Origin of the sequence: Pseudomonas frederiksbergensis (assembly GCF_003732705.1) — a bacterium.
Taxonomy (GTDB): domain Bacteria; phylum Pseudomonadota; class Gammaproteobacteria; order Pseudomonadales; family Pseudomonadaceae; genus Aquipseudomonas; species Aquipseudomonas frederiksbergensis_F.
Map to the genome: position 1 here is coordinate 115,344 of NZ_MOBR01000006.1, position 57,671 is coordinate 173,014.

General features: G+C 60.4%; 48 protein-coding genes (2 of these 48 cut by a window edge). 29 read left to right on the forward strand and 19 right to left on the reverse strand.

Annotation, left to right across the window (positions count from 1 at the left end):
• Positions 1-68: the final stretch of a glutathione S-transferase family protein gene (locus BK667_RS05345; protein ID WP_123597004.1), read on the forward strand. Its footprint begins 868 nt before the window's first position; 68 of the gene's 936 nt are visible here — the last part of the coding sequence; its start codon lies off the left edge, out of view; its stop codon occupies positions 66-68.
• Positions 69-177: 109 nt separating this feature from the next.
• On the opposite strand, the gene BK667_RS05350 is transcribed toward BK667_RS05345, so the two are convergent.
• The gene (locus tag BK667_RS05350) at positions 178-528 is read right to left on the reverse strand and encodes a glutaredoxin family protein (protein WP_123507851.1); all 351 of its coding nucleotides are present in this window, start codon (positions 526-528) and stop codon (positions 178-180) included.
• Positions 528-1,532 (reverse strand): nucleoid-associated protein YejK, encoded by a 1,005-nt coding sequence (gene yejK / locus BK667_RS05355; protein WP_123507853.1) that lies wholly within the window; start codon positions 1,530-1,532, stop codon positions 528-530. Before yejK ends, BK667_RS05350 begins: the two co-directional genes overlap by 1 nt.
• 395 nt (positions 1,533-1,927) lie before the next feature.
• Between yejK and BK667_RS05360 the strand changes: the two genes are divergently transcribed.
• Positions 1,928-2,209 (forward strand): HU family DNA-binding protein, encoded by a 282-nt coding sequence (locus tag BK667_RS05360; protein WP_123507855.1) that lies wholly within the window; start codon positions 1,928-1,930, stop codon positions 2,207-2,209.
• Positions 2,210-2,396: 187 nt separating this feature from the next.
• Here BK667_RS05360 and rlmF read toward each other — a convergent pair whose 3' ends face one another.
• From rlmF to BK667_RS05390, 5 genes are all read right to left on the reverse strand, one after another.
• Positions 2,397-3,419: a 23S rRNA (adenine(1618)-N(6))-methyltransferase RlmF gene (gene rlmF / locus BK667_RS05365; RefSeq protein ID WP_123507857.1), complete on the reverse strand. Its 1,023-nt coding sequence runs from the start codon at positions 3,417-3,419 to the stop codon at positions 2,397-2,399.
• A 365-nt stretch (positions 3,420-3,784) separates the two neighbouring features.
• Positions 3,785-6,631 (reverse strand): valine--tRNA ligase, encoded by a 2,847-nt coding sequence (locus tag BK667_RS05375; RefSeq protein ID WP_123597005.1) that lies wholly within the window; start codon positions 6,629-6,631, stop codon positions 3,785-3,787.
• 224 nt (positions 6,632-6,855) lie between these two features.
• On the reverse strand, positions 6,856-7,230 hold the full coding sequence (locus BK667_RS05380) for a DNA polymerase III subunit chi (protein ID WP_123507861.1): 375 nt from the start codon (positions 7,228-7,230) through the stop codon (positions 6,856-6,858).
• 8 nt (positions 7,231-7,238) lie between these two features.
• A complete protein-coding gene (locus BK667_RS05385; RefSeq protein WP_123507863.1) occupies positions 7,239-7,667 on the reverse strand; it encodes a DNA polymerase III subunit chi in 429 nt (142 codons plus the stop codon).
• A gap of 60 nt (positions 7,668-7,727) precedes the next feature.
• The gene (locus BK667_RS05390; protein ID WP_123507865.1) at positions 7,728-9,218 is read right to left on the reverse strand and encodes a leucyl aminopeptidase; all 1,491 of its coding nucleotides are present in this window, start codon (positions 9,216-9,218) and stop codon (positions 7,728-7,730) included.
• Between the two features lie 317 nt (positions 9,219-9,535).
• On the opposite strand from BK667_RS05390, the gene lptF reads away from it, so the two are divergent.
• From lptF to pdxJ, 8 genes are all read left to right on the forward strand, one after another.
• Positions 9,536-10,654 carry an LPS export ABC transporter permease LptF gene (lptF, locus tag BK667_RS05395; RefSeq protein WP_123507867.1) on the forward strand — a complete coding sequence of 373 codons (1,119 nt, stop codon included), beginning with the start codon at positions 9,536-9,538 and terminating at the stop codon, positions 10,652-10,654.
• Entirely contained in the window at positions 10,647-11,708 is a 1,062-nt protein-coding gene (gene lptG, locus BK667_RS05400; protein ID WP_123507869.1) for an LPS export ABC transporter permease LptG, read from the forward strand. Before lptF ends, lptG begins: the two co-directional genes overlap by 8 nt.
• A gap of 171 nt (positions 11,709-11,879) precedes the next feature.
• Positions 11,880-13,679, forward strand: coding sequence for a translation elongation factor 4 (gene lepA / locus BK667_RS05405; protein ID WP_123507871.1), 1,800 nt, complete (start codon positions 11,880-11,882; stop codon positions 13,677-13,679).
• Between the two features lie 5 nt (positions 13,680-13,684).
• A complete protein-coding gene (gene lepB, locus BK667_RS05410) occupies positions 13,685-14,539 on the forward strand; it encodes a signal peptidase I (protein ID WP_123597006.1) in 855 nt (284 codons plus the stop codon).
• A 184-nt stretch (positions 14,540-14,723) separates the two neighbouring features.
• Complete coding sequence (gene rnc, locus BK667_RS05415) at positions 14,724-15,413, forward strand: ribonuclease III (RefSeq protein WP_123507875.1); 690 nt, start codon at positions 14,724-14,726, stop codon at positions 15,411-15,413.
• Positions 15,406-16,308 carry a GTPase Era gene (era, locus tag BK667_RS05420; RefSeq protein WP_054054777.1) on the forward strand — a complete coding sequence of 301 codons (903 nt, stop codon included), beginning with the start codon at positions 15,406-15,408 and terminating at the stop codon, positions 16,306-16,308. The genes rnc and era overlap by 8 nt, the downstream gene beginning before the upstream one ends.
• Before the next feature lie 173 nt (positions 16,309-16,481).
• A complete protein-coding gene (recO, locus tag BK667_RS05425) occupies positions 16,482-17,171 on the forward strand; it encodes a DNA repair protein RecO (RefSeq protein ID WP_123597007.1) in 690 nt (229 codons plus the stop codon).
• Between the two features lie 48 nt (positions 17,172-17,219).
• Entirely contained in the window at positions 17,220-17,966 is a 747-nt protein-coding gene (gene pdxJ, locus BK667_RS05430; protein WP_123597008.1) for a pyridoxine 5'-phosphate synthase, read from the forward strand.
• A gap of 179 nt (positions 17,967-18,145) precedes the next feature.
• Here the strand turns inward: pdxJ and mltF are convergent, their stop codons facing one another.
• Positions 18,146-19,606, reverse strand: a complete 1,461-nt coding sequence (mltF, locus tag BK667_RS05435) for a membrane-bound lytic murein transglycosylase MltF (protein ID WP_123507879.1) — start codon at positions 19,604-19,606, stop codon at positions 18,146-18,148.
• A 274-nt stretch (positions 19,607-19,880) separates the two neighbouring features.
• On the opposite strand from mltF, the gene purL reads away from it, so the two are divergent.
• Positions 19,881-23,777 carry a phosphoribosylformylglycinamidine synthase gene (purL, locus tag BK667_RS05440; protein WP_123597009.1) on the forward strand — a complete coding sequence of 1,299 codons (3,897 nt, stop codon included), beginning with the start codon at positions 19,881-19,883 and terminating at the stop codon, positions 23,775-23,777.
• Positions 23,778-23,782: 5 nt separating this feature from the next.
• Positions 23,783-24,094 carry a YqfO family protein gene (locus BK667_RS05445; RefSeq protein WP_123597010.1) on the forward strand — a complete coding sequence of 104 codons (312 nt, stop codon included), beginning with the start codon at positions 23,783-23,785 and terminating at the stop codon, positions 24,092-24,094.
• 219 nt (positions 24,095-24,313) lie between these two features.
• On the opposite strand, the gene BK667_RS05450 is transcribed toward BK667_RS05445, so the two are convergent.
• Positions 24,314-30,055: a membrane-targeted effector domain-containing toxin gene (locus tag BK667_RS05450; RefSeq protein WP_123597011.1), complete on the reverse strand. Its 5,742-nt coding sequence runs from the start codon at positions 30,053-30,055 to the stop codon at positions 24,314-24,316.
• Positions 30,056-30,514: 459 nt separating this feature from the next.
• Between BK667_RS05450 and BK667_RS05455 the strand changes: the two genes are divergently transcribed.
• Complete coding sequence (locus tag BK667_RS05455) at positions 30,515-30,844, forward strand: DUF6124 family protein (RefSeq protein WP_123507887.1); 330 nt, start codon at positions 30,515-30,517, stop codon at positions 30,842-30,844.
• Positions 30,845-31,091: 247 nt separating this feature from the next.
• Positions 31,092-31,415, forward strand: coding sequence for a hypothetical protein (locus tag BK667_RS05460; RefSeq protein ID WP_123597012.1), 324 nt, complete (start codon positions 31,092-31,094; stop codon positions 31,413-31,415).
• 234 nt (positions 31,416-31,649) lie between these two features.
• Here the strand turns inward: BK667_RS05460 and nagE are convergent, their stop codons facing one another.
• From nagE to BK667_RS05495, 7 genes are all read right to left on the reverse strand, one after another.
• Entirely contained in the window at positions 31,650-33,359 is a 1,710-nt protein-coding gene (nagE, locus tag BK667_RS05465; protein ID WP_123597013.1) for an N-acetylglucosamine-specific PTS transporter subunit IIBC, read from the reverse strand.
• A 32-nt stretch (positions 33,360-33,391) separates the two neighbouring features.
• Complete coding sequence (ptsP, locus tag BK667_RS05470) at positions 33,392-35,908, reverse strand: phosphoenolpyruvate--protein phosphotransferase (RefSeq protein WP_123597014.1); 2,517 nt, start codon at positions 35,906-35,908, stop codon at positions 33,392-33,394.
• Positions 35,909-36,060: 152 nt separating this feature from the next.
• Positions 36,061-37,083: an SIS domain-containing protein gene (locus tag BK667_RS05475; protein WP_123507895.1), complete on the reverse strand. Its 1,023-nt coding sequence runs from the start codon at positions 37,081-37,083 to the stop codon at positions 36,061-36,063.
• Positions 37,064-38,170: an N-acetylglucosamine-6-phosphate deacetylase gene (nagA, locus tag BK667_RS05480; protein ID WP_123597015.1), complete on the reverse strand. Its 1,107-nt coding sequence runs from the start codon at positions 38,168-38,170 to the stop codon at positions 37,064-37,066. Before nagA ends, BK667_RS05475 begins: the two co-directional genes overlap by 20 nt.
• A gap of 14 nt (positions 38,171-38,184) precedes the next feature.
• A complete protein-coding gene (locus BK667_RS05485; RefSeq protein WP_123597016.1) occupies positions 38,185-38,916 on the reverse strand; it encodes a GntR family transcriptional regulator in 732 nt (243 codons plus the stop codon).
• Between the two features lie 419 nt (positions 38,917-39,335).
• The gene (locus BK667_RS05490; protein ID WP_054054751.1) at positions 39,336-39,839 is read right to left on the reverse strand and encodes a L,D-transpeptidase family protein; all 504 of its coding nucleotides are present in this window, start codon (positions 39,837-39,839) and stop codon (positions 39,336-39,338) included.
• Between the two features lie 65 nt (positions 39,840-39,904).
• Positions 39,905-40,456, reverse strand: a complete 552-nt coding sequence (locus BK667_RS05495; RefSeq protein ID WP_123507901.1) for an NUDIX hydrolase — start codon at positions 40,454-40,456, stop codon at positions 39,905-39,907.
• Positions 40,457-40,759: 303 nt separating this feature from the next.
• Here BK667_RS05495 and BK667_RS05500 point away from each other — a divergent pair, with 303 nt between their 5' ends.
• From BK667_RS05500 to purT, 5 genes are all read left to right on the forward strand, one after another.
• Positions 40,760-41,359 (forward strand): CoA pyrophosphatase, encoded by a 600-nt coding sequence (locus BK667_RS05500; RefSeq protein WP_123405582.1) that lies wholly within the window; start codon positions 40,760-40,762, stop codon positions 41,357-41,359.
• 39 nt (positions 41,360-41,398) lie between these two features.
• The gene (locus tag BK667_RS05505; RefSeq protein WP_054616048.1) at positions 41,399-41,923 is read left to right on the forward strand and encodes a gamma carbonic anhydrase family protein; all 525 of its coding nucleotides are present in this window, start codon (positions 41,399-41,401) and stop codon (positions 41,921-41,923) included.
• Positions 41,920-42,135, forward strand: coding sequence for a DUF1289 domain-containing protein (locus BK667_RS05510; RefSeq protein ID WP_123597017.1), 216 nt, complete (start codon positions 41,920-41,922; stop codon positions 42,133-42,135). Before BK667_RS05505 ends, BK667_RS05510 begins: the two co-directional genes overlap by 4 nt.
• A 185-nt stretch (positions 42,136-42,320) precedes the next feature.
• Positions 42,321-42,788: a 7-cyano-7-deazaguanine/7-aminomethyl-7-deazaguanine transporter gene (locus BK667_RS05515; protein WP_123597018.1), complete on the forward strand. Its 468-nt coding sequence runs from the start codon at positions 42,321-42,323 to the stop codon at positions 42,786-42,788.
• Positions 42,789-42,889: 101 nt separating this feature from the next.
• Positions 42,890-44,071, forward strand: coding sequence for a formate-dependent phosphoribosylglycinamide formyltransferase (gene purT, locus BK667_RS05520; protein WP_123507907.1), 1,182 nt, complete (start codon positions 42,890-42,892; stop codon positions 44,069-44,071).
• Positions 44,072-44,191: 120 nt separating this feature from the next.
• On the opposite strand, the gene BK667_RS05525 is transcribed toward purT, so the two are convergent.
• The 3 genes from BK667_RS05525 to BK667_RS05535 all read right to left on the reverse strand — a co-directional run bounded on the left by BK667_RS05525 (position 44,192) and on the right by BK667_RS05535 (position 47,912).
• The gene (locus BK667_RS05525) at positions 44,192-45,508 is read right to left on the reverse strand and encodes an MFS transporter (RefSeq protein WP_123597019.1); all 1,317 of its coding nucleotides are present in this window, start codon (positions 45,506-45,508) and stop codon (positions 44,192-44,194) included.
• Between the two features lie 337 nt (positions 45,509-45,845).
• Positions 45,846-47,087 (reverse strand): HlyC/CorC family transporter, encoded by a 1,242-nt coding sequence (locus BK667_RS05530; protein ID WP_123597020.1) that lies wholly within the window; start codon positions 47,085-47,087, stop codon positions 45,846-45,848.
• A 12-nt stretch (positions 47,088-47,099) separates the two neighbouring features.
• A complete protein-coding gene (locus BK667_RS05535; RefSeq protein ID WP_123507911.1) occupies positions 47,100-47,912 on the reverse strand; it encodes a cytochrome C assembly family protein in 813 nt (270 codons plus the stop codon).
• Between the two features lie 210 nt (positions 47,913-48,122).
• Between BK667_RS05535 and ffh the strand changes: the two genes are divergently transcribed.
• The 10 genes from ffh to BK667_RS05595 all read left to right on the forward strand — a co-directional run.
• On the forward strand, positions 48,123-49,499 hold the full coding sequence (gene ffh / locus BK667_RS05540) for a signal recognition particle protein (RefSeq protein WP_123597021.1): 1,377 nt from the start codon (positions 48,123-48,125) through the stop codon (positions 49,497-49,499).
• A 250-nt stretch (positions 49,500-49,749) separates the two neighbouring features.
• Positions 49,750-50,001: a 30S ribosomal protein S16 gene (gene rpsP, locus BK667_RS05545; RefSeq protein WP_010463010.1), complete on the forward strand. Its 252-nt coding sequence runs from the start codon at positions 49,750-49,752 to the stop codon at positions 49,999-50,001.
• A 5-nt stretch (positions 50,002-50,006) separates the two neighbouring features.
• Positions 50,007-50,543 (forward strand): ribosome maturation factor RimM, encoded by a 537-nt coding sequence (gene rimM / locus BK667_RS05550; protein WP_010463008.1) that lies wholly within the window; start codon positions 50,007-50,009, stop codon positions 50,541-50,543.
• On the forward strand, positions 50,525-51,298 hold the full coding sequence (gene trmD / locus BK667_RS05555; protein ID WP_173860472.1) for a tRNA (guanosine(37)-N1)-methyltransferase TrmD: 774 nt from the start codon (positions 50,525-50,527) through the stop codon (positions 51,296-51,298). Before rimM ends, trmD begins: the two co-directional genes overlap by 19 nt.
• Positions 51,299-51,343: 45 nt before the next feature.
• Complete coding sequence (gene rplS / locus BK667_RS05560; RefSeq protein WP_063322826.1) at positions 51,344-51,694, forward strand: 50S ribosomal protein L19; 351 nt, start codon at positions 51,344-51,346, stop codon at positions 51,692-51,694.
• A gap of 265 nt (positions 51,695-51,959) precedes the next feature.
• On the forward strand, positions 51,960-52,856 hold the full coding sequence (gene xerD / locus BK667_RS05570; RefSeq protein WP_123405600.1) for a site-specific tyrosine recombinase XerD: 897 nt from the start codon (positions 51,960-51,962) through the stop codon (positions 52,854-52,856).
• Positions 52,857-53,113: 257 nt separating this feature from the next.
• Positions 53,114-53,845 (forward strand): bifunctional protein-disulfide isomerase/oxidoreductase DsbC, encoded by a 732-nt coding sequence (gene dsbC, locus BK667_RS05580; RefSeq protein ID WP_123507915.1) that lies wholly within the window; start codon positions 53,114-53,116, stop codon positions 53,843-53,845.
• A gap of 131 nt (positions 53,846-53,976) precedes the next feature.
• A complete protein-coding gene (locus BK667_RS05585) occupies positions 53,977-55,281 on the forward strand; it encodes a homoserine dehydrogenase (protein ID WP_123406326.1) in 1,305 nt (434 codons plus the stop codon).
• 109 nt (positions 55,282-55,390) lie between these two features.
• Positions 55,391-56,800, forward strand: a complete 1,410-nt coding sequence (thrC, locus tag BK667_RS05590) for a threonine synthase (protein WP_123507917.1) — start codon at positions 55,391-55,393, stop codon at positions 56,798-56,800.
• A 120-nt stretch (positions 56,801-56,920) separates the two neighbouring features.
• On the forward strand, positions 56,921-57,671 hold the 5' portion of the coding sequence (locus tag BK667_RS05595) for a transporter substrate-binding domain-containing protein (protein WP_123597022.1). 623 nt of this gene lie beyond the right edge of the window; 751 of the gene's 1,374 nt are visible here — the first part of the coding sequence; its start codon is at positions 56,921-56,923; the stop codon falls past the right edge of the window.

Genomic DNA, 57,671 nt, shown 5'->3' on the forward strand with positions numbered 1-57,671 from the left:
AAGATGAACGGGCCGGGGTGGTGCATGTGCACTTTCCGCGGTTCGGGTTTCACATCGAAAAACACTGATCTCTGAACCCTGTAGGAGCGAGGCTTGCCCGCGAAGCTTTTTAGCGTCAGTGATGACGCCTTCGCGGGCAAGCCTCGCTCCTACACGGGTTTTGTGTGAGGCAATCGGTTATTTCAGGGCGGCAAGGATCTCATCCGGGTCATACCCGCGAATCAACGTCCCGTTCACATCAATCAACGGTATCCCGCGCCCGCCCAACGCCTCATAGGCCTTGCGCGCCTCGGCATCCTTCTCGATATCGAATTCCTTGTACGGAATGCCTTTCTGATCGAGAAAGCGCCGGGTGAGCTTGCAGTAGCCGCACCAGTCTGTGGCGTAGAGCACGACGTTGGCCTTGGCCTGAGTCTGCTCGGACACCACCTGCGAAGGGTTGAACACCCGCTCGATCTTGCCCCAGTTCTGGTAAACCACGACCACCAGCAGGATCAGCAGGAATTTCTTCAGGATGCCGTTAAGCATCAGTTGCGCCGCTTCAGCTGGTCAGTGAGCTGGGTCGGCAAGCCCTTGATGATCAGCGTGCCGGCTTCTTCGTCGTATTCGATCTTCGAGCCCAGCAGGTGTGCTTCGAAGCTGATGGACAGCCCTTCAGCGCGCCCGGTGAAGCGGCGGAACTGGTTCAGGGTGCGTTTATCCGCCGGAATCTCCGGGGACAAACCGTAATCCTTGTTGCGAATGTGATCGTAGAAAGCCTTCGGGCGTTCTTCGTCGATCAACTCCGAGAGTTCTTCCAGGCCCATCGGCTCGCCGAGTTTGGCCTGGCTGCTGGCGTAATCGACCAGGGTCTTGGTTTTCTCGCGGGCGGACTCTTCCGGCAAGTCTTCGCTTTCAACGAAATCACTGAAGGCCTTGAGCAGGGTGCGGGTTTCGCCAGGTCCGTCGACGCCTTCCTGGCAACCGATGAAGTCGCGGAAATACTCCGAAACCTTTTTCCCGTTCTTGCCTTTGATGAATGAAATGTACTGCTTGGACTGCTTGTTGTTCTGCCACTCGGAGATGTTGATCCGCGCCGCCAGGTGCAACTGGCCCAGATCCAGGTGACGGGACGCGGTCACGTCCAGCGCTTCGGTTACGGCAACGCCTTCGCTGTGGTGCAGCAGGGCGATGGCCAGGTAATCGGTCATGCCTTGCTGATAGTGCGCAAACAGCACGTGGCCGCCTACCGACAGGTTCGACTCTTCCATCAGCTTTTGCAGGTGTTCCACCGCCACGCGGCTGAACGCCGTGAAATCCTTGCCGCCCTCGAGGTATTCCTTCAGCCAGCCGCTGAACGGATGCGCCCCGGACTCGGCGTGGAAGAACCCCCAGGCCTTGCCTTGTTTGGCGTTGTAGCTCTCGTTGAGGTCGGCGAGCATGTTCTCGATGGCGGTGGACTCGGCCAGTTCAGAGTCGCGAGCGTGAAGAACTGCGGGCGTGCCGTCGGGTTTTTTGTCGATCAGGTGGACGATGCAATGACGGATCGGCATGGGCTTCTCGGCTGATTGAAGAGAGGAGGGCGTGCTCCCCCAAAAAGTGCCAAGTGTACCGCAACCACTGGTTTTGGCGCGGCTCGAAGGGTAATTCGCCGCTGCGAAACGGTCCTTATGCAGTTTTTTACCGGTTTAGAGCAATAAAGCTGACCAAATGGGTAGCAAGAGGCGGATATTTCCCCGTCTCTGTGCTAGTTTTGCCCCGTCTTACGCGAAGTCACTGCGTTAAGCGTGCATTCAGCATTTGTCAGGTCGAACCAAACCCTGATTTCGGTATCTATAACCCCGACTCGTCGCGGTTATGGCCGAGGGTGCCAGATCCAGAAGATCGGGCTCGATGGCTGACACTGCACTCTGCAATCCATATGAATTTGATAGGGAAGGAACACTACATGGCTCTTACTAAAGACCAACTGATCGCCGACATCGCTGAAGCTATCGACGCGCCAAAAACCACCGCGCGTAACGCTCTGGACCAACTGGGCCAAATCGTTGCCGATCAGCTGGAAAACGGCGGCGAAATCACTCTGCCAGGTATCGGCAAACTGAAAGTGACCGAGCGTCCTGCTCGTACTGGCCGTAACCCTTCGACTGGCGCTGCCATCGACATCGCTGCCAAGAAAGTTATCAAGCTGGTTGTGGCCAAAGGCCTGACCGACGCTGTTAACAAGTAAGACGCAGTAACAAAAAGCCGTGCTCCGGAGCGATCCGGGCACGGCTTTTTTGTGTCTGTGATTTACCGCCAGCACCGCTTTACCAATGTGGGAGCGAGCTTGCTCGCGATGAGGCCATAACATTCAGCATAAGTGTTGACTGACATGCCGCCATCGCGAGCAAGCTCGCTCCCACAGTTGAACTGCGTTAGCCCTTACGAACCCAGCGCTCACGCCACGCTTGCTGCTCGGATTTGGTCTGGAAGGTCCACGCCACGAAGCGGCTCTGCTTCTGGCCCTGGGACATCTCCACCACCTGGCTTTCCAGCACGCCAGCCTTTTTCAGCGCGGTCTGGATCGCCGGCAGGTTCGAGGCTTTCGACACCAGGGTGCTGAACCACAGCACTTTGTGCTGGAAGCTCGCACTCTCGGCGATCAGTTGCGTCACAAAACGTGCTTCGCCACCTTCACACCACAATTCCGCCGATTGACCGCCGAAGTTCAGCACCGGCAGTTTGCGTTTCGGGTCGGCACGGCCCAAGGCGCGCCATTTGCGCTCGCTTCCCTTCGTGGCTTCGTCCATCGACGCGTGGAACGGCGGGTTGCACATGGTCAGGTCAAAACGTTCACCCGGCTCCAGCAAGCCCAGCAGGATGTGCTTGGGATTGGTTTGCTGGCGCAGCTGGATAGCCTTGTTCAGCCCGTTGGACTGCACGATGGCTTTGGCGGCGGCCACGGCGGTCGGATCGATTTCCGAACCGAGGAAGTGCCAGCGGTAGTCGCTGTAACCGATCAACGGATAGACGCAGTTGGCGCCCATGCCGATATCGAGCACCTTGACCGGTGCGCCGCGCGGGATTTCGCCGTCGTTGACGCTGGCCAACAGGTCCGCCAGGAAGTGCACGTAGTCGGCACGCCCCGGAACCGGTGGGCACAGGTAATCAGCCGGGATGTCCCAGTGGGCCACGCCGTAGAACGACTTGAGCAGCGCCCGGTTGAACACCCGCACCGCGTCGGGGCTGGCGAAGTCGATGCTTTCCTTGCCGTACGGGTTGAGGATCACGAACTTCGCCAGTTCCGGCGTGCTCTTGATCAGCTCCGGGAAGTCGTAACGACCCTGGTGGCGGTTGCGCGGGTGCAGGCTGGCCTTCGGACGGGGTTCCACGGCCTTGGCCGGGGTGGCGGAGTCAGGCTTCTTGCGCGCAGGGCGGGGTGTGCGGGGGGCGTTCATGGGTGTGATCGATTCGGGTATGGCTGAAAGTGGGGGGCATTGTCCCACAGACGATGGTCGCGCGGGGATCCTGTAGGAGCGAGGCTTGCCCGCGAAGGCCGCGACACGGTTTAACAGGCACACCGCGTTACCGTTCCTGTAGGAGCGAGGCTTGCCCGCGAAGGCCGCGACACGGTTTAACAGGCACACCGCGTTACCGTTCCTGTAGGAGCGAGGCTTGCCCGCGAAGAGGCCGTCACATCCGACATCAATGGCGACAGGCAGATCGCTTTCGCGGGCAAGCCTCGCTCCTACAGATAGCAAAAAGTGGCGGGCACAAAAAAGGGAGGCCATTTCGGGCCTCCCTCTTTCATCGTGATGTGCCGTTACAGGCTGGCAATCCGCGCATGCTGCTCCGCCAGTTTGCTCAGGGCTTGTTCAGCCTCGGCCAGTTTGGCGCGTTCCTTGTCGATGACTTCGGCCGGGGCCTTGTCAACGAAACCGGCGTTGGACAGTTTGCCGCCGACGCGCTGGACTTCGCCCTGCAAACGCAGGATTTCTTTGTCCAGGCGCGCCAGTTCGGCGTCCTTGTCGATCAGGCCAGCCATCGGCACCAGCACTTCCATCTCGCCCACCAGTGCGGTAGCGGACAGCGGTGCTTCTTCGCCGGCAGCCAACACAGTGATCGATTCGAGGCGGGCCAGCTTCTTCAGCAAGGCTTCGTTCTCGGTAAGACGACGCTGGTCTTCGGCGCTGACGTTTTTCAAGAACAGGTTCAGCGGCTTGCCCGGACCGATGTTCATCTCGGCGCGAATGTTGCGCGTGCCGAGCATCAGCGTCTTCAACCACTCGATGTCATCTTCGGCGCCCTGATCGATGCGTGCGTCGTTGGCCACTGGCCAAGGTTGCAGCATGATCGTCTTGCCTTCGATACCGGCCAGCGGCGCGATGCGCTGCCAGATTTCTTCGGTGATGAACGGCATGAACGGGTGCGCCAGGCGCAACGCGACTTCCATTACCCGCACCAGCGTGCGACGGGTGCCGCGCTGGCGCTCAACCGGGGCGTTTTCGTCCCACAGCACAGGCTTGGAGAGTTCCAGGTACCAGTCGCAATACTGGTTCCAGATGAACTCGTACAAGGCTTGCGCCGCGAGGTCGAAGCGGAACTGGTCGAGTTGACGGGTCACTTCGGCTTCGGTGCGTTGCAACTGCGAGATGATCCAGCGATCCGCCAGGGACAGCTCGTAGGCTTCGCCGTTCTGGCCGCAGTCTTCACCCTTGTCCAGAACATAACGCGCGGCGTTCCAGATCTTGTTGCAGAAGTTGCGATAGCCTTCGACGCGGCCCATGTCGAACTTGATGTCGCGACCGGTGGACGCCAGCGAGCAGAAGGTGAAGCGCAGGGCGTCGGTGCCGTAGCTGGCGATGCCGTCGGCGAACTCGTCGCGGGTCTGCTTCTCGATCTTCTTCGCCAGTTTCGGCTGCATCAGGCCGTTGATGCGTTTGTGCACCAGGTCTTCCAGCTCGATACCGTCGATGATGTCCAGCGGGTCCAGGACGTTGCCCTTGGACTTGGACATCTTCTGGCCCTGGCCATCACGCACCAGGCCATGCACGTACACGGTCTTGAACGGAACCTGCGGCGTACCGTCTTCGTTTTTCACCAAGTGCATGGTCATCATGATCATCCGGGCAACCCAGAAGAAAATGATGTCGAAGCCCGTCACCAGTACGTCGGTGGAGTGGAATTTCTTCAGGAATTCGGTCTGCTCAGGCCAGCCCAGGGTGGAGAAGGTCCACAAGCCCGAACTGAACCAGGTATCCAGAACATCGTTGTCCTGTTGCAGTGCAACGTCCGGGCCGAGGTTGTGCTTGGCACGCACTTCGGCTTCGTCGCGACCGACGTAGACTTTGCCCGACTCGTCGTACCAGGCCGGAATCCGGTGGCCCCACCACAGCTGACGGCTGATGCACCAATCCTGGATGTCGCGCATCCACGAGAAGTACATGTTTTCGTACTGTTTCGGCACGAACTGGATACGGCCGTCTTCAACGGCAGCAATCGCAGGCTCGGCCAGCGGCTTGGTCGACACGTACCACTGGTCGGTCAGCCACGGCTCGATGATGGTGCCGGAGCGGTCGCCTTTCGGGACTTTCAGGCCGTGATCGTCAACGCTGACCAGCAGGCCGGCGGCGTCGAACGCAGCAACGATTTGCTTGCGCGCTTCGAAACGGTCGAGACCGGCGTATTCGGCCGGGATCTTGCCGTCGATGCTTTCGTTCAGCGTGCCGTCGAGGTTGAACACCTGGCAGGCCGGCAGGACCGCAGCGTTCTTGTCGAAGATGTTCAGCAGCGGCAGGTTGTGGCGCTTGCCGACTTCGTAGTCGTTGAAATCGTGGGCCGGGGTGATTTTCACGCAGCCGGTGCCGAATTCAGGATCGCAGTAATCGTCGGCGATGATCGGGATACGGCGGCCGACCAGCGGCAGCTCGACAAATTTGCCGATCAGGGCTTTGTAGCGTTCATCGTTCGGGTTAACCGCCACGGCGGCGTCGCCGAGCATGGTTTCCGGGCGAGTGGTCGCGACGATCAGGTAATCATTGCCTTCAGCGGTCTTGGCGCCATCGGCCAGTGGGTACTTCAGGTTCCACAGGAAACCTTTCTCGTCGTGGTTTTCCACTTCCAGGTCGGAAATCGCCGTGTGCAACTTGGTGTCCCAGTTGACGAGACGCTTGCCGCGGTAGATCAGGCCGTCTTCATGCAGGCGCACGAAGGCTTCTTTAACGGACTCCGACAGGCCGTCGTCCATGGTGAAGCGCTCGCGGCTCCAGTCTACGGACGAGCCGAGGCGGCGGATCTGACGGCTGATGTTGCCGCCGGACTGATCCTTCCATTCCCAGATTTTCTCGAGGAATTTCTCGCGACCCAGGTCGTGACGATTCTGGCCCTGGGCTTCGAGTTGGCGTTCCACCAGCATTTGCGTGGCGATACCGGCGTGGTCGGTGCCTGGCTGCCACAGGGTGTTGCGACCCTGCATGCGGCGGAAACGGATCAGGGCGTCCATGATCGCGTTGTTGAAGCCGTGACCCATGTGCAGGCTGCCGGTGACGTTCGGCGGCGGGATCATGATCGTGTAGGACTCGCCCGCGCCTTGCGGGGCGAAGTAATTCTCGGACTCCCAGGTGTTGTACCAGGAAGTTTCAATGGCGTGCGGCTGGTAGGTCTTATCCATGCGCGGCGGGACCCTATTGGCATCAATTCAGGAAAAGCCGACGAGTATAGCGGGGCATGGGGCCGAGGGCGAGCAGGGGCGGATAGCTTGCATCGGTAAATGGCGCGATCCCTGTAGGAGCGAGGCTTGCCCGCGAAGGCGTCGTGTCTGCCAGCATGGACATGCCTGACACACCGCTTTCGCGGGCAAGCCTCGCTCCTACAGGGAAGGCTGCGGCGGGCTTATTACTCGTACTGGCTCAGCAGCCGCTCCATCCGCGCATCCAGCCGACGCTTGATCTCGGTTTCGATATGCGGCGCGAAGTCGTCGATCACGTCTTGCATGATCAATTGCGCGGCGGCGCGCAGTTCGCTGTCCAGGTGCAGCAGGGCATCGGGGCCTTTGGCGGCTGCGGCCGGTTGGGCAGCGGGTGCAGGCTCGACGGCGGGCGATGTGTCGCCAGCGTTGTCGAACAACATCGGAATCTGTTCCTGTTCGTCTTCATTGACCGTGTCGGTCAACAACGGCGGTTGCAGGTTGTCATCGCCGAGCAGTTGGCGGATCGACTCGAGGTCATCCAGCAGGTGCGCGGACTTTTGTGGCGGTTTTGGAGTGTCCATCGGAATGCTCAGAGTCGCTGTAAACGGTGATCTTGCAGAGGATAGCCTTGTTCGCGGTAGAAACGGAAACTCTCCCGCGCCGCCGCACGAATCGTCGGATCTTCCACCACCACTTCCGCCACTCGGGCGAACTTGCTGGCGAAGGCCGGGACCTTCAGGTCGAGATTGACCAGCAGATCCTGATGCGCACCGCAGTCATCACCAAGGCCGAGGACAATCAAACTGTCCGGTTCGCTTTCGGCGGGCCCATGAGGCACGAAGGCTTCACCTTTGAACGCCCACAGACGCGCATCGAGGTCGTCACGCTGAGCCGCATCGCTGCAATGCAGGTAGATGCGATGGCCCATACGCCAGGCTTTTTCGGTGAGCTTGCAGGCAAAATCCAGCCGCGCCGACGGATCGGCGCTGGGCAGGATATAGAAGTCGACTTTGGTCATTGCGGTTCCTGAGCCATGAGCGGCGTTGTCCGAAAACAACGCCACTCAGGGTCATCGGTTTCAGGCTTTGGCGCGGTCCAGCAGGTATTGGGTCAGCAATGGAACCGGACGGCCAGTGGCGCCCTTGTCTTTGCCGCCGCTGGTCCATGCGGTGCCGGCGATGTCCAGGTGCGCCCAGTTCAGGTTCTTGGTGAAGCGCGACAGGAAGCAGGCAGCGGTGATGGTGCCGGCTTTCGGGCCGCCGATGTTGGCGATGTCGGCAAACGGGCTGTCCAGTTGCTCCTGGTACTCATCGAACAGCGGCAGTTGCCAGGCGCGATCGTCAGCCGAACGGCCGGCGCTCAGCAGTTGGCCGATCAGTTCGTCGTTGTTGCCCAGCAGGCCAGAGGTGTGAGCACCCAGCGCAACCACGCACGCACCGGTCAGGGTCGCGATATCGATCACGGCCTGTGGCTTGAAGCGTTCGGAGTAGGTCAGGGCGTCGCACAACACCAGACGGCCTTCGGCGTCAGTGTTGAGGATTTCTACGGTCTGGCCGCTCATGGTGGTGACGATGTCGCCAGGGCGCGAAGCATTGCCGCTCGGCATGTTCTCGGCGCAGGCCAGGATGCACACCAGGTTGATCGGCAGTTTCAGTTCGAGCACGGCACGCAGGGTGCCGAACACGCTGGCGGCGCCGCCCATGTCGTACTTCATCTCGTCCATGCCCAGGCCAGGCTTGAGGCTGATGCCGCCGGTGTCGAAGGTGATGCCTTTGCCGACCAGGGCGTACGGCTTCTCGGATTTCTTGCCGCCGTTGTATTGCATGACGATAAGGCGCGGTGGCTGGGCGCTGCCCTGGCCGACGGCGTAGAACGAGCCCATTCCGAGGTCCTTGATTTTCTTCTCATCGAGGACTTCGACTTTCAGGCTTTTGAATTCTTTACCGAGGTCTTTGGCTTGTTCGCCGAGGAACGTCGGGTGGCAGATGTTCGGCGGCAGATTGCCCAGGTTACGGGTGAAAGCCATGCCGTTGGCGATCGCGGTGGCGTGGGCCACGGCGCGCTCGACTTCTGCTTGTGCAGCCTTAATGGTCACCAGGGTGACTTTTTTCAGGGCGCGAGGCTCGGCTTTCTGGCTCTTGAACTGGTCGAAGGTGTATTCGCCGTCCACCAGAGTTTCGGCCAGCAGACGGGTCTTGCCGTAGCTGTCGCGGCCTTTGACCACGATTTCGTCCAGCGCCAGCACAGCATCGCTGCCGCCCAGGCCTTTAAGCGTATTGAGGACGCCGGCGATGATTTTACGGAAGGGGCGGTCGCCCAGCTCTTCGTCCTTGCCCACGCCCACCAGCAACACGCGGTCGGCTTTGAGGTTCGGCAGGCTGTGCAGCAACAGGCTCTGGCCGACTTTGCCGGCCAGGTCGCCGCGCTTGAGTACGGCGCTGATGGCGCCACCGCTCAGTTCGTCGAGCTGTTTGGCGACGGCGCCGAGTTTGCGGCCTTCGCCGACGGCGACTACCAGAGTGGCGGTTTTCAACGTTTCTGGGTTAACGCTTTTTACAACCAGTTCCATGTCCGGGTCCCTGAATTAGGTCAACACGCAGCGTTCCACGGTGTGCGCAAACGTCTGCTGCTATAGATGAAAAGACAGATAGAAAGACGCAGGTCACGGCCCGCGACAAAGGCCGCAGTTTGAACCTCGCTACCGGCGCCTGACAACCCTAGGTTGTACGATCTTCGGTGCTTTGGGCACGTGCTTGAGCTTGCGCAGTGACAGGCGCACCCAATCACAGGATAATGCGCCATCTTTTTCGGCGGCCCTGCCTTGCGGGCCGGTCGATACGTTTGTTTGTTTGGCCGCCTTAGCCTGACAACCCTGGAGTGTCTGGTTTGATCGTCTTCCGTTACCTATCCCGCGAAGTCCTGTTGACCTTGAGCGCCGTCAGCGCCGTGCTGCTGGTCATCATCATGAGCGGTCGCTTCATCAAATACCTCGCGCAGGCGGCTTCGGGCCAACTGGACCCGGGTTCATTGTTCCTGATCATGGGCTTTCGTTTGCCGGGCTTCCTGCAACTGATCCTGCCATTGGGGCTGTTCCTCGGGATCCTGTTGTCGTATGGCCGGTTGTACCTGGAAAGCGAAATGACCGTGCTGTCGGCCACCGGCATGAGCCAGCAGCGACTGTTTCGTATCACCCTGTTTCCGGCCACCCTGGTGGCGCTGGTCGTGGCATGGCTGAGCCTGAGCCTGGCGCCGCAAGGGGCCAATCAGTTTCAGTTGCTGCTGAACAAGCAGGACGCGCTGACCGAGTTCGATACCCTGGAGCCGGGTCGCTTCCAGGCGTTGCGTGACGGTACGCGGGTGACCTACACCGAAACCCTGACGGACGACCGCATCAACCTGGGTGGCGTGTTCATTTCGCAAAAGAATATTTCCTCCGATCAGAAGGACCGCGGGATTTCCGTGCTGGTGGCCGAAAAGGGCCGTCAGGAAATCCGCCCTGACGGCAACCGCTACCTGATCCTCGACAATGGCTACCGCTACGACGGTAATCCGGGGCAGGCCGACTATCGGAAGATCAAGTACGACGAGTACGGCGTTTTGCTGCCCAAGCCTGATGTCAGTGACGAAGTGACCGACCGTGATGCCATGCCCACCAGCACCCTGGTGGGCAGTGATGACATCCGCTCGCGCACCGAACTGCAATGGCGCCTGTCCCTGCCGTTGCTGGTCTTCATTGTGACCCTGATGGCGGTGCCGCTGTCGCGCGTCAACCCGCGCCAGGGCCGTTTCCTCAAGCTGCTGCCGGCGATTCTTCTTTATATGGCTTACCTGACCATCCTGATTGCCGCCCGCGGCGCCCTCGAAAAGGGCAAGATCCCGGCTGCGCTGGGCTTGTGGTGGGTGCACGGGCTCTTCCTGGCCATCGGCCTTGCCTTGCTCTACTGGGAGCCGATGCGCTTGAAACTGGCGAGTCGCCGCGACGCGCTGGAGGTGGCTCGTGGTTAAGCTCGATCGCTACATTGGTAGCAGTGTTTTCGTGGCGATCCTGGCGGTGCTGGGGATCATTCTCGGTCTGGCGACGCTGTTCGCCTTCATCGATGAAATGAGTGACGCCAGCGACACCTACACCTTGATGGATGTCCTGAGCTACGTGCTGCTCACCGCGCCACGGCGTCTGTACGACATGTTGCCGATGGCGGCGCTGATCGGTTGCCTGATCGGCCTCGGCAGTCTGGCCAGCAACAGCGAACTGACCATCATGCGCGCCGCTGGCGTGTCGATCGGGCGGATCGTCTGGGCGGTCATGAAGCCGATGCTGGTCCTGATGATCGTCGGGGTATTGATCGGCGAGTACGTGGCGCCCGCCACCGAAGTCACCGCCCAGGCCAACCGTTCGTTGGCCCAGGGCAGCGGCGATGCGCAAAGCGCCAAGCACGGTCTATGGCATCGCCAGGGTGACGAGTTCATCCACGTCAACTCCGTACAGCCTAATGGCCTGTTGTATGGCGTGACCCGTTATCACTTCGACAAAGAGCGCCATATGCTGTCGGCGAGCTTCGCCAAGCGTGCGGAGTTCGACAAGGATCACTGGCAGCTCACGGATGTGACGACCACGCTGTTCCATGAAAAGAATACTGAAGTGGTCAACTCACCGGTCGAGCGCTGGGAAGTTGCGTTAAGTCCGCAGTTGCTGAGCACGGTGGTAATGGCGCCCGAGTCGTTGTCGATCACCGGCCTGTGGGGCTACATCCATTACCTGGCTGATCAGGGCCTGGCCAACGGTCGCTATTGGCTGGCGTTTTGGGTCAAGGTGTTGCAGCCATTAGTGACCGCCGCGCTGGTGCTGATGGCAATTTCCTTCATCTTCGGTCCGCTGCGTTCGGTGACCCTCGGTCAGCGGGTGTTTACCGGTGTGCTGGTGGGCTTCACCTTCCGTATCGTCCAGGACCTGCTCGGGCCTTCCAGCCTGGTGTTCGGTTTCTCGCCGCTGTTTGCGGTGCTGGTACCGGCCGGAGTCTGCGCCCTGGCCGGGGTCTGGTTGTTGCGTCGGGCCGGTTGATTCCGGGTTTTTCCTGACCTTGCCGTTCGCTGAATACGCCCTTGTCGCAAGACCGGGGCGTTTTTGTATTCGCCGTCTGACCTGCGAACGTGACGCTTGCGCCGCGGATCAGGTACAATTCCCGGCTATTTTTCGGCGGGCTATGCCTGCAGCCTTTTTGAGTGTTGATCCGTGAGTGATTTGAGTCATATCCGCAATTTCTCCATCATCGCCCACATTGACCATGGCAAGTCGACGCTGGCCGATCGCTTCATCCAGATGTGCGGCGGCCTTGCCGAGCGCGAAATGGAAGCCCAGGTGCTGGACTCCATGGACCTGGAACGTGAACGCGGGATCACCATCAAGGCCCACAGCGTCACCCTTTATTACACGGCTCGCGATGGCATCAAGTACCAGCTGAACTTCATTGACACCCCCGGCCACGTTGACTTCACCTATGAAGTCAGTCGGTCGCTGGCGGCCTGTGAAGGTGCGTTGCTGGTGGTCGATGCCGGTCAGGGTGTCGAGGCGCAGTCGGTTGCCAACTGCTACACGGCGATCGAGCAAGGCCTGGAAGTGATGCCGGTGCTGAACAAGATCGACCTGCCACAGGCTGATCCGGACCGCGTCAAAGACGAAATCGAAAAAATCATCGGTATCGATGCCACCGATGCGGTCGAGTGCAGTGCCAAGACCGGCCTGGGCGTCGATGAAGTCCTCGAACGCCTGGTTCACACCATTCCTGCGCCGACCGGCAACTACGAAGATCCGCTGCAAGCGTTGATCATCGACTCCTGGTTCGACAACTACCTGGGCGTTGTTTCCCTGGTACGTGTGCGCCACGGTCGCGTGCGCAAGGGCGACAAGATTCTGGTCAAGTCCACCGGCAAGATCCATCTGGTGGACAGCGTCGGCGTCTTCAACCCGAAACACACCGCCACCGTTGACCTGAAGGCCGGCGAAGTGGGCTTCATCATCGCCGGTATCAAGGACATTCACGGTGCACCGGTCGGTGACACCCTGACCTTGAGCTCCACCCCCGACGTTGACGTGCTGCCCGGCTTCAAACGCATTCAGCCGCAGGTTTACGCCGGTCTGTTCCCGGTCAGCTCCGACGACTTCGAAGATTTCCGTGAAGCCCTGCAAAAGCTCACGCTCAACGACTCGTCCCTGCAGTACACCCCGGAAAGCTCCGACGCCCTGGGCTTCGGCTTCCGTTGCGGGTTCCTCGGCATGCTGCACATGGAAATCATCCAGGAGCGTCTCGAGCGCGAGTACGACCTGGACCTGATCACCACGGCGCCGACGGTCATTTTCGAACTGTTGCTGAAAACCGGTGAAACGATTTACGTCGATAACCCGTCGAAGCTTCCAGACCTGTCCTCGATCGAAGACATGCGTGAACCGATCGTGCGGGCCAATATTCTTGTGCCGCAAGAGCACCTGGGCAACGTCATTACCCTGTGTATCGAAAAGCGTGGCGTACAACACGACATGCTGTTCCTCGGTTCCCAGGTCCAGGTGACCTACGATTTGCCGATGAACGAAGTGGTCCTGGACTTCTTCGACCGTCTGAAATCCACCAGTCGCGGCTATGCTTCGCTGGATTACCATTTCGATCGTTATCAATCAGCTAATCTGGTGAAACTGGATGTGCTGATCAACGGTGACAAGGTCGACGCCCTGGCGCTGATCGTGCACAAAGATAACGCGCACTACAAAGGTCGCCAGTTGACCGAGAAGATGAAAGAACTGATTCCGCGCCAGATGTTCGACGTCGCGATCCAGGCCGCCATTGGCGGGCAGATCATCGCTCGAACCTCCGTCAAGGCACTCAGAAAGAACGTATTGGCCAAATGCTACGGCGGTGACGTTAGCCGTAAGAAGAAACTGCTGGAAAAGCAAAAGGCCGGTAAAAAACGCATGAAGCAAGTCGGTAACGTGGAAATTCCACAAGAAGCCTTCCTTGCAGTGCTCAGGTTGGATAGTTAGGTCCTATGTCACTAAATTTCCCGCTGTTGCTGGTCATCGCCGTGTTCGTCTGCGGCCTGTTGGCGTTGCTCGATCTGGTTTTCCTGGCGCCGCGTCGGCGTGCCGCCATTACCTCCTATCAGGGCCGCGTCAGCCAGCCTGATGGCGTGGTGGTCGAGAAACTGAACAAAGAGCCGCTGCTGGTCGAATACGGCAAGTCGTTCTTCCCGGTGTTGTTCATCGTGCTGGTGCTGCGTTCGTTCCTGGTGGAACCGTTCCAGATTCCTTCCGGCTCGATGAAACCGACCCTGGACGTTGGCGACTTCATTCTGGTGAACAAGTTTTCTTACGGGATCCGCCTGCCGGTGATCGACAAGAAAGTCATCGAAGTCGGTGATCCACAGCGTGGCGATGTGATGGTGTTCCGCTATCCGAGCGATCCGAACGTCAACTACATCAAGCGTGTAGTGGGCCTGCCGGGTGACCAGATTCGTTACACCGCCGACAAGCGCCTGTTCGTCAACGGTGAGTCGATCGCCGAGCAACTGGTCGGCTCCGAGCCGGGCACGTTGGGCAGCGCCGAACTGTACGAAGAAAAACTCGGTGCGGCGGAGCACCAGATCCGCAAGGAAATGAGCCGCTACCGCGCAACGCCGGACCATACCTGGACCGTGCCTGCCGGGCACTACTTCATGATGGGCGACAACCGCGACAACTCCAACGACAGTCGCTACTGGGATGATCCGACTATTCCCAAGGATCTGCTGGGCATGGTTCCCGACAAGAATATCGTCGGCAAGGCTTTCGCAGTCTGGATGAGCTGGCCGGAACCCAAACTCAGTCACCTGCCGAATTTCTCGCGGGTTGGCCTGATCAAGTAATCACACACGGCGCTGTTGAACACAGCGCCGAATGCATTTCTGGAGTCGACACATTCGGCGCTGGACGCATGAAAACAATGATATTCAGGACGTAATTTTTGAACACAGCGTTAATTGTCCCAAGCCTGCGCCGCATCACGGCGATGGCGGTGGAATCCAACCACGAACTCAGCGTGGGTAAACCGTGAGCGTCTCCTTAAGTCGTCTAGAGCGTCAGCTCGGCTACACCTTCAAGGACCAGGAACTGATGGTCCTGGCCCTGACTCACCGCAGTTTTGCCGGGCGTAACAACGAACGCCTGGAATTCCTCGGTGATGCCATCCTTAACTTCGTCGCTGGCGAGGCGCTGTTCGATCGCTTCCCGCTGGCCCGCGAAGGCCAGTTGTCGCGTTTGCGCGCACGTCTGGTGAAAGGTGAGACCCTGGCCGTACTGGCCCGTGGTTTCGATCTGGGCGATTACCTGCGCCTGGGGTCCGGGGAATTGAAGAGTGGCGGTTTCCGTCGCGAGTCGATTCTGGCCGATGCCTTGGAAGCGCTGATCGGTGCGATCTACCTGGACGCCGGTATGGACATGGCGCGCGAGCGCGTGTTGGCCTGGCTGGCCGGTGAGTTCGAGGGCCTGACCCTGGTCGACACCAACAAAGATCCGAAAACCCGCCTGCAGGAATTCCTGCAATCGCGGGGCTGTGAGCTGCCACGTTACGAAGTGGTGGATATCCAGGGTGAGCCGCATTGCCGAGTCTTCTTCGTCGAATGCGAAATCACCTTACTGAATGAAAAAAGCCGAGGTCAGGGTGTGAGTCGTCGTATTGCCGAACAGGTAGCGGCCGCCGCAGCACTGATTGCCCTGGGTGTGGAGAATGGCAATGACTGATACAACCGCAACACGCTGTGGCTATGTTGCCATCGTCGGCCGTCCCAACGTGGGCAAGTCCACGCTGCTGAACCACATACTGGGCCAGAAGCTGGCGATCACCTCGCGCAAGCCGCAAACCACCCGTCACAACATGCTGGGCATCAAGACCGAAGGCGCCATCCAGGCCGTTTACGTCGACACCCCGGGCATGCACAAGGGTGGCGAAAAGGCACTGAACCGCTACATGAACAAAACCGCTTCGGCGGCGTTGAAAGATGTCGACGTGGTGATCTTCGTGGTTGACCGCACCAAGTGGACCGACGAAGACCAGATGGTCCTCGAGCGCGTCCAATACGTGACCGGCCCTTTGATCGTGGCGCTGAACAAGACCGATCGCATCGAAGACAAAGCCGAGCTGATGCCACACCTGAGCTGGTTGCAGGAACAGCTGCCGAACGCGCAGATCATGCCGATCTCGGCCCAGCACGGACACAACCTCGAAGCGCTGGAGCGCGTGATCGCCGGTTACCTGCCGGAAAACGAGCACTTCTTCCCGGAAGACCAGATCACCGACCGCAGCAGCCGTTTCCTCGCCGCTGAACTGGTGCGTGAAAAAATCATGCGCCAGATGGGCGCCGAGCTGCCGTACCAGATCACCGTCGAAATCGAAGAGTTCAAGCAGCAGGGCAAAACCCTGCACATCCATGCGTTGATCCTCGTTGAACGTGACGGCCAGAAGAAGATCATCATTGGCGACAAGGGCGAGCGCATCAAACGTATCGGCACCGAGGCGCGCAAGGACATGGAGCTGCTGTTCGACTCCAAGATCATGCTCAACCTCTGGGTGAAAGTGAAAGGCGGCTGGTCCGATGACGAACGCGCGCTGCGTTCGCTGGGTTATGGCGACCTGTAACACCGGATCCAGAAACACCGAAGAACCCATGTGGGAGCGAGCTTGCTCGCGATGAGGTCCTGAAACTCAACATCAAAGTTGACTGACAGATCGCCATCGCGAGCAAGCTCGCTCCCACATTAGTTTCAGGTGGTTTATAAGATCGCGTTCCTCTCTTGAGTATCCTGACTTCCATGTCTCAAACCCAACCCATCGGCCAACTCGCCTACGTGCTCCACAGTCGCGCCTACCGCGAAACCAGTGCGTTGGTGGATTTCCTCACGCCGCAAGGTCGGCTGCGGGCGGTGTTGCGCAGTGCGCGGGGCAAGGCCGGGACACTGGCGCGGCCGTTTGTGCCGCTGGAAGTCGAGTTTCGCGGGCGAGGGGAGCTGAAGAATGTCGGGCGCATGGAAAGTGCGGGCACTTCTACCTGGCTCATCGGCGAGGCACTGTTCAGTGGCCTCTACCTCAATGAACTGCTGATTCGCCTGCTGCCGGCCGAAGATCCGCATCCCGGTGTCTTCGATCACTACGCCGCGACGCTGCTCGCCTTGGCTGAAGGCCGTCCGCTGGAGCCGTTGCTGCGCTCCTTCGAATGGCGTCTGTTGGATGATCTCGGCTATGGCTTCGCGCTGAATACCGACATCCATGGCGATCCCATCGCGCCGGACGGGCTCTATCGTCTGCAAGTGGATGCCGGGCTGGAGCGGGTTTACCTGCTGCAACCGGGCCTGTTCAACGGCACCGAACTACTGGCCATGGCCGAAGCTGACTGGTCAGCCCCCGGCGCACTATCGGCCGCCAAGCGTTTGATGCGCCAGGCGTTGGCCGTTCACTTGGGCGGTCGTCCGCTGGTCAGTCGCGAACTGTTTCGCAAGCCCTGATCACCCCGTATGCTGTGCACCGAACTTACCTCTCTCAGGAGCGCTTCCGTGACCACCAGCAATCGCATTCTTCTTGGCGTGAACATCGACCACGTTGCCACCCTGCGTCAGGCCCGGGGCACTCGTTACCCGGATCCGGTCAAGGCAGCACTGGACGCGGAAGAGGCGGGCGCTGACGGCATCACCGTGCACCTGCGCGAAGACCGTCGGCACATCCAGGAGCGCGACGTGTTGCTGCTCAAGGACGTGCTGCAAACCCGTATGAACTTCGAAATGGGCGTCACCGAAGAAATGATGGCGTTCGCCGAGCGCATCCGTCCGGCGCACATTTGTCTGGTGCCGGAAACCCGTCAGGAGCTGACCACCGAGGGCGGACTGGACGTGGCCGGGCAGGAAGCGCGGATCAAGGCAGCGGTGGATCGCCTGTCGAAAATCGGTTGTGAAGTGTCGCTGTTCATCGACGCCGATGAGCGGCAGATCGCGGCGTCCAAGCGTGTGGGCGCTCCCGCTATCGAACTGCACACCGGTCGTTACGCCGACGCCGAGACGCCAACCGACGTGGCTGAAGAGCTGAAGCGTGTGGCGGATGGCGTGGCGTTTGGTTTGACCCAGGGCTTGATCGTCAATGCCGGCCATGGCCTGCATTATCACAACGTCGAAGCCGTGGCGGCGATCAAGGGCATCAACGAACTGAACATCGGCCATGCGCTGGTGGCCCATGCGTTGTTTGTCGGCTTCAAGTCGGCGGTTTCGGAGATGAAAGCATTGATCCTGGCGGCGGCACTCAAGGGTTGAGATAGGCGGCGCTACCTTCGCAGGCAAGCCTCGCGCCTACGGGATTGTGTTGGTCCGCGATGATCGTTCCCACGCTCCGCGTGGGAATGCCGCCGGGGACGCTCCGCGTTCCGCTTCACCAACTGACGCAGAGCGTCAGGAGATGCATTCCCACGCGGAGCGTGGGAACGATCAAAGATCTAGAGCGGCGGCGTTTCCTGGCTCGGCTTGGTCTTGTCGATCCCCGGCACGTGCAGGTTGCCTTCGGCCACTTGATCGCCTTCAAGCTGCGGCTGCGTCACCCAGGTCAGGATGTCGTAGTAGCGACGGATGTTCGCCACGAAGTGCACCGGCTCGCCGCCCCGGGCGTAGCCGTAACGGGTTTTGCTGAACCACTTTTTCTCTGAAAGTCGAGGCAGGATCTTCTTCACATCCAGCCACTTGTCCGGGTTCAATCCTTCCTTGGCCGCCAGTTTGCGCGCGTCATCCAGGTGACCGCTGCCGACGTTGTAGGCCGCCAGGGCAAACCAGGTGCGATCCGGTTCCTGGATTGACTCGTCCAGTTGATCCTTCATGTAGGCCAGGTACTTGGCACCGCCCATGATGCTCTGCTTGGGGTCGAGGCGATTGGACACGCCCATGGCTTGCGCCGTGTTTTGGGTCAGCATCATCAGGCCGCGCACGCCAGTCTTGGAGGTGACCGCCGGTTGCCACAGCGATTCCTGATAGCCGATCGCGGCCAGCAGGCGCCAGTCGACTTTCTCTTTCTTGGCGTAGTTCTTGAAGTGCTGTTCGTATTTGGGCAGGCGTTGTTGCAAGTGCTGGGCGAAGGTGGTGGCGCCCATGTAGCCGAGTACGTCGACGTGGCCGTAATAACGGTCTTTCAAGCGTTGCAGGGTGCCGTTCTTTTGCACCTTGTCGAGGTAGGCGTTGATCTCGTTGAGCAGGCTGTTGTCTTCGCCGGCGGCCACCGCCCAGCTCTGGTTGCTGGCGTCGCCAAGGTCGAAAGCGACCTGGATGTTGGGGAAGTAGACCTGGTTCATCGCCACTTCATTGGAATCGACCAGGGTCAGGTCGATCTGGCCTTCATCCACCATCCGCAACAGGTCGACGACTTCAACCGCGTCGGACTCTTCGTATTCTATGCCGGGATATTTCTTTTTCAGTTCTGCCAATTGCTCGGCGTGGGTGCTGCCCTTGAGCACCATGATCTTCTTGCCGACCAGATCACCGGCATCGGTGGGCCGTGACTGGCCGTTGCGATAGATGATCTGTGGGGTGACTTCCAGATAAGAGTGGGAAAATCGCACCTGCTTTTTGCGTTGCTCGCTGCTGACCAGGCCGGCAGCAGCCAGCACCGGGCCGTTAGGCTTGCCCACCTGATTGAACAGGTCGTCGAGGTTGTCAGCCGTCTCGATTTTGAGCTTGACCCCCAGATCTTCGGCAAAGCGCTTCACCAGCTCGTATTCGAAGCCGGTTTCACCGTTACGATCCTGAAAGTAGGTGGCGGGGCTGTTCCGGGTGATCACCCGCAGCACGCCATCCTCCTTTACGCGCTCCAGCGTGTTGGGTTTATCAACACAGCCACTGAGCATCAGGAAGAGTCCGGTTGCGATCAGCCATTTGGCGTACCGCGGACGCAAAGCCGTTGGGGAAAACATCTGCGCAGTATACGCAAAGGACCGCAAGCGCCATATCTCGACAGAGAAGGGCTAGTCTGCTAGAGAATCGAAAACCTGCCCGGAGCCCGCAGGAATGGGCCCGAACAGCATTTTGTGACAGAAAAAATAACCCCCGATAAGCACCGGCTTGAGGCCCTGTTACCCGGCCCGACGCCCGGGTTATGCCGCCCGTACCGTTTCGGGTGATGTCGCGGGCGGTTTAGGCTAGAATGCACGGCCTCAAAGCACACCCCTTCCCGAGGCTGTCCCGAAGATGTTGATCCTGCGCGGCGCTCCTGCCCTTTCTGCCTTTCGCCACAGCAAACTCCTTGAGCAACTGAGCCAGAAAGTTTCGGCTGTCAGCGGCTTGTATGCTGAATTCGCTCACTTCGCCGAAGTCACCGGCGTCCTGACCGGCGACGAACAGCAGGTGCTTGCGCGCCTTCTGAAGTACGGCCCAAGTGTCCCGGTGCAAGAACCGACCGGCCGTCTGTTCCTGGTGTTGCCGCGTTTCGGCACCATCTCGCCATGGTCCAGTAAAGCCAGCGACATCGCTCGCAACTGCGGTCTGAGCAAGATCCAGCGCCTGGAGCGCGGCATTGCGTTCTATGTGGCTGGCCAGTTCAGCGACGCCGAAGCGCAATTGATTGCTGACGTGCTGCACGACCGCATGACGCAAATCGTGCTGGGCAACCTCGAACAGGCTGCCGGTCTGTTCAGCCACGCCGAACCCAAGCCCCTGACCGCGATCGATGTGTTGGGCGGCGGCCGTGCCGCGCTGGAAAAAGCCAACACCGAGCTGGGCCTGGCCCTGGCCGAAGACGAGATCGACTATCTGGTCAACGCCTTCATCGGCTTGAAGCGCAACCCCCACGACATCGAACTGATGATGTTCGCCCAGGCGAACTCCGAGCACTGCCGTCACAAGATCTTCAACGCCAGTTGGGACATCGACGGCCAGAGCCAGGAAAAAAGCCTGTTCGGCATGATCAAGAACACCTACGTGATGCACAGCGAAGGCGTTCTGTCGGCTTATAAGGACAACGCTTCGGTGATCGTCGGCAACGTCGCCGGCCGTTTCTTCCCGGACCCTGAAACCCGCCAGTACGGTGCGGTGCAGGAACCGGTGCACATCCTGATGAAAGTCGAGACGCACAACCACCCGACCGCGATTGCCCCGTTCCCGGGCGCATCCACCGGTAGCGGCGGCGAGATTCGCGACGAAGGCGCGACCGGTCGCGGCGCCAAGCCCAAGGCTGGCCTGACCGGTTTCACCGTCTCCAACCTGCAAATCCCGGGCTTCGAACAGCCGTGGGAAGTGCCGTATGGCAAGCCTGAGCGCATCGTGACCGCGCTGGACATCATGATCGAAGGCCCACTGGGTGGCGCCGCGTTCAACAACGAATTCGGCCGTCCAGCCCTGACCGGTTACTTCCGTACCTTCGAACAGTCGATCACCACCCCGCGTGGCGACGAAGTTCGCGGTTACCACAAGCCGATCATGCTGGCTGGCGGCATGGGTAACATCCGTGCCGAACACGTACAGAAAGCCGAAATCACCGTCGGCTCCAAGCTGATCGTCCTCGGGGGCCCGGCGATGTTGATCGGTCTGGGTGGCGGCGCCGCTTCCTCCATGGCCACCGGCACCAGCTCGGCGGACCTGGACTTCGCATCCGTACAGCGCGAAAACCCTGAGATGGAACGTCGCTGCCAGGAAGTCATCGATCGTTGCTGGCAGTTGGGCGACAAAAACCCGATCAGCTTCATCCACGATGTGGGTGCGGGCGGTTTGTCCAACGCCTTCCCGGAACTGGTCAACGACGGCAACCGTGGTGGCCGCTTCGAACTGCGCAACATTCCAAACGACGAGCCGGGCATGGCCCCGCACGAAATCTGGAGTAACGAATCCCAGGAACGCTACGTTCTGGCGGTCGGCCCTGCGGACTTCGAACGCTTCCAGGCGATCTGCGAACGTGAGCGTTGCCCGTTTGCCGTGGTCGGCGAAGCCACTGCCGAACCGCAACTGACGGTCACCGACAGCCACTTCGGCAACAGCCCGGTGGACATGCCACTCGAAGTGCTGCTGGGCAAAGCCCCGCGCATGCACCGTTCGGCCGTTCGTGAAAACGAACTGGGCGACGACTTCGATCCGTCGACTCTGGAGATTGCAGACTGCGTTGAACGCGTTCTGCATCACCCGGCCGTGGCGAGCAAAAGCTTCCTGATCACCATCGGCGACCGCACCATCACCGGCCTCGTGGCCCGTGACCAAATGGTCGGCCCGTGGCAGGTTCCGGTGGCTGACGTTGCCGTGACCGCCACCAGTTTCGACGTTTACACCGGTGAAGCCATGGCCATGGGCGAGCGTACTCCGCTGGCGCTGCTGGACGCTCCGGCGTCGGGCCGCATGGCCATCGGCGAAACCCTGACCAATATCGCCGCGTCGCGCATCAACAAGATCTCCGACATCAAGTTGTCGGCGAACTGGATGTCGGCGGCCGGTCACCCGGGCGAAGACGCGCGTCTGTACGACACCGTTAAAGCGGTCGGCATGGAACTGTGCCCGGACCTGGGCATTACCATTCCGGTGGGCAAGGACTCCATGTCCATGGCCACGCGCTGGAACGACGAAGGCGTCGACAAGACTGTCACCTCGCCGATGTCCCTGATCGTGACCGGTTTCGCGCCAGTGGCTGACATCCGTCAGACCCTGACCCCGGAACTGCGCATGGACAAGGGCACCACCGACCTGATCCTGATCGACCTGGGTCGTGGCCAGAACCGCATGGGCGCCTCGATCCTGGCCCAGGTGCACGGCAAGCTCGGCTCGCAAGCGCCGGACGTCGATGATGCCGAAGACCTCAAAGCCTTCTTCGCCGTGATCCAGGGCCTCAACGCCGACGGTCACCTGCTGGCGTACCACGACCGTTCCGACGGTGGTTTGCTGACCAGCGTCGTGGAAATGGCCTTCGCCGGTCACTGCGGTTTGAGCCTGAACCTCGATGGCCTGGCGGAAACCTCCGCCGACATCGCCGCGATCCTGTTCAACGAAGAACTGGGCGCCGTGATTCAGGTTCGCCAGGACGCCACCCCGGACATCCTCGCGCAGTTCAGCGCTGCTGGCCTGGGCGATTGCGTGTCGGTGATCGGTCAGCCGATGAACAACGGCCAGATCAACATCACCTTCAACGGCGAAACCGTGTTCGAAGGCCAGCGTCGTCTGCTGCAGCGCACCTGGGCGGAAACCAGCTACCAGATCCAGCGTCTGCGTGACAACGCCGACTGCGCCGAGCAAGAGTTCGACGTGTTGCTGGAAGAAGACAACCCGGGCCTGAGCGTCAAGCTGAGCTACGACGTCAACCAGGACGTCGCCGCGCCTTACATCAAGAAAAACATCCGCCCACAAGTTGCCGTACTGCGTGAGCAGGGCGTCAACGGTCAGGTGGAAATGGCCGCCGCCTTCGATCGCGCCGGTTTCAACGCGATCGACGTGCACATGAGCGACATCCTCGCCGGCCGTGTTGATCTGAACGACTTCAAGGGCATGGTCGCTTGCGGCGGTTTCTCCTACGGCGACGTATTGGGTGCCGGCGAAGGCTGGGCCAAGTCTGCGCTGTTCAACAGCCGCGCTCGCGATGCGTTCCAGGGTTTCTTCGAACGTAACGACAGCTTCACCCTCGGCGTGTGCAACGGTTGCCAGATGATGTCCAACCTGCACGAACTGATTCCGGGCAGCGAGTTCTGGCCGCACTTCGTGCGCAACCGTTCCGAGCAGTTCGAAGCCCGCGTGGCGATGGTTCAGGTCCAGGAATCGAACTCGATCTTCCTGCAAGGCATGGCCGGTTCGCGCATGCCAATCGCCATCGCACACGGTGAAGGTCATGCCGAGTTCGAAAGCGAAGAAGCCCTGCTGGAAGCCGATCTGTCCGGTTGCGTAGCAATGCGTTTCGTCGACAACCACGGCAAAGTCACCGAAAACTACCCGGCCAACCCGAACGGCTCGCCGCGCGGGATCACCGGTTTGACCAGCCGCGACGGTCGCGTAACGATCATGATGCCGCACCCGGAACGCGTATTCCGCGCCGTGCAGAACTCGTGGCGTTCGGAAGACTGGAACGAAGACGCACCTTGGATGCGTATGTTCCGTAACGCGCGCGTCTGGGTGAACTAAGGCCTGTGTACAAGCTCTGCTTTTTCGTTCCGGCCAGTCATGTGGAACAGGTCAAGAGTGCCGTATTCGCCGCCGGTGGCGGGCGGATCGGCGCTTATGATCACTGCGCATGGCAGGTGCTCGGTCTGGGCCAGTTTCGTCCACTGGATGGCAGTCAGCCGTTTATTGGCCAAGCGGGGCAGGTCGAACAGGTTGAGGAATGGAAGGTTGAGCTGGTGGTGGCGGATGAGTTGATCGTGGCCGCGGTGGCTGCGTTGAAACTCAGCCATCCGTATGAGACGCCGGCTTATGAAGTGTGGCGGTTGGAGGATTTCTGATCCTGCCGGCTCGCTGAAATGAGAAACCCGCTGATGCAGATCAGCGGGTTTTTTATTGCCCGCAGGTATGAAACTGTGCAGGTCAGCGGGCTTTTGATTTTGTAGTGTTTGTCAGGGCCTCTTCGCGAGCGAGCCCGCTCCCACACTGGTTCGGTGTACATAGCGCCGATGTGGGAGCGGGCTTGCTCGCGAAGGCGAACCATCAGGCGCCAGGGATCTTCACGGCGCGGGGACCAGGCTCACCTCCTGTTCGAGCATGTCGAGCAGGGCGAGCAGGTATTTGAACCGTCGCGCTTGCTTGACCCAGCGATTAATAAAAAACAGCCCGTTATCGTCGATCTCGATCGGGGTTGAAACGATGTCCCCGTTTTTGGATTTGTGAAGCAAATTGATCTCTGCCGTGGATGGGCGTTCGATCAGGTAGTGCCCGGCGTGGATCAATCTTGACCTGTCGACAGGGACGATGGCCGCCGGTCTTGGCATGCCGGCAATACCCACTTCCAGTGTGTAGTCGCTGCGCAAGGCCCTCGTCGTCAGTGACTTGAGGTCGGTTTCCCAGAAGCCACGGTGGATGCTCCTGGCCCGTGCCAGCGCGGTATCCCTGACATGCAGGCTGGCCGCGCCGAGCATTTCCGCCAGCCCCGGCACCCCAAGGTTATTGTTGGTGTGGGCGCTGCCGACGAAGGCGATCCATTTGTGCTGGCCCTGTGTCGCCTGATCGGCGCGGATGACCTGGGCGGCGAAGTAGCTGAACATCTGGTTGCGGGCCAAATCCCCGTTATCCATGCCTTTGATGTGATAGCTGGCGGTGCAGTCGAGGGCCCTGACGCGGATGCCGTACTTGCCGGCAGCCTGGATCACTTGCGAGTAAGTATCGGGGCCGCTGTAGAAGGGGCCCATGTGGCCCGCGTCCTGGTTTCTGAGGTAGGCCTTGAGCCGGTTGGGCATTCGTTGGGTCAGGTGGAATGCATCCAGGTGGGCCTGGTGCAGGTCAGTCAACAGGTGTTCAACGTAAAGGGTTTTGAACCCCATCTTCTTGAGGTTTTTCATCTGCTTTCTGAGCAGCGCCTTGCTCGACTCATGGGCATGGGCCTCGCCGATCACCAGCCCCGTCAGAGGGCTGTCGGCCACCTGTCTCAGAAACGATTCCGCCGTTGTACTCGCCGTGATCTCGGGCAGTGCCGGTCTGGCGGGCGGCACATAGTCAGCAAAAAAGCGCTCGGCGGTGGTGTTCAGGTTGGAGCGTCGCTCGAGAAAGGCCTCGAACGGACCTTGACCGCTCTGACTCAAAGGTGCGTAACGGCTGTCCAGGCCATGGGGCCGGCTCGACAGGCGAGCAATGTCCTCCCGCAAGGACGGGTCGATATCGAAATCGCTGAAATGCTGAACGCTTGGTTCGGGTGCGATGGCTGCTGGCGGGGTGCTTGGCTCGGGCGCCTTGTACGCAGTGGGCAGTGTCATGCGGTAGTCGCCTTTGGCCAGTGCATCCCCGGGTATCGCGCCTGGGGTGTCGACCCAGAGGCCGGCGGGTTGATCCAGCCCGACGTCTTCGACTCGCAGCGCCACGGCGTCTTGCAGGTCCGCCAGGCCAGGTGTCTGTTTGAATGTGCGCAGGCGCGACTGTTCAACCAGGGCGATCCAGCGCTCATCCGGGGCGTCGGCGGCATCGGCGGCAATGACTTTGTGGGAATAGAAATTCCTCACGCCGTTATCCTTTGGCGTGGCCGGCGAGGACTCGCCCATGAGCAGGACATCCTCCAGTTGATAACAGGTCGAGGCGTCCAGGGCGCGTATTTGCAGGCCCTTATCCCTGGCCTTGCGCACCAGGGCGAGGTAGGAATACTCCGCGTCCGGCGCGTAACCGAGGGCTTTGTCCATGGCTTTGAGGTGATTCTCGATGTGCTGCCAGGATTTGCCCGAGTTGAGTTTTTCCAGTTTTATCGGGAAGACGTCACCCGGCAGATATTCCACGTACAGACGCTTGAATCCCTTCTCGATCAGCCCATCCAAATGAGCGATCAACAGCTGTTTGCTGGCAATGGAGCCCGGTACGGCACCGATGATCAGGCTCTTGTTGCCGCTAAAGGTATCGCTGGCGAGCCACTGCGCCATGGACAGGTCGGTCGGGACAGGTGGAACCTGGGTGACGGCGGGCAGGGGGACGTAATCCCTGAAAAACGCCCGGGCGTCCGTGGTCAGGCGCTCGACCTGTTGCAGGTAGGCGATGCGCGCATTGCTCAACTGTTTGACGGCGCTGTCCAGTACCGGTTGCGCTGAGGGGAACATCGATCTGCCCATATCGACGATGCCGGTCCTGAACTGCGGGTCCATGACGCTTTCAAGCTGATCCCGGTGTTTCGCTGGTATCCCGTAGTCTTTGTGCGGCCCGGGGGTTTCCTGTACCGGTTGATATTTCGGACCACCGCCGGACACACCGCTGCGCACCAGAATACCGTCGGCATCCGGGGTGACCAGGCGTCCGGTCGAGGCCAATTGACCGTGCGGGTCCAGGCGATACAGCAAGTAGCGGCCGATGGCATCCGGGGTGTTTGTCGTCCAAAGGGCCCGCCCTTCGAACATTACCGGGCGTATCTGCGTGGGCGGCAGCGCGGCAGGTTCCAGTTGGTGGATCAGTTGCATCGCGCGGCTTTGCTCGGCACCGGCGCTACTCAAGCGCAGCGATCGACCCACGGGTTTGAGTGAGTGCAGGGCGGGACGCAAGTCGGTGAATAACGCGCCGGCACTGTTGAGCAGGTAACCGGCGAAATGATCAAGCGCCGCCGACGTATCGCCCTGGTTGTACGCATGCAACGCGAGCATGGCGTCCTTGAAGGCCAGCAGCAGGCCGGCGCTCAGGCTCAGGATCGGGAAGGGCGCGGTGGCAATCGCGGTCACCCATTCGATGCAGGTCCAGAGTATGCCGCCGATCATCTGGGCGCGGTTGACGGTGGTGGCGGCAACGTCGTCGATCTTGCGTTGCAGTTTCATGTTGTACAGCGCGTTGCGCAGGTCGGGCACCGGGGCCACCGAACGGGTCGAATCGTAGCGCGCAGGGCTGACGCTGGTGCTGTCCAGTTGTTCGGGCAGTTGTTGTTTGGCGTCCTCCAGAAATGCGCGAACCCGGGTCTGGGATTGCACGCCGACCCGTCGGGTGAGGTAGGCGAGCATGCCGGGCTGTTTTTTCAGCAGGTAGTTGAACCGCCTGGCTTGGCGGAAGCTGATGCCGTCGGGAGCCTGCGGGGTATAGAGCAGGACCGGGTTGTCGCCATGGCTGAACAGCCAGGTGTCGATGACCCATTCGCCGTCGATCATCAAACGATGGACCGCGTAGCGGTGGCGGGTTTGCGGCGAGGTCTCGCCGAGGCTGGCGATACTGCGTTCGAGCCATTGCAGGTCGGCGCTGCTGAGGTGCCCTTGTTGCTGGCACTCAAGCGCGGCACTTTGCATCTGCTGCTGGGTGATGACCAGGGTGACGTTGCGTCTCAAGTCATAGCCAGGACTTTCAGGGCTTTGCAGTTCAGCCCTGACCTTGTCGATGTAGCGCTGGCCGATCCACACGCCGGTGATCGAACGCGCGACTTTTTCGGCGGTCAGCAGACTCAGGTCGACACCCGGCGGGCCTTTGAATCGTGCCGAGCGCGAGAATTTTTCATCGAGAAAACCCACGCCGTCGGCGTAGCCATCGCGGTACAGCTGGGTATACGTCAGCGGCGCAGGTGTCCAGTTGCCGACAATCGCAGGTGGCGACAAGGCCCACACGGTATCTGGATCGACATCATTGGCGGTGCGCTGGAGCAGCGCGTTCAAGCTTTTCCTGGCCTGCTCATGCAGGTAAGCCTCGAAGCTCGGAAAGCGCTTTTGCGACAACGGATGATCGTCGAAGGTACGCAAGGCACCTTCGGCGTCCTCGGCCAGTGTCGCGAGTTTGCGCCGGGTTTCGACGCTGGCCGAGCGGTACCAGAGCGGCGTGCTGAAGTCGTAGTCGTCGACCCGCGTGGCCAACACATGGGCGGCCATCGACTTCAGGCAATCACCCTGGCTGGCGGCCACCGCGAACGTGACCTCGTTTTGCTGATGCGCGCCCGGCTTGTCGCTGAGGCCGGACAAGACCTGTTGCATGCTGTGGCGAAACCGCAGGGGGGCGCGGCTGATCAAGTAGTCGCCCATGCCGGCAACCGCGACGTCCCGGGCCCAGCCGAGCAGATGCTGCTGACAGGCGAGCTCCGTGTCGAAGGCCTGGAATTGCTGGTCCCGCGGCGCCTCCGGCGTGCACAGCAGCAGACGCTTGATCGCCCCGTCGGCGTCAACCTGACGTAGCACCCACAAGTCCTGAAGTTGCGCGCCGTGCAGTGACAGCGTGCCCGCGCCGAGGGTGGCGGCGCTCAGTTGCGGATCGCTGCCGGCGCGCAGGCGCTGGATCAGCTGGAAGTCATTCTCCTGTAAATGACCTTGCATCACGGCGGTGAAGGCCAGGGCATTGATCCGCTGATCGAGCATGTGCTCGATGGCTTGCTGCAGTTCTGGCCGGGCATGCAACTGAGTTTGCACATTGGCGAAGTCGACCCGGGGTTGCAGGGTCGTCAGTTGCTGCGCGAGCCACGCCGGGGTCAGGTCCTTGTACGACTCGGGCAAGGGCGCGTCGCGGTAGCGCAGGGTGGTTTTTCCGAGGAAGTCCGAGCCTGGGAGTTCGTCGCCGGTGTGCAGGCCACGCAGGGCCAGGTCGATCAGGTTGTGCTGATGTTCATAAACGCCGAAACCGGGGACGTGACGACGGGTGCTGACCCACAGGTGTTGCGGCTCCAGATCATGAATCTCCAGATCATCGCCGAGCCGTTCAAGCCATTGGTGACGAGCCAGGGACTGAGGATTGGTTGCCGGGCCCAGCAGATCCAATAGGCCCTGGCGCGCCTGGTTGTAGTGCCCGAGGTGAACGGCCAATTCGGCTCGCCGGGTTGCGCTGGCGCTGCGATACCAGTCGGGTGCGCTCAGTCGCAAGCTCCGTTCGAGCAGGGTTTGCGCCCGCAATTCCAGGCGCAGCGTGAGGTCCGGCAGGGCCGAACCGATGGCGCGGTCGAGGGCGCTTGTTAACCGGGCAGGGTCTTGCTCCGGGTTGTCAACGAAACTCAACGCCCGCTCGATGTCCTGAGCGCGTTTGGCAATCTTTGCGTCGTACAGGTGTTCAAACAAAGGCGCGCTGTCGATGGGTGACAGTTGCAACGGCCAGATCCCCGCCGCACTCAAGGCGTGAAAGCGTACGGGCAACATCTGCAGGAATTCGTCCCGGGCGACGGAGTGCAGCATGTGTTGCTGCAGGTGACCGTCCAGCTCGGCCAGGGAATCGAAGGACTCAATCCCTCGCGAGGGCGTGAACAGCAAGACATGGCCGACGTTCTGCGCGTCGGACAAGTCGTTCACCACGGGGCTGTTTTTTTCCGTGGCGACAAAGGCGCCGGCCAGTTCGACAGTGTGGTCCTGATAACTGAACTGCAAGGCGTACAAACCCGGACGCAGAGGCGGCGCCAGCGTCAGGCTCGCCAGCATCCTGCCGGCCTGGGGATGCAACAGGCGATCTTGCACGTTCAACCGGGCTTCGTGTTCGATGGCGGTGAACCCGGCCTCAAAGGTCATGAATGACTTGGCGGGCTTGCCATCGATCAGCTCGCGCAGGTCGATGTCAGCCAAGTGCGTGTTGAGGGAGGCCTTGACGGTGGCGAGTAGCGCTTGACCCGCCGTGCTCTGCAGATCGCTGCCTGCCAGCGCTTGATAGTGGGGGCGGCTGCGACGCATAAACTGCTCGCGGTAATTCTTCAGAAGCCCGTTCAGGCGATTCAGGTAGACCTGCTCGGCCGACGGTTTCTGGTCGGGCAGCAATGGGGTTTCGGTCTTGAGCAGATGATGACCGATCTGATTGAGATAGCCTTTGATCTCTTCAAAGGACGGTGCGGCGGTGGGGGTGCTCATCGGCACAATCTCCAGGCGGGTGGGAATTACCTTCAGCTTGGAGTGGGGGGCGTGGGCGATGGCGGTACATAGTTACCGCCATTTGCTGCTAGGGATGTGCGTGTCAGGCGGTTAAACATGGGGTGTTTAAAGCGTGTTCGAAGTTACTTCCCGAGACCTACAAATTCTTGCGCCGTTGCCTACGGCTACGCCAGAATCCGCCGGCTTGTGCGCCTTGGGGCTGGTCGGTAATTTGATTCCCGTCACTGCCTATCAGTGATCGGGTTTAGCAGCCCAGGGTCTCTAGTGAGTTGCACGAGCTCCATCAGTCAGGCAATCCCTGCATTTGATGGTGGCTGTGCGCAGGGCGCCTTCGGGCGCGCCGGCTTTGCTAGATTCCCCGGTCTGCTAACCTGCGTACAGCTGCCTCCCTCTCGTTTAGCAGCAGGAGGATTGGCACTCAATCAGAGAAAATAGCGTATGACTGAAGTGACGCCCGATCCGCCAGAAACCGATCCGACATCCCCGCAACAACCCGAATCAAAACCACGCGACATCCCCTCATTCGCCGACATCAAAGCCACACCGCGCACACCCAGTACCCTGTTTGCCGTGAACCCCGAGGCCACCCGCGAAACCCTGATGGTTTATCTGGTCCAGACATTGGCCTCGGTCGACGTGATGGTTCACAACCTGGTGGACCTGCTGGACGGCAGCTCACGCAACGCCCTGCTGGGCATCTCCAACAGCGTGATGCTGGCGGAAATCACCGCGAACCGAGTGTTGGATCAGATCGACCCGCGTGAATAGACCCGGCCTCTTCGTGAGCAGGCTCGCTCCCACATTGGAACTGCGTACACCGGACCATTGTGGGAGCGAGCCTGCTCGCGAAAAGGTGCGAATCGCGTCGGAGCAGCTCAGCGCACGCTTTTTCTAAATGATCAGGACCAGAACCGTTTATCTGATTTACAGGGCTACCTGTTATTTCTGACAGTAGCCGCTTACCCGAATTTTCGGTTTGATAAGCCTTCATCCACTGTCATTGAGAAGCGGCTTTATGTCCACCACCGAAAATGTAATCCCAGCCATCACTTCAGTAAAAGATAGCAAGGGTGTTGAAGTGCCCGACGGTGGCGTTACCTCGGATACATCAGTGAGCTTGAGTGGTACGGCATCGCACAATCAATGGCTGCAAATTTTGGATTATTCGACTTCGATTGACGATACGGTCGTCCACCCCATCGTTAATACCCACGCCGACGGCGTATGGGAATTTGGTTTGAAAGAGCTTGGCAAGTCAGAGCATAGAATTAAGGCAATCAGTGACACGGGAGTTTCTACATCCCGAGTATTTTTCGTGGTGGAACATCAAGAGAGTTGATTGTTCCCAAGTACGAGGGGCTGAGTGAGGGGCTGAAGGCTCAGACGCTGATGCCTTTTCAAACTCGGCTTTACGAAGCTGAGCAGCGTGCTTCGTCTGTTTGAGCTTATCGGCCTTGAGGTTTCGGTGTCGGTCAGGGCCTCTTCGCGAGCAAGCCTCGCTCCTACAGGGGAATGCAATCAATCTGTAGGAGCGAGGCTTGCCCGCGAAGACGGAGGGTCAGGCGCCAAAGATCTAAACCTTGGCACTCACCTCGCTGCGATTAACCAACGCCTCCAGTGCCCCACTCAAACTCGGCGCTTTGTCGCCAATCAGCAGATGCCAAACCCCACCCTCCAACTGGCTGACACCCTGACACCCCAATTCCTTCAACTGACACTCCGACAACGCCTTGCCATCCGCCAGGTGCAGGCGAATCCGGGTCATGGCGATGCAATCCATTTGCAGCACGTTGTCGCCACCGCCCAAGGCATTCAGCCATTGCTGCGCTTCCGGCACGGCGACAGGTTTTGCTTCCTCGGCAACAGCGGCAGGGGTGCTGATCACTGCGCGACCCAACGCCGGCATCGCCAGTCGAATCTCATCGGCAATGCTGTCCGCCATCGGCCCGACCACCACCTGCAAACTCCCGCCCTTGCCCGGACGCACTACGGCCATCGCCCCCAGCGCTTTCAACTCGGCATCGTTGGCCTTGTTGCGATCCACCATGTCCAGGCGCAAGCGCGTGGTGCAAGCGCCGACAGTGATCAAGTTCGCAGCACCACCCAACGCTTTGATATAGGCACCGGCGCGCTCGTTGTCCGTGAACACGACCCTCTCGGCTGAAGCCACGTCCTCACGGCCCGGCGTCTTCAGGTTGAAGCGACGAATACAGAAATCAAACACCACGTAGTAGATCACGGCATACGCCAGCCCTACCGGCACCACCAACCAACCGTTGGTGGATTTACCCCAGCCCAGCACCATGTCGATGAAGCCGCCGGAGAAAGTAAACCCGAGGTGAATGTTCAGCAAATTGGTGATGGCCATCGACAGGCCGGTCAGCACGGCGTGCACCAGATACAGCATCGGCGCGAGGAACATGAACGCAAACTCAATCGGCTCGGTCACACCGGTCAAAAACGACGTCAGCGCCATCGACAGGAAGATCCCGCCCATGACTTTGCGCCGTTCCGGCAGGGCGTTGCGGTACATCGCCAGGCACGCGGCGGGCAGGCCGAAGATCATCATCGGGAACATGCCGGTCATGAACTGGCCGCCCTTCGGATCGCCAGCGAAGTAGCGCGACAGGTCGCCGGTGACGATGGCGCCTGTGGTCGGGTCGGTGAAGTTACCGAACACGAACCACGCCATGTTGTTGAGGATGTGGTGCAGGCCGGTGACGATCAGCAAGCGGTTGAACACGCCGAAAACGAACGCGCCGAAGCTGCCGCTTTCCATCATCAATGCGCCGAAACTATTGATGCCTTGCTGGATCGGCGGCCAGATCAGGCCGAACACCAGGCCCAGGCCGACGGCGGCAAAACCGGTAACGATGGGCACGAAGCGCCGGCCACCGAAGAAGGCGAGGTACTCCGGCAGCTTGATGTCCTTGAAGCGGTTGTACAGCGCGCCGGCCATCAAGCCACTGACGATCCCGGCGAGCATGCCCATGTTGATGCTCGCATCCAGCACCTTGAGCGTGGAGATCATCACCAGATAGCCAATGACCCCGGCCAGACCCGCCGTGCCGTTATTGTCCTTGGCGAAGCCGACCGCGATGCCGATGGCGAAGATCATCGCCAGGTTGGCGAAGATCACCTGGCCGGCGTCGTGGATGATCGCGATGTTCAGCAGATCGGTGTCGCCCAGGCGCAGCAACAGGCCGGCGATGGGCAGGATCGCGATCGGCAGCATCAGCGCGCGGCCGAGGCGCTGCAGGCCTTCGATAAAGTATTGGTACATGGCGTATCTCCCTGGATTCTTGTTTTAGTTGTTCAGCTCAGAGGCCAATGTTGGTGGCAGGCGTGACGCACCGCGCTGGCGCTGCTCAACTTGAGCAGGTCCTGGCTGATGCGTCGGCATTCGCTGGCGTCCAGATGCCGGACGCGGTCCTTGATTTCACCGATCTGCACCGGGCTCACCGACAACTCGCTGACCCCCAGACCGATCAACACGGGCGTGGCCAGCGGATCGGAGGCGAGCGCGCCGCACACCCCGACCCAGCGGTTATGCACCGCCGCGCCGGCGCAGGTCTGCGCGATCAATCGCAGTAGCGCCGGGTGCAGCGCATCGACCCGGGAGGCGAGGCCGGCATGGTCGCGGTCCATGGCCAGGGTGTACTGGGACAAATCGTTGGTGCCGATAGACAGGAAGTCCGCGTGTTCGGCCAGTTGCTCGGCCAATAGCGCGGCGGCCGGGACTTCGATCATCACCCCCAGCTCCGGGCGTTGGGTCAGCTCCAGCTCAGTGCACAAGGCATCGAGGCGTTGGCGGATGTGCAGCAACTCATCGACTTCGGTGACCATCGGCAACAGGATCCGGCAGCGCGACAACGGACTGACGTGCAGCAGCGCGCGCAGTTGCTGGTCGAGCAATTCCGGCCGCACTTGGGCCAGACGAATGCCGCGTAAACCGAGCACCGGATTGGCCTCACTCGGCAGCGGCAGGTAGTCGAGTTGCTTGTCGCCGCCGACGTCGATGGTGCGGATGATCACCGACTTGTCGCCCATGGCGTCGAGTACGGATTGATAGGCGAGGCGTTGTTCCTGTTCGTCCGGCGCGGTGTTGCGATCCACGAAAAGAAACTCGGTGCGCAGCAGACCGACGCCATCGGCGCCATTGGCCAAGGCATCCGCAGCTTCAGCGCTGGACGCCACATTAGCCGCGACTTCAATGTGCAATCGATCGAGGGTCAATGCCGGGGTGTGCGCCTGCGCCTGTTGTTGGGCGCGACGTTGCTGATGATCGAGTTGCGCCTGACGCACTTCGGCCAGGCGTTCGGCGGTTGGCGTCAATTCGAGGCGACCGCCGTCGGCATCCAGCACCACCGCTTGGCCTTGCTCCTGATCCAACAGCGTCGAACCCAACGCCACCAGGCACGGCAGGCCTTTGCCGCGAGCGAGAATAGCGACGTGAGAGGTGGCGCCGCCCGCCGCCATGCACAACCCGGCGACACCGTGCTGGCTCAGTTGCAGCAAGTCGGACGGGGTCAGTTCATGGGCGGCGACGATGGCCCCGGGCGGAATGTCGTAGTGCCAGGTGTCCCCGAGCAGGGCGCGCAGCACCCGTTGCTTGAGGTCGCGCAGATCATTGGCGCGCTCGGCCAGCAATACGCTGCCAAGTTGCTGGAGGACGTCGCATTGCACGTCGATGGATTGGCTCCAGGCGTGAGTCGCGGCGCTGCCGTTGTCGATGGCGTGCGCCGCCGCGTCCAGCAGTGCCGGGTCCTCCAGCAGCGCGAGGTGCGCGGCGAAGATCGCTTCTTCGTCGGTGTTTTTGTGCTTGCGGGCTTGGGTCAGAGTGTGGTCGATTTCGCTGCGTACGACGCTCAGCGCCGTGTCGAGGGCTTGCAGTTGTTGCTCGGGATCGTGGCTGCCGGCGTCCACCGGCAGGCTGATCGCATTCAAGCGAAACAGCGGCCCGGCGACCAGACCGGGCGCCGCGCAAACACCGTGCAACACACCCGCTTCGGCAGGGCGATTGCGCTGGGCAATCGGCGCTGGCGCAGCGGTGTGACTGTCTTGCGCCAGGGCTGTGGATAACGCGCTCAACAAAGCTTGTAACGCTGCTTCGGCATCCGGCCCCTGGCTGCTGACCTGGACTTCTTGCTGCTCGCCGACGGCCAGGCTCATGATCCCGATCAAGCTGTCGCAGGACGCCGACTTACCAGCGAAATGCAGCTGCGACTTGCTCTTGAAACCTTGCGCGGTTTGCCGAATCAACGCTGCCGGCCGTGCGTGCAATCCACCGCGATGGGCGATGCGCACATGGCCGTGAACTTCGATGCCAGACACCTCGACTTCAGCCTGCGCACCATTGCTCAATCGCCGAACGATATGCAGCAACGGATCGCCGACCTTCACCGATTTCAACGTGATCGGCCTCGCCTGAAAATCCTGGCTGTTGGTCAGGATCATCAGGCTGACCAGGCTTTTGCACTGCTGCGCGACCTTGTCCAGGTCATAGCGCAACAGCGGTTGGCCATTGCTGACCCGCGCGCCTTCCTTGACCAGCATCGAAAAGCCTTCGCCCTGCAACTCGACCGTGTCCAGGCCCAAATGCAGCAGCAATTCGGCACCGTTGTCGGCGCGCAAGGTCACGGCGTGGCCGGTACGGGCAACGTGTACCACCACCCCGGCGCAAGGGGCGTGGAGGGTGTCGTTCAATGGATCGATAGCAATCCCGTCACCCATGGCGCCGCTGGCGAACACCGGGTCCGGGACTTTGGCGAGCGTGAGCACCGGGCCGCTGAGCGGGGCGCTGAGGGTCAGCTCTTTATTATTGTTGTGCATGGCTCGGTACTCATCAGTAAACAATTCGGTTCGGATCATTCCCCCTTGTAGGAGCAAAGCTTGCTCGCGATGGCGTCGTTACATCCGATGCATCAACGGCGATTGGAATGCCGTCATCGCGAGCAAGCTTTGCTCCTACAGGGTTGATCGACTCAATGGGTGCGCGTCACTTTGCTCAAATGCCTTGGTTGGTCCGGGTCCATGCCTCGGGCGACGGCCAAACCGGCGGCCATGACGTAGAAACTCTGGATCGCCAGGATCGGATCGAGGGCCGGGTGTTCGGCGCGGGTCAGGGTCAGGTCGCGTTCAGTGATGTCATCGGGCGCGGCCAGCAATACACGGGCGCCGCGTTGGCGCATGTCCGCAGCCAGACTCAGCAACCCGGCCTGCTCGGCACCGCGCGGGGCGAATACCAGCAGCGGGTATTGCTCGCCGATCAATGCCATCGGGCCGTGGCGCACTTCGGCGCTGCTGAAGGCTTCGGCCTGGATCGCCGAGGTTTCCTTGAATTTCAGTGCGGCTTCCTGGGCGATGGCAAAACCGGCGCCACGACCGATCACCATCAAGCGCTGACAATCGCGCAAGGCATCGATGGCCAGGCTCCAGTCCTGTTGTGCCGCTTCGCGCAAACCTTCCGGCAGGGCATTGCCGGCTTCGAGCAATTCCACGTCGTCTTTCCAGTGCGCGATCAACCGGGCGCTGGCGCTGAGGGTGGCGATAAAACTCTTGGTCGCGGCGACGCTGCTTTCGGTGCCGGCCAACAGCGGGAGGCTGAATTCACACGCCGCTTCCAGTGGCGAGTCCGAGGCGTTGACCATGGAAATGCTCAGGGCGCCACGCTTGCGCAACAGACGCAGGCTGTTCACCAGGTCCGGGCTCTGTCCCGATTGCGAGAAGGCGAACGCGACTTGGCCGCTGACCTTCAACGGCGCTTGCTGCATGGTCACCACCGACATCGGCAACGACGCCACCGGGATGCCCAGTTGCTGCATGGTCAGGTAGGCAAAGTAACTCGCCGCGTGATCGGAGCTGCCACGGGCCACGGTCATCGCCACTTGCGGTGGCTGACGACGCAGGCGTCCGGCGATCTCGATCATCTGCGGGTCGAGTTGCTGCAATTGGGCGGCTACGGCCTCGAACGAGGACAGCGCCTCTTCAAGCATTTTTGAAGTCAATGTCTTCTCCTTCGACCATGACGGCGGTCAGTGTGAGTGAGCGATCCAGCCGCACGCAGTCAGCCCAGGCGCCGGGGTGCAGGCGTCCGCGTTCGGTGATGCCGAGGTAGTCGGCGGGGAATTGCGACAGACGCTGCGAGGCCTCGGCGATCGGCAAACCGATCTTCACCAGGTTGCGCAACGCTTGATCCATGGTCAGGGTGCTGCCCGCCAGCGTGCCGTCGGCCAGGCGCACACCGCCCAGGCATTTGGTCACGGTGTGGCTGCCGAGCTTGTATTCACCGTCGGGCATGCCGGCGGCGGCGGTCGAATCGGTGACGCAATACAGGCACGGGATCGAGCGCAGGGCCACGCGCATGGCGCCGGGGTGTACGTGCAGCAAATCCGGAATCAATTCCGCGTATTTGGCGTGGGCCAGGGCCGCGCCGACGATGCCGGGCTCGCGGTGATGCAGCGGGCTCATGGCGTTGTAGAGGTGGGTGAAACTGCTGGCGCCGGCCTCCAGCGCGGCCACGCCTTCCTCGTAACTGCCCAGGGTGTGGCCGATTTGCATGCGCACGCCGCGAGCGCTGAGGGCGCGGATCAAGGCGTCATGGCCGGCGATTTCCGGGGCGATGGTGATCACGCGGATCGGCGCCAGGGCCAGGTACGCTTCGACTTCGGCCATCAGCGCGGTGTGGGCGAAATTCGGTTGAGCGCCGAGTTTGCCGGGGTTGATGTACGGGCCTTCAAGGTGCACGCCGAGCACCCGGGCGCTGCCTTGCGGGCGCTGCTCGCAATACTCGCCGACGGCTTTGAGCACGCTGGAAATTTCTTCGCTCGGCGCGGTCATGGTGGTGGCCAGCAGCGAGGTGGTGCCAAAACGCACGTGGGTTTTGGTGATGGTTTCGAAGGCTGTGGCGCCTTCCATGATGTCTTTGCCGCCGCCGCCGTGAACGTGCAGATCGATGAAACCCGGCAGCAGGTAGGGCAGATCGTTGTCCGCCGGATCGCAGGGCACGCCTTCGATGGACACGACTTTGCCGTGTTGGTGAATCAGCCGGCCGCGAACCCAGCCGTGGGCGGTGAGGATGTTGTCTTCGGACATGATCGGTTCTCTGATTAGCGACGAAGCTCTGCAACAAAGTCGTAGTAGTCGTTGCGGCAATAGGTGTCGGTGACTTCGATGGGCGTGTTGTCTTCCAGGTAGCCGACCCGGGTCATCAGCAGCATGGCGGTGCCGGGGGCGATGCCGACCAGCGCGGCGAATTCGTCCGAGGCGTTGATCGCCTGGATGTGTTGCAAGGCGCGGACGATCGGTTTGCCGATGCCGTCGAGGTATTCGTAGAGGGAGTCGCCCACCGCTTGCGGCTTGGGAATGATCGAGGCGGGCAGGGTGCTCATCTCGATCGCCATCACCGTGTCGTCGGCTTTGCGCAGGCGTTTGAGCCGCGCGACCTTGTCGTTGGGCGAGAGGCCGAGGCGGATCAGTTCTTCGTGGGTCGGCGGGGTGATTTCCCGCTCCAGCCATTGCGAGCCGGGGACGAAGCCTTTCAGACGAAGCATTTCGCTGAAACCGGAGAGGCGCGACAGCGGTTGTTCCAGGCGCGGTGTGATGAAGGTGCCGGAACCTTGGTTGCGACGGATCAGGCCTTGTTCGAACAGCACTTCCAGCGCCTTGCGCGCGGTCACGCGGGAGATGCCCAGCAATTCGCTGAGGCTGCGCTCCGAGGGCATGGCCTGCTCGGCTTTCCATTGGCCGGCGTGGATCGCTGCTTCCAGATTGCGCGCCAGTTGCAGGTACAGGGGCGTCGGCTGGGTGTCGTCAGGACGTAGGGCCTGGATGTCATTCATGTAGGTCTTTTCCGATGCGGATATTGGATTGTTGTCGCCCGGTGTAGGACGGAAACTAATACCACTTAAATACCATGTCAATGAGGCCACTTTCCTTCAGACGCAGGAAAACCGGGGCTTAAGGGCTTGTTTGGAGGGGGATGGTTTGAAGTGGTATTAGCGGTGGGGATTTTTAAAGCAAAGATCGCAGCCTGCGGCAGCGCCTACAGGTGGGAGTGGTATCTCCGCTGCGGGCGCTGCCGGAGGCTGCGATCTTTTTAATTTATTTTTGAAGGGCGACCGGAGGTAGCGACTGGAACACGATGATCGTTCCCACGCTCTGCGTGGGAATGCCTCAAGGGACGCTCTGCGTTCCAGCTCTCGAATGGGACGCGGAGCGTCCCGGGCTGCATTCCCACGCGGAGCGTGGGAACGATCAATTACGGCCGAATCTCGATCATCGTGCCATCCGGCACCAACCCCCAGACCTCGCGCATGTCCATGTTGCGCATGGCGATACAGCCGTCGGTCCAATCCAGGGTGTGGAACAGGTCTTCCGGGTAGTCATAGGTGTCGGGAGTGCCGTGGATCATGATCATGCCGCCAGGATCCACGCCTTCGCGCCGGGAACGGGCGGAGTCGGTAATGTTCGGATAAGAGATGTGCATCGCCAGGTTGAAGCGGTCACTGACCTTGCGCCAATCGACCCAGTAAAACCCTTCCGGGGTGCGCTTGTCGCCTTCCATCAGCTTGGTGCCCCGGGGGTTTTTGCCCAGGGAAATGCGGTAGGTGCGCAGCGGTTTGCCATCGGCGATCAATTGCAGTTGATGGGCGGATTTAAGCACCAGCACTTTTTCGATGGGTTTGCCGTCCAGAGTGACCACGGTGGAGGCCTGGGACACGACAACGAACGACAGGCAAAACAAAGCAAGCAACCAGCGCATTGAAACGATATCCCTAGAGGTGTCGCAACTATTTATAAGTTATAGATGGTTTTGTTCACTGAAGCTTAAGTGATGGCGGCTTGGGTGAGCGGCGGAATCGACTCGGATCGCACCGGGTAGACCTCCGTCTGCCGGTCAGCGAAGAAGCATTCTAAGGTACGGCCCACCGTGCGGAAAGCCAGCTCGGACCAAGGGATATCGGCTTCTTCGAAAAGCTGCACTTCCAGGCTCTCGGGGCCGGCAGAAAAGTCCAGGTCCACCAGTTCGGCGCGGAAGAATACGTGCACTTGGCTGATGTGCGGCACGTCGATCAACGTATAGATGCTCAGGTTGCGCACCCGGGCGCAGGCTTCTTCGGCGGTCTCGCGCACGGCGGCCTGTTCGATGGTCTCGCCGTTTTCCATGAACCCGGCGGGCAGGGTCCAGTAACCGAGGCGCGGCTCGATGGCGCGGCGGCACAGCAACACTTTTGAACCCCAGGTGGCCACGCAACCGGCGACGATATTGGGGTTCTGGTAGTGAATGGTCTGACAGCTGTCGCAGACAAAACGCAGGCGCGAATCGCCTTCGGGAATGCGCTGGGTGACCGGCTTACCGCACTGACTGCAAAATTTCATGCTTGGGTTCCTGGAGGCTGCGCCTATCTTGGCGTGCGGCGGTGTCAGTCGGCAAGTTGTCGTTTCGCGACATGGGTCGGATATGGGGTTGGGCGGTCGTTAGGTTTGGTGCATGATGCATAGGGTCTGTTGACGTTTGCTGGCGAACCGCGTTGCAGTGCCAACGCGTGCGAGGCAAGGCGCGGGATGCAGCTAATGTCTGTTCCCTTGGCAAATCCCGCAACGCAGCCTCGCGCGCGTTGGCGCGCAACGCGGTCGTCAGCAAACGTCAACAGACCCTACAGGCACAGATCGAGAACACTCATGCTGGACGAGCTACTGCATCGGGTAAGCAACCACACGCCACGCACCCTTGAAACCGACAAGCGTTTCCCCGAGGCTGCCGTATTGGTGCCGATCACCCGCAGTGATGAACCGGAACTGGTTCTGACCCTGCGCGCCAGCGGGCTCTCGACCCATGGCGGCGAAGTCGCTTTCCCCGGCGGTCGACGCGACCCCGAAGACCCTGACCTGATTTTCACCGCCCTGCGCGAAGCCGAAGAAGAAATCGGCCTACCGCCCGGGCTGGTGGAAGTGATCGGTCCGCTCAGCCCGTTGATCTCCCTGCACGGCATCAAGGTCACGCCTTATGTCGGCGTCATTCCCGATTACGTCGAATACCTGGCCAACGATGCCGAGATTGCCGCGGTGTTCAGTGTGCCCCTGGAGTTCTTTCGAGAAGATCCGCGGGAACATACCCACCGCATCGATTACCAGGGCCGCAGTTGGTACGTGCCGAGCTATCGTTATGGCGAGTACAAGATCTGGGGTTTGACGGCGATCATGATCGTCGAGCTGATCAATCTGCTGTATGACGCCGACATCAGCCTGCACCGTCCCCCGAAAAGCTTTATCAATACTTGAATGTGAACCCGCGGCTGCCTGAGCCTTGAGGACAATAAGATGAAATACCGTCTGGGCGACGCCCGCGTCGAAACCCATCCACAGAGCTGGGTTGCGCCCAATGCCGTGCTGGTGGGCAAGGTCAAACTGGAAGAGGGTGCCAACGTCTGGTTCAACGCCGTGCTGCGTGGCGACAATGAACTGATCCTGATCGGCAAGAACAGCAACGTCCAGGACGGCACTGTGATGCACACCGATATGGGCTACCCGCTGACCATCGGCACCGGCGTGACCATCGGCCACAACGCCATGCTCCACGGCTGCACCGTCGGCGACTACAGCCTGATCGGCATCAACGCGGTGATCCTCAATGGCGCAAAAATCGGCAAGAACTGCATCATCGGCGCCAATTCGCTGATTGGTGAAAACAAGGAGATTCCCGACGGTTCATTGGTCATGGGCTCGCCGGGCAAGGTCGTGCGCGAGCTCACCGAGCCGCAGAAAAAGATGCTCGAAGCCAGCGCCGCCCACTATGTGCATAACTCACAACGCTATGCCCGCGACCTGGTCGAGCAGGAAGAATGAACGCCACCGAACGACCTGTGCTTTCGCCATGTGTGAACATCTGCGCGCTGGATGACGACGATATCTGCACCGGGTGCCAGCGCACGGTGGAAGAGATTACCCGTTGGAGCCGGATGGACAACGAAGAGCGGCGCAAGGTGTTGGGGTTGTGTCATGAGCGGGCCAAATCCAGTGGGCTGCTTTGGATGATCGGGGCAAAACCGGGGAATTGAGGTGCAGCTTTCGCGGGCAAGCCTCGCTCCTACAGGATTGGAGCGTTACGCGGTGATGTGAACGACACAAAACCGTAGGAGCGAGGCTTGCCCGCGAAGAGGCCTTCACTGCCGCCACATCTCTTGGCCCAACCTCACTCCCTGAAGTACCCTGTGCGCCAAATTGACAGGTATTTTCAAACACCATGCTCTTCCTGATCACCTACATCAGCAGCGTCGTGCTGATCAACTACGCCTTTTCCACCGCCCCGCACCTGGACATCATCTGGTCAGCCTGGGGCGGGCTGGTGTTTGTGTTGCGCGACATGGTGCAAACCCGCTTCGGCCACGGTGCCATCGCGGCGATGCTGGCGGCGCTGGTGCTGTCCTACGTGACGTCCGATCCGTCCATCGCCCTGGCCAGCGCCACGGCGTTCGCGGTGTCCGAGTGCATCGACTGGCTGGTGTTCAGCATTACCAAGCGTCCGTTACACGATCGCCTGTGGATAAGTTCGGCCCTGAGCATCCCCCTCGACACCTTCATCTTCTTCGGCATGATCGACGCCTTTACCCCGGCCGTGATCCTCACCGCAATGGGTTCGAAGTTCGCCGGTGTGACGGTCGTGTGGCTGATCATGGCCTGGCGCCTGCGCAAACAGGCCGTCGCCGGCTGAAGCCAAACCCCGCAGTTCATGTAAAATGCCGCGCTTTCTCCCCATGGGAAGCGCGCCCGGCGCCGCGACCCTCGATGATCCGCTTCTTTGAGGACCTTCAGATGACCCGTATCGGAACTCCATTGTCGCCAACCGCGACCCGCGTAATGCTGTGTGGCTGCGGCGAGTTGGGCAAGGAAGTGGTGATCGAGCTGCAACGCCTGGGCGTTGAAGTGATCGCCGTGGATCGCTACGCCAACGCGCCGGCCATGCAAGTCGCCCATCGCAGCCATGTGATCAACATGCTCGACGGCGCGGCCCTGCGTGCCGTGATCGAAGCCGAGAAACCGCACTTCATCGTGCCGGAAATCGAAGCCATCGCCACCGCGACCCTGGTGGAACTGGAAGCCGAAGGCTTCACCGTGATCCCGACCGCCCGCGCCACGCAGCTGACCATGAACCGTGAAGGCATCCGGCGCCTGGCCGCTGAAGAGCTGGACCTGCCGACCTCGCCGTATCACTTTGCCGACACCTTCGAGGACTACAGCAAAGCCGTTGAAGACCTGGGCTTCCCATGCGTGGTCAAACCGGTCATGAGTTCTTCGGGCAAAGGCCAGAGTCTGCTGCGTAGCGAAGCTGACGTGAAAACCGCGTGGGATTACGCCCAGGAAGGCGGACGTGCCGGTAAAGGTCGGGTGATCATCGAAGGCTTCATTGACTTCGACTACGAAATCACCCTGCTGACCGTGCGCCACATTGGCGGCACCACGTTCTGCGCGCCGGTCGGTCACCGTCAGGAGAAGGGCGATTATCAGGAATCCTGGCAGCCACAAGCCATGAGCCCGATTGCCCTGGCTGAATCCGAGCGCGTCGCCAAAGCCGTGACCGAAGCCCTGGGTGGCCGTGGTCTGTTTGGTGTCGAGTTGTTCATCAAGGGTGATCAAGTGTGGTTCAGCGAAGTCTCGCCGCGCCCGCATGACACTGGCCTGGTGACCCTGATTTCCCAGGACCTGTCGCAGTTCGCGCTGCACGCACGGGCGATCCTGGGCCTGCCGATTCCGTTGATCCGTCAGTTCGGGCCATCGGCGTCGGCGGTGATCCTGGTGGAAGGGCAGTCGACCCAGACCGCTTTCGCCAACCTGGGTGCTGCGTTGAGCGAACCGGACACGGCGTTGCGTCTGTTCGGCAAGCCTGAAGTGAACGGCCAGCGCCGGATGGGCGTGGCGTTGGCGCGGGATGAGTCGATTGAAGCGGCTCGGGCTAAAGCGACCCGCGCTTCTCAGGCTGTTGTAGTCGAGTTGTAAGGCTACAAAGATCGTTCCCACGCTCTGCGTGGGAATGCCTCAACGGACGCTCCGCGTCCGCTTTTGGGACGCGGAGCGTCCCTGGCTGCATTCCCACGCGGAGCATGGGAACGATCCTTGTCAGGCCACCCGATTCAAATCGTTATGCCGTGTCTCTTTCAGGCACAGCACCGCAATCAAACTCAGCACCGCCGCCCCCGACACATACCCGCCGACATAACTCAAACCCCCCATCGCCACCAGTTTCTGCGCAAAGAACGGCGCCGCCGAGGCCCCGACAATGCCGCCCAGGTTGTAGGCTGCCGACGCTCCGGTATACCGCACATGGGTCGGAAACAGCTCCGGCAGCAATGCGCCCATCGGTGCAAACGTCACGCCCATCAGAAACAGTTCGATGCACAAGAACAGCGCCACACCCCAGGTCGTGCCATGGGTCAGCAGCGGTTCCATCAAGAAGCCGGACAAAATTGCCAGCACGCCACCGATGATCAGCACCGGTTTGCGCCCGTAACGGTCACTGGCCCAAGCCGACAAAGGCGTGGCCGCAGCCATGAACAGCACCGCAAAACACAGCAGGGCGAGGAAGGTTTCGCGGGTGTAGCCGAGGGTCGACACCCCGTAGCTCAGGGAAAATACGGTCGAGATGTAGAACAGCGCGTAGCAGACCACCATCGATCCGGCACCCAGCAACATCGGCGCCCAGTACTGGCTGAACAACTCGACCAGTGGAATCTTCACCCGCTCCTGGCGCGCCATGGCATTGGCGAACACCGGGGTTTCGTGGAGTTTGAGGCGCACGTACAGGCCAACCATCACCAGCACCGCGCTCAGCAAGAACGGAATGCGCCAGCCCCACGAGCGGAACTGGTCGTCGTTCAGGGTCATGGCCAGGGTCAGGAACAACCCGTTGGCGGCCAGGAAGCCAATCGAAGGGCCGAGTTGCGGGAACATGCCGAACCAGGCGCGTTTGCCCTTCGGCGCATTCTCCGTCGCCAGCAACGCCGCCCCGCCCCATTCGCCGCCCAATCCCAAGCCTTGGCCGAAACGCAGCACGCACAGCAGGATCGGCGCCCAGGCCCCGATGCTGTCGTAACCTGGCAGCACGCCAATCAGCGTGGTGCACACGCCCATCAGCAGCAGGGACGCGACCAGGGTCGATTTGCGCCCGATACGGTCACCGAAGTGGCCAAACAGCGCCGAACCCAGTGGGCGCGCAAGGAAAGCGATGCCGAAGGTGAGAAACGCCGAGAGCATCTGGGCGGTGCCGGAGGTCTGCGGGAAGAACACTGGCCCGATCACCAGTGCAGCCGCAGTGGCATAGACGTAGAAATCGTAGAACTCGATGGCGGTGCCGATAAAACTCGCGGTGGCCACTCGCGTGGCGGAGTTTGTCGGTTGGGCAGGCGTGGTGTCGCTGTAAGCGGTGCTGGTCGTCATGCGGTGATCCCTGACAGTCATGCTCCAGTGGAGCGAATTATTATGGTCGAACACCCAGGGATGTGGGTTTAACGCAGCGTGCGGGTAGCACTGGGGTAGGGCGGGGCTTGGGTAAGCGGCTCGATTATAGGAAGGCGGCTAACGATCAAACAAGGGGGCAAGGGGTGGTGGTGGCTTTTGTGGCGAGGGGGTTTACCCCCGTTCGGCTGCGAAGCAGTCGTAAAGTCGACGGACGCGGTGCATCAGATTAAACACGGTTGCAGGTTTTGGCACTGCTTCGCAGCGCAACGGGGGTAAACCCCCTCGCCACAAAAGCTCCTTTCCACAAGGGGCCGTGTCAGATTTTGGCGAGGGCCGGCACCGAACTGGTATGCCAGACCATCACCCGCGTTACCCGGTTATCCTCGGTTTCGAGAATCTCCAGTCGATAACGCCCGATCTTCAGGCAAACCGCGCTTTCCGGAATGGTTTCCAGCGCTTCGGTCACCAAGCCGTTGAGGGTTTTCGGGCCATCGCTGGGCAAGTGCCAGCCCAGGCTCTTGTTCAGGTCGCGAATCGATGCCGCGCCATCGATCACCAATCGGCCGTCGGCCTGTGGGTGGATGTGCGGGTTGTCCAGGCTGTGTTCGCTCTCGAACTCGCCGACGATTTCTTCGAGGATATCTTCCAGGGTGACGATGCCGAGCACTTCGCCGTACTCGTCCACCACCATGCCCAAACGTCGCTGTTGCTTGTGGAAGTTCAGCAATTGCAGCTGCAGCGGCGTGCTTTCCGGCACGAAATACGGTTCGTGGCAGGCCGCCAGCAACGCTTCGACGGTCAGGTTGGAGTCCGGCAATAGATGGCGGATCTGCCGGGTATTGAGCACCGCTTCGACCTGGTTGATGTCGCTGTGGAACACCGGCAGGCGCGTGCGCCGGTTGTTGCGCAGCTGCTGCGTGATTTCTTCGAGAGAATCATCGAGGTTGATCCCGTCGACGTCACTGCGCGGCACCAGGATGTCGTTGACCGTGATGTTGTCCAGCGCATGAATGCCCGACAGCGCGTGCGGGCGGGAGGGCGCGTGTTCGTGTTCATCGTGGCGATCCGCCGGCGCTTCGTCTTCGCTTTGCTGCACCACTTTGGCTTTGCGGCCGAACGGACGCATCAGCAATTGACTGACGCCGTTGAGCAGCCACGCGGCGGGGTAGATGATTTTCAGCGGCGCGCCGAGCAGAGTATTGCCCAGGTTGAGGATGGCGTCCGGATAGCGCACGGCGAGGGTGCGCGGCAGGTAGTCGGCAAACACCAGCAGGATCACGCCGGCGCCGACACACGCTGCCCATGGACCGTTTTCCGCCCAGGTGAAAATCGCCAGCAAGGTGCTGATGACCATCACCAGCGCGCGGCACAGGGTGTTACAGAGGATCAGGCTGTTCAGCGGAAAGCTCAGCTTCGCCAGGGGCTTGTCGCTCGCCCGTGAGGCGGTACGTTGGGCCAGCAGGTGCTGCTGCGCGACTTCGATGGCGGTAAACAGCCCCGACCACAAAATCAGCAGGGCGATCACTGCGAGCATCGGCCCTATGGGCAAGTCGTCCATTATTGCCGCCCGTCAGATGTGCAGAATGTATTCACGGACCAGCTTGCTGCCGAAATAGGCCAGCATCAGCAGGCAGAAACCGGCGAGGGTCCAGCGGATCGCCTTGTGTCCGCGCCAGCCAAGGCGATTACGGCCCCACAGCAACACGCTGAACACGATCCAGGCCAGGCAGGCCAGCAACGTCTTGTGCACCAGATGCTGGGCAAACAGGTTGTCGACGAACAGCCACCCGGAGATCAACGACAGCGACAGCAGGGTCCAACCGGCCCAAAGGAAACCGAACAGCAGGCTTTCCATGGTTTGCAGCGGCGGGAAGTTCTTGATCAGCCCGGACGGGTGCTTGTGCTTGAGCTGGTGATCTTGCACCAACAGCAGCAACGCCTGGAACACCGCGATGGTGAACATGCCGTAGGCCAGGATCGACAAAAGAATGTGAGCGAGGATGCCTGGCTCTTCGTCGATGATCTGCACCGTACCGGCGGGAGCGAACTGTGCCAGCAGGACCGTTGCCAGCCCTAGCGGGAACAGCAAGACCAGCAAATTCTCTACCGGGATCCGCGAGCAGGCCAGGAGGGTCAGGGCGATGACCGCAGCGGCAATCAGGCTGGCAGCGCTGAAGAAGTCCAGGCCCAGGCCAATCGGCGTCAGCAGATGGGTAAACAGGCTGGCACTGTGAGCCAGCACGGCCAGTACGCCGAGCGTGACCAGCAGGCGCTTGTTCGCCTTGGCACCGGAGGCCAGGCGAGTGCCTTGATAGAGAGTCGCAGCGGCATATAAGCAGGCGGCGGCGAGGGTGGTTAGCAAACTGGGTGACAAGGGGAGCATAAATCCTGTTAGGCAAGCCCGAAAGGCGCTGAGTTTGGCATAGAACCCACATGGCACGAAAGACCATAGAACCTGACAGCGAGGTGTCCGCCAGACGCAGTCTTCGCTATAATCCGCGACCTGCCCACGCCGCAGGCTCGCCGAGCACATGTTTATTCCGGTCTGGGCCGCCATTATCCCGGTCTACACAGGGCCTGAAAGGATCGCGCAATGTTTGAAAACTTAACCGACCGTCTCTCGCAGACGCTGCGCCATGTCACCGGCAAGGCCAAGCTGACCGAGGACAACATCAAAGACACCCTGCGTGAAGTGCGCATGGCGTTGCTCGAAGCCGACGTCGCCCTGCCGGTGGTCAAGGACTTCGTCAATTCGGTCAAGGAACGCGCCGTCGGCACCGAGGTGTCGCGCAGCCTGACGCCGGGCCAGGCCTTCGTGAAGATCGTCCAGGCCGAACTCGAAAGCCTGATGGGCGCGGCCAACGAAGACCTGAACCTGAGCGCCGTTCCACCTGCCGTCGTGCTGATGGCCGGTTTGCAGGGCGCCGGTAAAACCACCACCGCCGGTAAACTTGCGCGCTTCCTTAAAGAGCGCAAGAAGAAGACGGTCATGGTTGTGTCCGCCGACGTTTACCGTCCGGCGGCAATCAAGCAACTGGAAATGCTGGCGAGTGAAGTGGGCGTTACCTTCTTCCCGTCCGATCTGAGCCAGAAACCGGTCGACATCGCGCAAGCGGCTATTAAAGAAGCCCGGCTGAAATTCATCGACGTGGTCATCGTCGATACCGCCGGTCGTCTGCACATCGACGAAGAGATGATGGGCGAGATCAAGGCGTTGCATGCCGCGATCAACCCGGTCGAAACCCTGTTCGTGGTTGACGCCATGACCGGCCAGGACGCCGCCAACACGGCCAAGGCCTTCGGTGATGCGCTGCCGCTGACCGGTGTGATCCTGACCAAGGTCGACGGCGACGCCCGTGGCGGTGCCGCCCTGTCGGTGCGCGCCATCACCGGCAAGCCAATCAAGTTCATCGGTATGGGCGAGAAGAGCGAAGCGCTCGAACCGTTCCACCCTGAGCGTATTGCTTCGCGCATCCTCGGCATGGGCGACGTGCTCAGCCTGATCGAGCAGGCCGAACAGACCCTCGACAAGGACAAGGCCGACAAACTGGCCAAGAAGCTGAAGAAGGGCAAGGGCTTCGACCTCGAAGACTTCCGCGATCAGCTGCAACAGATGAAGAACATGGGCGGCCTCGGCGGCCTCATGGACAAACTGCCGAACATCGGCGGTGTGAACCTGGCGCAAATGGGCAATGCCCAGGGCGCGGCAGAGAAGCAATTCAAGCAGATGGAAGCCATCATCAATTCCATGACCCCGGCCGAGCGCCGCGACCCTGAGCTGATCAGCGGTTCGCGCAAACGTCGGATCGCCATGGGTTCCGGCACCCAGGTGCAGGACATCGGTCGCTTGATCAAGCAACACAAGCAGATGCAGAAGATGATGAAGAAATTCTCCGCAAAAGGCGGAATGGCCAAAATGATGCGCGGCATGGGCGGTATGTTGCCTGGCGGCGGCATGCCGAAAATGTAAAGAATCCGCGCCGGCAGCGATGTCGGCGCAGACCCACAGCGATGTGGGATCTCCAGCAAACCCGCACTTGGCGGGAGCTGACTGGCCGTTTTCAACGACGGCTCTATAGCAAATCTTGATGGCGACCGAAAGGCTGCCGGAAAAAGACATTTGCAAAAGTCCGGATATTCCTTAGAATATGCGGCCTTTCGGGCACCTATGCCCGCTGTGCCTTTAGATTTGCAGCACCGACTACAGGAACGATGTTCACATGCTAACAATCCGTCTTGCCCTTGGCGGCTCCAAAAAGCGCCCGTTTTACCACTTGACCGTAACCGACAGCCGCAACCCGCGCGACGGTTCGCACAAGGAACAGGTTGGTTTCTTCAACCCTGTTGCTCGTGGTCAAGAAGTTCGTCTGTCCGTGAACCAAGAGCGCGTAGCCTACTGGCTGAGCGTTGGTGCACAACCTTCTGAGCGTGTTGCTCAGTTGTTGAAGGATGCATCTAAGGCTGCGGCCTGAGCAATATGAACGCGACGCCTGCCATTGCTGATGATTTGATCGTTATCGGCAAGATTTATTCTGTTCACGGCGTTCGCGGCGAAGTGAAGGTTTACTCCTTTACTGATCCGACTGAAAACCTGTTGCAATACAAAACCTGGACGCTCAAGCGCGAAGGCAATGTGAAACAGGTCGAGCTGGTCAGCGGACGCGGGAACGACAAGTTCCTGGTCGCAAAGCTCAAGGGTCTTGATGATCGTGAAGAAGCTCGTCTTCTGGCCGGTTATGAGATCTGCGTGCCGCGCAACCTGTTCCCTGAATTGACCGACGGCGAGTACTACTGGTACCAGCTGGAAGGTCTGAAGGTTATTGATCAACTCGGGCAACTGCTCGGGAAAATCGATCATCTTCTGGAAACCGGCGCCAATGATGTAATGGTGGTCAAGCCTTGCGCTGGCAGCCTGGATGATCGCGAACGCCTGTTGCCCTATACGGAGCAATGCGTGTTGGCCGTCGACCTTGCCGCAGGCGAGATGAAGGTGGAATGGGATGCGGACTTCTAAGCGTGGCTAACTTGCGCGTAGAAGTGATCAGTTTGTTTCCCGAGATGTTCTCCGCCATCAGCGAGTACGGCATCACCAGTCGTGCGGTGAAACAGGGGCTGTTGCAGCTTACCTGTTGGAATCCGCGAGACTACACGACGGATCGACATCACACTGTGGACGATCGCCCATTTGGCGGTGGCCCGGGCATGGTGATGAAGATCAAGCCCCTGGAAGATGCTCTGGTTCAGGCCAAGGCAGCAGCCGGGGAGGCGGCGAAGGTAATTTACCTGTCCCCCCAAGGCCGTCAGCTGACTCAGTCGGCGGTCCGCGAGTTGGCGAATCTGGATGCATTGATCCTGATTGCCGGCCGCTATGAAGGCATTGACGAGCGTTTTATTGATGCTCACGTCGATGAAGAGTGGTCGATTGGCGACTATGTACTGTCTGGCGGCGAGCTGCCGGCGATGGTCCTGATCGATGCGGTTACACGACTGCTGCCTGGAGCTTTAGGGCATGCAGACTCCGCCGAGGAAGATTCCTTTACGGATGGTCTGCTGGATTGCCCGCACTACACCCGACCGGAGGTGTATGCGGATCAGCGTGTTCCCGACGTGTTGCTTAGTGGCAATCACGCGCATATCCGGCGTTGGCGTTTACAGCAGTCCCTTGGTAGGACCTTTGAACGACGCGCCGATCTTCTGGAAAGCCGCTCGCTTTCTGGAGAAGAGAAGAAGCTGCTCGAGGAATACATCCGCGAGCGGGACGATAGTTAACAACGTATCGATGGTAAATCCGACGATTTACCTTAGGAGCACAGCATGACTAACAAAATCATTCTTGCACTCGAAGCAGAGCAGATGACCAAAGAGATCCCTACCTTTGCCCCGGGCGACACTGTTGTCGTTCAGGTGAAAGTGAAGGAAGGCGACCGTTCGCGTCTGCAAGCGTTCGAAGGTGTTGTTATCGCCAAGCGTAACCGCGGCGTAAACAGTGCATTCACCGTTCGCAAAATCTCCAACGGTGTTGGCGTAGAGCGTACTTTCCAGACCTACAGCCCGCAAATCGACAGCATGGCCGTTAAACGTCGCGGTGACGTACGTAAAGCCAAGCTGTACTACCTGCGTGACCTGTCCGGTAAAGCAGCTCGCATCAAGGAAAAACTGGCTTAAGTCCAGCTTCCGATGCAGAAAAAAGCAGCCTTCGGGCTGCTTTTTTGTTGCCTGCGATTTACCCGATACAACCCTTACCCGTAGGAGCGAGGCTTGCCCGCGAAGACGGACTTACATTCAACATTGATGTTGGCTGATATGACGCCTTCGCGGGCAAGCCTCGCTCCTACAGGTGATCATGCCGTCACCGCAATTGCATCTGGCACTGTGAAGGCCTGTCCGGCTATGAAAGACTTGCCCTCAGTTTCCCGTGACCTGAGTCTCTATGCCCGCCATCGACCACCCCCTGATAGACCAATTCCTCGACGCGCTGTGGCTGGAAAAAGGCCTGTCCGATAACACTCGCGATGCCTATCGCAGCGATCTGGCCCTGTTCAACGGCTGGTTGCAGGAAAAAAACCTGGAGCTGATCAACGCTGGTCGTGAATTGATCCTCGACCACTTGGCCTGGCGCCTCGAACAAAACTACAAACCCCGCTCCACCGCACGATTTCTCTCCGGCGTACGTGGCTTTTATCGCTATCTGTTGCGGGAAAAACTGATCGCCGTCGATCCGACCTTGCGTGTCGACATGCCACAACTGGGTAGGCCGTTGCCCAAATCCTTGTCGGAAGCCGACGTTGAGGCGTTGCTGAATGCACCGGACTTGAGCGAAGCCATCGGCCAGCGTGACCGCGCCATGCTGGAAGTGCTGTACGCCTGCGGCCTGCGGGTGACCGAGTTGATCAGCCTGACCCTGGAGCAGGTCAACTTGCGTCAAGGTGTGTTGCGCGTGATGGGCAAGGGCAGCAAGGAGCGGCTGGTGCCGATGGGCGAGGAGGCGATTGTCTGGGTCGAGCGCTACCTGCGTGACGGCCGTGGCGAGCTGCTCGGCGGGCGGCCCAGTGACGTCATGTTCCCGAGCCAGCGCGGCGAGCAAATGACCCGCCAGACCTTCTGGCACCGCATCAAGCATCAGGCCAAGGTCGCCGGGATCGGCAAGTCGCTATCGCCGCACACCCTGCGTCACGCCTTCGCCACGCACCTGCTCAACCACGGCGCCGACCTGCGGGTAGTGCAAATGCTGCTCGGCCATAGCGACCTGTCGACCACCCAGATCTACACCCACGTCGCCCGTGCCCGCTTGCAAGACCTGCACGCCAAACACCATCCGCGCGGCTGACCGTGTCCCCCTTATGGGAGCGGGCTTGCTCGCGAATACGGTGTGTCAGTTACAGATGATATCGACTGACCCAACGCCTTCGCGAGCAACCCCGCTCCCACAGAAAAGGGGGACATCCTCGATGTCGTGCATCACCCGCATTCGGCCCCACCAGCCTTATGTGGTAGGCTTTGCCGGTTTGCACGATGGGCGATTATGACCCGGTGTTTCGGCACGGGCGTTCTGATCGTCCCATTTGTCCGCCTTCAGGAGTTCTCATGCGTCTGACCCAGATTTTCGCCGCCGCAGCCATTGCGTTGGTCAGCACCTTTGCCGTCGCCGATGATGCGGCTGACAAAGCTATTCGTAAAAGCCTGGAAAGCCTCCAGCTCGAAACCCCGATCGACAGCATCAGCGCGAGCCCGCTGGCCGGTCTGTACGAAGTCAAACTCAAAGGCAGCCGCGTGCTCTACGCCAGCGCCGACGGCCAGTACGTGATGCAGGGCTACATGTTCCAGCTCAAGGACGGCAAACCGGTCAACCTGACCGAGAAGACCGAGCGCCTGGGCGTTTCCAAACTGGTCAACGAGATTCCGGTCGCAGAAACCGTGGTCTACCCGGCCATCGGCGAAACCAAGTCGCACATCACCGTGTTCACCGACACCACCTGCCCGTACTGCCACAAGCTGCACGCCGAAGTGCCTGAGCTGAATAAGCGCGGCATCGAAGTGCGTTATGTGGCGTTCCCGCGCCAGGGCCTGGGCTCGCCGGGTGACGAACAGCTGCAAGCCGTCTGGTGCTCGAAAGACAAGAAAGCCGCGATGGACAAGATGGTCGATGGCAAGGAAATCAAGGCCGCCAAGTGCGATAACCCGGTTTCCAAGCAATTCGCCCTCGGTCAATCGATCGGTGTCAATGGTACGCCGGCCATCGTTTTGGCTGACGGTCAGGTAATTCCGGGCTACCAGCCTGCGCCACAAGTCGCCAAACTGGCATTGGGCGCGAAATAATTCGCATCGTCACGGTCAGCCTTTGACGATCATGGTCCGGCGGTCACCCGCCTGACCATTAATAGAGAGCCGCTAGCTTGCGGCTGTTTTCACGGCCGACCTTGCGTCGGCCGTTTTATGGGGAGTTCACAGTGAAACCGGTCAAAGTAGGCATCTGTGGGTTAGGGACCGTCGGTGGCGGTACCTTCAACGTACTTCAGCGCAACGCCGAGGAAATTGCTCGTCGTGCCGGGCGTGGAATCGAAGTGGCACAAATTGCCATGCGCACGCCAAAGCCTCAGTTCCAGACGACCGGTATTGCGATTACCAACGATGTGTTCGAAGTGGCCACGAACCCTGAGATCGACATCGTCATAGAGCTGATGGGCGGCTACACCGTTGCCCGCGAGCTGGTACTCAAGGCCATCGAGAATGGCAAGCATGTGGTCACCGCGAACAAGGCATTGATTGCCGTTCACGGTAATGAAATTTTCGCCAAGGCTCGCGAGAAGGGCGTGATCGTTGCGTTCGAAGCGGCCGTGGCTGGCGGCATACCGGTGATCAAGGCGATCCGTGAAGGCTTGTCCGCCAACCGTATCAACTGGGTTGCCGGCATCATCAACGGCACCGGTAACTTCATCCTCACCGAAATGCGTGAGAAGGGCCGCACCTTCGAAGACGTACTCGCCGAAGCGCAAGCCCTGGGTTACGCCGAAGCCGATCCGACCTTCGACGTTGAAGGCATCGACGCCGCTCACAAGCTGACGATCCTGGCGTCCATCGCGTTCGGCATCCCGCTGCAATTCGACAAGGCCTACACCGAAGGCATCACCAAGCTGACCACCGCTGACGTGAACTACGCCGAAGCCCTGGGCTATCGCATCAAGCACCTGGGCGTGGCGCGTAGCACCGCGGCAGGTATCGAGTTGCGCGTGCACCCGACGCTGATCCCGGCCGATCGCCTGATCGCCAACGTCAACGGCGTGATGAACGCGGTGATGGTCAACGGTGATGCTGCCGGTTCGACCCTGTTCTACGGCGCTGGCGCCGGCATGGAGCCGACCGCTTCGTCGGTGATCGCCGACCTGGTGGACGTGGTTCGCGCCATGACCTCGGACCCGGAAAACCGCGTACCGCACCTGGCCTTCCAGCCGGATTCGCTGTCGGCCCACCCGATCCTGCCGATCGAAGCCTGCGAAAGCGCGTACTACCTGCGGATCCAGGCCAAGGACCATCCAGGCGTGCTGGCCCAAGTGGCGAGCATTCTGTCGGAGCGCGGCATCAACATCGAATCGATCATGCAGAAGGAAGTCGAAGAACACGACGGCCTGGTGCCGATGATCCTGCTGACCCACCGTGTGCTGGAGCAGCACATGAACGACGCGATCACCGCCCTGGAAGCCTTGGCGGGCGTCGTCGGTCCGGTTGTGCGGATCCGTGTCGAACATCTGAATTGAATTGAAGCAGCGGCAAGTGGCAAGCTTCAAGCTGTAAGTAAAAGCCAATCTGCTTTTGTCTTGCCGCTTGTAGCTTGCAACTTGTAGCTCAAACCAAAGGTTTGCCCCTATGCGTTATATCAGTACCCGCGGCCAGGCACCGGCCCTGAATTTCGAAGACGTCCTGCTGGCCGGTCTGGCCACGGACGGCGGCCTGTACGTGCCGGAATGCCTGCCACGTTTCACCCAGGAAGAAATCGCTTCCTGGGCCGGCCTGCCGTATCACGAACTGGCCTTCCGGGTGATGCGCCCGTTCGTGGCCGGCAGCATTCCGGATGCCGATTTCAAAAAGATTCTTGAAGAAACCTACGGCGTGTTTTCCCACAACGCCGTGGCGCCGTTGCGTCAGCTCAATGGCAACGAATGGGTATTGGAGCTGTTCCACGGCCCGACCCTGGCGTTCAAGGATTTCGCCCTGCAACTGCTCGGTCGCCTGCTTGACTACACGCTGGAAAAACGCGGTGAGCGCGTGGTGATCGTCGGCGCCACCTCCGGTGATACCGGTTCGGCCGCCATCGAAGGCTGCAAGCATTGCGAAAACGTCGACATCTTCATCCTGCACCCACACAACCGTGTGTCTGAAGTGCAGCGTCGCCAGATGACCACCATCTTCGGCGAGAACATCCACAACATCGCCATCGAAGGCAACTTCGATGACTGCCAGGAAATGGTCAAGAACAGCTTCGCCGACCAGAGCTTCCTCAAAGGTACACGCCTGGTGGCAGTGAACTCGATCAACTGGGCGCGGATCATGGCCCAGATCGTTTACTACTTCCACGCGGCGCTGCAACTGGGTGGCCCGGCGCGTTCGGTGTCGTTCTCGGTGCCGACCGGCAACTTCGGTGACATCTTCGCCGGTTACCTGGCGCGCAACATGGGCCTGCCGATCAACCAGTTGATCGTCGCCACCAACCGTAACGACATCCTGCACCGCTTCATGAGCGGCAATCAGTATGTCAAGGAAACCCTGCACGCCACGTTGTCGCCGTCCATGGACATCATGGTCTCGTCGAACTTCGAACGCCTGCTGTTCGACCTGCACGGTCGCAACGGCGCAGCGATTGCCGGCCTGATGGACAACTTCAAGCAGGGTGGCGGTTTCAGCGTCGAACAAGAACGTTGGACCGAAGCCCGCAAGCTGTTCGATTCCCTGGCCGTGGATGACGCACAAACCTGCGAAACCATCGCCGAAGTCTTCGAACAGACCGGTGAGGTGCTGGACCCGCACACCGCCATCGGCGTCAAGGCCGCGCGGGAATGCCGTCGCAGCCTGGATATCCCGATGGTGATCCTCGGCACAGCCCATCCGGTCAAATTCCCCGACGCTGTGGAAAAAGCTGGTGTAGGAAAAGCTCTCGAACTACCTGCACATCTTTCTGATTTGTTTGAGAGAGAAGAGCGCTGCACCGTGTTACCGAATGACCTGAAAGCCGTGCAGGCCTTTGTCAGTCAGCATGGCAACCGCGGCAAGCCTCTCTAAGCCCGAAAAACTGTCACATTTTGAAGCCCGTCTCCTGACGGGCTTTCTTGTTTCTGCGTGCCACACTTGTCGCGTTTTCGCCCCTGAAGGACGGGCGAGTTGATCACGAAGGAAGTGGCAATGCTGTTTTTAAGAGGGTTGAGACCAGCCGTGTGCTGGATTTTTTTGCTGGGCGCCATGAGCCTTGGACATTGCGCGCGTGCAGCACAATTGATGGAGTACGAGGTCGCGACACCGACGACCGTCGACGGCATTGAGCTGAACGCCGAAGAGCGGCAATGGATTCGCGCCCATCCGCAAGTCATCGTTGCATCGAAGCAATACCCGCTGTACCAGTTCAAGGACGAGTACGGGCAATGGAGTGGCTTGAACATCGATGTGCTCGACCGCATCAGCGTGATGACGGGGCTGCATTTCGTCCATGAAGAAACCTTTTCCACCGAGCATTTACTCCGGCGTCTGGAGAGTGGTGCAGCGGACATGACCACGACGCTGGCGCTGAATGATGAGCGCAAGCTGTTCCTGGACTTCAGCCATGCCTTTGGTGGTTCTGCCTGGGTGTTAGTTGGGCGTGCCGGGGCGCCGCTTCTTCAATCCCTGGAACAACTGTCGGAAAAGAAACTGGTGTTGCCGGCCAGGCACGCCATGGAGGCAACCATTCGGCGTGACCACCCGGCCATCGAGCTGCGCTCGGTCAAGACTTATGCTGAAGCCCGGGCGTTGGTCGAAAGTGGCGAGGTCGACGCCACTATCGAGAACGAAACAGGGGCGCAGCTCTATCCGGTTGGGCAGTTGAAGATTGGCCATACGGTGGAGGGCTCGTGGGAAGCCGATCATCTGGCCGTACGCAAAGGGCAGCCGCATTTATTGA

What these genes read in the sequence shown, in the direction of transcription:
- purT (WP_123507907.1), top strand. Translation starts at nt 42,890, where the DNA reads ATGACCCGTATCGGAACTCCATTGTCGCCAACCGCGACCCGCGTAATG.
- BK667_RS05515 (WP_123597018.1), top strand. Translation starts at nt 42,321, where the DNA reads ATGCTCTTCCTGATCACCTACATCAGCAGCGTCGTGCTGATCAACTAC.
- nagA (WP_123597015.1), bottom strand. Translation starts at nt 38,170, where the DNA reads ATGTCCGAAGACAACATCCTCACCGCCCACGGCTGGGTTCGCGGCCGG.
- BK667_RS05460 (WP_123597012.1), top strand. Translation starts at nt 31,092, where the DNA reads ATGTCCACCACCGAAAATGTAATCCCAGCCATCACTTCAGTAAAAGAT.
- BK667_RS05535 (WP_123507911.1), bottom strand. Translation starts at nt 47,912, where the DNA reads ATGCTCCCCTTGTCACCCAGTTTGCTAACCACCCTCGCCGCCGCCTGC.
- BK667_RS05385 (WP_123507863.1), bottom strand. Translation starts at nt 7,667, where the DNA reads ATGACCAAAGTCGACTTCTATATCCTGCCCAGCGCCGATCCGTCGGCG.
- ptsP (WP_123597014.1), bottom strand. Translation starts at nt 35,908, where the DNA reads ATGCACAACAATAATAAAGAGCTGACCCTCAGCGCCCCGCTCAGCGGC.
- rlmF (WP_123507857.1), bottom strand. Translation starts at nt 3,419, where the DNA reads ATGAACGCCCCCCGCACACCCCGCCCTGCGCGCAAGAAGCCTGACTCC.
- BK667_RS05485 (WP_123597016.1), bottom strand. Translation starts at nt 38,916, where the DNA reads ATGAATGACATCCAGGCCCTACGTCCTGACGACACCCAGCCGACGCCC.
- nagE (WP_123597013.1), bottom strand. Translation starts at nt 33,359, where the DNA reads ATGTACCAATACTTTATCGAAGGCCTGCAGCGCCTCGGCCGCGCGCTG.
- yejK (WP_123507853.1), bottom strand. Translation starts at nt 1,532, where the DNA reads ATGCCGATCCGTCATTGCATCGTCCACCTGATCGACAAAAAACCCGAC.
- BK667_RS05360 (WP_123507855.1), top strand. Translation starts at nt 1,928, where the DNA reads ATGGCTCTTACTAAAGACCAACTGATCGCCGACATCGCTGAAGCTATC.
- BK667_RS05500 (WP_123405582.1), top strand. Translation starts at nt 40,760, where the DNA reads ATGCTGGACGAGCTACTGCATCGGGTAAGCAACCACACGCCACGCACC.
- recO (WP_123597007.1), top strand. Translation starts at nt 16,482, where the DNA reads ATGTCTCAAACCCAACCCATCGGCCAACTCGCCTACGTGCTCCACAGT.
- xerD (WP_123405600.1), top strand. Translation starts at nt 51,960, where the DNA reads ATGCCCGCCATCGACCACCCCCTGATAGACCAATTCCTCGACGCGCTG.
- BK667_RS05490 (WP_054054751.1), bottom strand. Translation starts at nt 39,839, where the DNA reads ATGCGCTGGTTGCTTGCTTTGTTTTGCCTGTCGTTCGTTGTCGTGTCC.
- BK667_RS05375 (WP_123597005.1), bottom strand. Translation starts at nt 6,631, where the DNA reads ATGGATAAGACCTACCAGCCGCACGCCATTGAAACTTCCTGGTACAAC.
- BK667_RS05380 (WP_123507861.1), bottom strand. Translation starts at nt 7,230, where the DNA reads ATGGACACTCCAAAACCGCCACAAAAGTCCGCGCACCTGCTGGATGAC.
- thrC (WP_123507917.1), top strand. Translation starts at nt 55,391, where the DNA reads ATGCGTTATATCAGTACCCGCGGCCAGGCACCGGCCCTGAATTTCGAA.
- BK667_RS05530 (WP_123597020.1), bottom strand. Translation starts at nt 47,087, where the DNA reads ATGGACGACTTGCCCATAGGGCCGATGCTCGCAGTGATCGCCCTGCTG.
- purL (WP_123597009.1), top strand. Translation starts at nt 19,881, where the DNA reads ATGTTGATCCTGCGCGGCGCTCCTGCCCTTTCTGCCTTTCGCCACAGC.
- era (WP_054054777.1), top strand. Translation starts at nt 15,406, where the DNA reads ATGACTGATACAACCGCAACACGCTGTGGCTATGTTGCCATCGTCGGC.
- mltF (WP_123507879.1), bottom strand. Translation starts at nt 19,606, where the DNA reads ATGTTTTCCCCAACGGCTTTGCGTCCGCGGTACGCCAAATGGCTGATC.
- BK667_RS05455 (WP_123507887.1), top strand. Translation starts at nt 30,515, where the DNA reads ATGACTGAAGTGACGCCCGATCCGCCAGAAACCGATCCGACATCCCCG.
- rimM (WP_010463008.1), top strand. Translation starts at nt 50,007, where the DNA reads ATGAACGCGACGCCTGCCATTGCTGATGATTTGATCGTTATCGGCAAG.
- BK667_RS05350 (WP_123507851.1), bottom strand. Translation starts at nt 528, where the DNA reads ATGCTTAACGGCATCCTGAAGAAATTCCTGCTGATCCTGCTGGTGGTC.
- ffh (WP_123597021.1), top strand. Translation starts at nt 48,123, where the DNA reads ATGTTTGAAAACTTAACCGACCGTCTCTCGCAGACGCTGCGCCATGTC.
- lepB (WP_123597006.1), top strand. Translation starts at nt 13,685, where the DNA reads ATGTCACTAAATTTCCCGCTGTTGCTGGTCATCGCCGTGTTCGTCTGC.
- BK667_RS05390 (WP_123507865.1), bottom strand. Translation starts at nt 9,218, where the DNA reads ATGGAACTGGTTGTAAAAAGCGTTAACCCAGAAACGTTGAAAACCGCC.
- BK667_RS05450 (WP_123597011.1), bottom strand. Translation starts at nt 30,055, where the DNA reads ATGAGCACCCCCACCGCCGCACCGTCCTTTGAAGAGATCAAAGGCTAT.
- rplS (WP_063322826.1), top strand. Translation starts at nt 51,344, where the DNA reads ATGACTAACAAAATCATTCTTGCACTCGAAGCAGAGCAGATGACCAAA.
- BK667_RS05510 (WP_123597017.1), top strand. Translation starts at nt 41,920, where the DNA reads ATGAACGCCACCGAACGACCTGTGCTTTCGCCATGTGTGAACATCTGC.
- BK667_RS05505 (WP_054616048.1), top strand. Translation starts at nt 41,399, where the DNA reads ATGAAATACCGTCTGGGCGACGCCCGCGTCGAAACCCATCCACAGAGC.
- BK667_RS05495 (WP_123507901.1), bottom strand. Translation starts at nt 40,456, where the DNA reads ATGAAATTTTGCAGTCAGTGCGGTAAGCCGGTCACCCAGCGCATTCCC.
- BK667_RS05525 (WP_123597019.1), bottom strand. Translation starts at nt 45,508, where the DNA reads ATGACGACCAGCACCGCTTACAGCGACACCACGCCTGCCCAACCGACA.
- trmD (WP_173860472.1), top strand. Translation starts at nt 50,525, where the DNA reads ATGGGATGCGGACTTCTAAGCGTGGCTAACTTGCGCGTAGAAGTGATC.
- rpsP (WP_010463010.1), top strand. Translation starts at nt 49,750, where the DNA reads ATGCTAACAATCCGTCTTGCCCTTGGCGGCTCCAAAAAGCGCCCGTTT.
- dsbC (WP_123507915.1), top strand. Translation starts at nt 53,114, where the DNA reads ATGCGTCTGACCCAGATTTTCGCCGCCGCAGCCATTGCGTTGGTCAGC.